Source organism: Saccharomonospora xinjiangensis XJ-54, assembly GCF_000258175.1.
Lineage (GTDB): Bacteria > Actinomycetota > Actinomycetes > Mycobacteriales > Pseudonocardiaceae > Saccharomonospora > Saccharomonospora xinjiangensis.
This window is the reverse complement of record NZ_JH636049.1, coordinates 1,062,557-1,119,418: the sequence shown is the minus strand read 5'-3', so window position 1 is coordinate 1,119,418 and position 56,862 is coordinate 1,062,557. Positions and strand designations below refer to the sequence as shown.

Annotated in this window: 52 protein-coding genes (2 of these 52 only partly in view); 29 read left to right on the top strand and 23 right to left on the bottom strand. The window is 68.8% G+C overall.

The features are described 5' to 3' along the window. The 3 genes from dnaE to SACXIDRAFT_RS04525 form a co-directional block, all read left to right on the top strand. Positions 1-3,461, top strand: the 3' portion of a protein-coding gene (dnaE, locus tag SACXIDRAFT_RS04535) for a DNA polymerase III subunit alpha (RefSeq protein WP_006237308.1). The gene continues 109 nt to the left of window position 1, outside the view; only the last 3,461 of its 3,570 coding nucleotides appear in the window; its start codon lies beyond the left edge, outside the window; it ends in the stop codon at positions 3,459-3,461. Positions 3,462-3,483: 22 nt separating this feature from the next. Further along, the gene (locus tag SACXIDRAFT_RS04530) at positions 3,484-4,962 is read left to right on the top strand and encodes an MFS transporter (RefSeq protein WP_006237307.1); all 1,479 of its coding nucleotides are present in this window, start codon (positions 3,484-3,486) and stop codon (positions 4,960-4,962) included. Positions 4,963-5,339: 377 nt separating this feature from the next. Further along, the gene (locus tag SACXIDRAFT_RS04525) at positions 5,340-7,271 is read left to right on the top strand and encodes an acyl-CoA dehydrogenase family protein (protein WP_006237306.1); all 1,932 of its coding nucleotides are present in this window, start codon (positions 5,340-5,342) and stop codon (positions 7,269-7,271) included. A 9-nt stretch (positions 7,272-7,280) separates the two neighbouring features. Here the strand turns inward: SACXIDRAFT_RS04525 and SACXIDRAFT_RS04520 are convergent, their stop codons facing one another. From SACXIDRAFT_RS04520 to SACXIDRAFT_RS04510, 3 genes are all read right to left on the bottom strand, one after another. Beyond that, positions 7,281-7,934, bottom strand: a complete 654-nt coding sequence (locus SACXIDRAFT_RS04520; RefSeq protein WP_040922460.1) for a DedA family protein — start codon at positions 7,932-7,934, stop codon at positions 7,281-7,283. A 154-nt stretch (positions 7,935-8,088) separates the two neighbouring features. Next, complete coding sequence (gene lipA, locus SACXIDRAFT_RS04515) at positions 8,089-9,096, bottom strand: lipoyl synthase (protein ID WP_006237304.1); 1,008 nt, start codon at positions 9,094-9,096, stop codon at positions 8,089-8,091. A gap of 126 nt (positions 9,097-9,222) precedes the next feature. Then, complete coding sequence (locus SACXIDRAFT_RS04510; RefSeq protein ID WP_006237303.1) at positions 9,223-9,801, bottom strand: hypothetical protein; 579 nt, start codon at positions 9,799-9,801, stop codon at positions 9,223-9,225. A 140-nt stretch (positions 9,802-9,941) separates the two neighbouring features. Here SACXIDRAFT_RS04510 and SACXIDRAFT_RS04505 point away from each other — a divergent pair, with 140 nt between their 5' ends. Both SACXIDRAFT_RS04505 and SACXIDRAFT_RS04500 read left to right on the top strand, forming a co-directional pair. Beyond that, positions 9,942-10,580: a TetR/AcrR family transcriptional regulator gene (locus SACXIDRAFT_RS04505; protein ID WP_006237302.1), complete on the top strand. Its 639-nt coding sequence runs from the start codon at positions 9,942-9,944 to the stop codon at positions 10,578-10,580. A 19-nt stretch (positions 10,581-10,599) separates the two neighbouring features. Next, complete coding sequence (locus SACXIDRAFT_RS04500) at positions 10,600-11,535, top strand: LLM class F420-dependent oxidoreductase (RefSeq protein WP_040922458.1); 936 nt, start codon at positions 10,600-10,602, stop codon at positions 11,533-11,535. 68 nt (positions 11,536-11,603) lie between these two features. Here SACXIDRAFT_RS04500 and lipB read toward each other — a convergent pair whose 3' ends face one another. The 5 genes from lipB to lpdA form a co-directional block, all read right to left on the bottom strand. Then, positions 11,604-12,353 carry a lipoyl(octanoyl) transferase LipB gene (gene lipB, locus SACXIDRAFT_RS04495; RefSeq protein WP_006237300.1) on the bottom strand — a complete coding sequence of 250 codons (750 nt, stop codon included), beginning with the start codon at positions 12,351-12,353 and terminating at the stop codon, positions 11,604-11,606. Positions 12,354-12,412: 59 nt separating this feature from the next. Continuing rightward, positions 12,413-13,069, bottom strand: coding sequence for a phosphatase PAP2 family protein (locus SACXIDRAFT_RS04490; protein WP_006237299.1), 657 nt, complete (start codon positions 13,067-13,069; stop codon positions 12,413-12,415). 39 nt (positions 13,070-13,108) lie between these two features. Further along, complete coding sequence (locus SACXIDRAFT_RS04485; RefSeq protein WP_006237298.1) at positions 13,109-13,993, bottom strand: TIGR01777 family oxidoreductase; 885 nt, start codon at positions 13,991-13,993, stop codon at positions 13,109-13,111. Between the two features lie 139 nt (positions 13,994-14,132). Beyond that, positions 14,133-15,905: a 2-oxoglutarate dehydrogenase, E2 component, dihydrolipoamide succinyltransferase gene (sucB, locus tag SACXIDRAFT_RS04480; protein WP_006237297.1), complete on the bottom strand. Its 1,773-nt coding sequence runs from the start codon at positions 15,903-15,905 to the stop codon at positions 14,133-14,135. Between the two features lie 92 nt (positions 15,906-15,997). Continuing rightward, positions 15,998-17,371, bottom strand: coding sequence for a dihydrolipoyl dehydrogenase (gene lpdA, locus SACXIDRAFT_RS04475; protein ID WP_006237296.1), 1,374 nt, complete (start codon positions 17,369-17,371; stop codon positions 15,998-16,000). 208 nt (positions 17,372-17,579) lie between these two features. Between lpdA and SACXIDRAFT_RS04470 the strand changes: the two genes are divergently transcribed. Then, on the top strand, positions 17,580-17,957 hold the full coding sequence (locus SACXIDRAFT_RS04470) for a hypothetical protein (RefSeq protein ID WP_006237295.1): 378 nt from the start codon (positions 17,580-17,582) through the stop codon (positions 17,955-17,957). A 39-nt stretch (positions 17,958-17,996) separates the two neighbouring features. Here the strand turns inward: SACXIDRAFT_RS04470 and SACXIDRAFT_RS04465 are convergent, their stop codons facing one another. Continuing rightward, on the bottom strand, positions 17,997-18,296 hold the full coding sequence (locus SACXIDRAFT_RS04465) for a hypothetical protein (RefSeq protein ID WP_006237294.1): 300 nt from the start codon (positions 18,294-18,296) through the stop codon (positions 17,997-17,999). 201 nt (positions 18,297-18,497) lie between these two features. Beyond that, positions 18,498-19,994 (bottom strand): leucyl aminopeptidase, encoded by a 1,497-nt coding sequence (locus tag SACXIDRAFT_RS04460; protein WP_006237293.1) that lies wholly within the window; start codon positions 19,992-19,994, stop codon positions 18,498-18,500. 125 nt (positions 19,995-20,119) lie between these two features. Between SACXIDRAFT_RS04460 and SACXIDRAFT_RS04455 the strand changes: the two genes are divergently transcribed. After that, on the top strand, positions 20,120-20,995 hold the full coding sequence (locus SACXIDRAFT_RS04455; RefSeq protein WP_006237292.1) for a hypothetical protein: 876 nt from the start codon (positions 20,120-20,122) through the stop codon (positions 20,993-20,995). Between the two features lie 4 nt (positions 20,996-20,999). Here the strand turns inward: SACXIDRAFT_RS04455 and SACXIDRAFT_RS04450 are convergent, their stop codons facing one another. Continuing rightward, on the bottom strand, positions 21,000-21,311 hold the full coding sequence (locus SACXIDRAFT_RS04450) for a hypothetical protein (protein ID WP_006237291.1): 312 nt from the start codon (positions 21,309-21,311) through the stop codon (positions 21,000-21,002). A gap of 55 nt (positions 21,312-21,366) precedes the next feature. Between SACXIDRAFT_RS04450 and SACXIDRAFT_RS04445 the strand changes: the two genes are divergently transcribed. Next, positions 21,367-22,470, top strand: coding sequence for a branched-chain amino acid aminotransferase (locus SACXIDRAFT_RS04445; RefSeq protein ID WP_006237290.1), 1,104 nt, complete (start codon positions 21,367-21,369; stop codon positions 22,468-22,470). 54 nt (positions 22,471-22,524) lie between these two features. Here the strand turns inward: SACXIDRAFT_RS04445 and SACXIDRAFT_RS04440 are convergent, their stop codons facing one another. Beyond that, positions 22,525-23,502, bottom strand: coding sequence for a nicotinate-nucleotide--dimethylbenzimidazole phosphoribosyltransferase (locus SACXIDRAFT_RS04440; RefSeq protein WP_006237289.1), 978 nt, complete (start codon positions 23,500-23,502; stop codon positions 22,525-22,527). Positions 23,503-23,770: 268 nt separating this feature from the next. Between SACXIDRAFT_RS04440 and SACXIDRAFT_RS04435 the strand changes: the two genes are divergently transcribed. Then, the gene (locus SACXIDRAFT_RS04435; protein ID WP_006237288.1) at positions 23,771-24,496 is read left to right on the top strand and encodes an IspD/TarI family cytidylyltransferase; all 726 of its coding nucleotides are present in this window, start codon (positions 23,771-23,773) and stop codon (positions 24,494-24,496) included. 35 nt (positions 24,497-24,531) lie between these two features. On the opposite strand, the gene SACXIDRAFT_RS04430 is transcribed toward SACXIDRAFT_RS04435, so the two are convergent. Next, the gene (locus SACXIDRAFT_RS04430) at positions 24,532-25,527 is read right to left on the bottom strand and encodes an aldo/keto reductase family protein (protein WP_006237287.1); all 996 of its coding nucleotides are present in this window, start codon (positions 25,525-25,527) and stop codon (positions 24,532-24,534) included. 123 nt (positions 25,528-25,650) lie between these two features. Next, positions 25,651-26,328: a DUF3043 domain-containing protein gene (locus SACXIDRAFT_RS04425; RefSeq protein WP_006237286.1), complete on the bottom strand. Its 678-nt coding sequence runs from the start codon at positions 26,326-26,328 to the stop codon at positions 25,651-25,653. A 136-nt stretch (positions 26,329-26,464) separates the two neighbouring features. Between SACXIDRAFT_RS04425 and SACXIDRAFT_RS04420 the strand changes: the two genes are divergently transcribed. Further along, a complete protein-coding gene (locus tag SACXIDRAFT_RS04420; RefSeq protein WP_006237285.1) occupies positions 26,465-26,842 on the top strand; it encodes a HesB/IscA family protein in 378 nt (125 codons plus the stop codon). Positions 26,843-27,063: 221 nt separating this feature from the next. Further along, entirely contained in the window at positions 27,064-28,011 is a 948-nt protein-coding gene (locus SACXIDRAFT_RS04415; protein WP_040922457.1) for a carbohydrate kinase family protein, read from the top strand. A 97-nt stretch (positions 28,012-28,108) separates the two neighbouring features. Here the strand turns inward: SACXIDRAFT_RS04415 and asnB are convergent, their stop codons facing one another. Then, a complete protein-coding gene (asnB, locus tag SACXIDRAFT_RS04410; protein ID WP_006237283.1) occupies positions 28,109-30,037 on the bottom strand; it encodes an asparagine synthase (glutamine-hydrolyzing) in 1,929 nt (642 codons plus the stop codon). Positions 30,038-30,174: 137 nt separating this feature from the next. Here asnB and ctaC point away from each other — a divergent pair, with 137 nt between their 5' ends. Together ctaC and SACXIDRAFT_RS04400 are read left to right on the top strand one after the other, a co-directional pair. Next, positions 30,175-31,122 carry an aa3-type cytochrome oxidase subunit II gene (gene ctaC / locus SACXIDRAFT_RS04405; RefSeq protein WP_006237282.1) on the top strand — a complete coding sequence of 316 codons (948 nt, stop codon included), beginning with the start codon at positions 30,175-30,177 and terminating at the stop codon, positions 31,120-31,122. A gap of 50 nt (positions 31,123-31,172) precedes the next feature. Next, positions 31,173-31,589, top strand: a complete 417-nt coding sequence (locus SACXIDRAFT_RS04400; RefSeq protein WP_006237281.1) for a cytochrome c oxidase subunit 4 — start codon at positions 31,173-31,175, stop codon at positions 31,587-31,589. A 74-nt stretch (positions 31,590-31,663) separates the two neighbouring features. Here the strand turns inward: SACXIDRAFT_RS04400 and SACXIDRAFT_RS04395 are convergent, their stop codons facing one another. The 3 genes from SACXIDRAFT_RS04395 to SACXIDRAFT_RS04385 form a co-directional block, all read right to left on the bottom strand. Next, positions 31,664-32,608 carry a MerR family transcriptional regulator gene (locus SACXIDRAFT_RS04395; RefSeq protein ID WP_006237280.1) on the bottom strand — a complete coding sequence of 315 codons (945 nt, stop codon included), beginning with the start codon at positions 32,606-32,608 and terminating at the stop codon, positions 31,664-31,666. Between the two features lie 57 nt (positions 32,609-32,665). After that, a complete protein-coding gene (gene trpD, locus SACXIDRAFT_RS04390; RefSeq protein ID WP_006237279.1) occupies positions 32,666-33,691 on the bottom strand; it encodes an anthranilate phosphoribosyltransferase in 1,026 nt (341 codons plus the stop codon). Between the two features lie 184 nt (positions 33,692-33,875). Then, positions 33,876-34,286: a hypothetical protein gene (locus tag SACXIDRAFT_RS04385; protein ID WP_006237278.1), complete on the bottom strand. Its 411-nt coding sequence runs from the start codon at positions 34,284-34,286 to the stop codon at positions 33,876-33,878. A gap of 159 nt (positions 34,287-34,445) precedes the next feature. Between SACXIDRAFT_RS04385 and ctaE the strand changes: the two genes are divergently transcribed. From ctaE to qcrB, 4 genes are all read left to right on the top strand, one after another. Next, positions 34,446-35,075, top strand: a complete 630-nt coding sequence (gene ctaE / locus SACXIDRAFT_RS04380) for an aa3-type cytochrome oxidase subunit III (protein ID WP_006237277.1) — start codon at positions 34,446-34,448, stop codon at positions 35,073-35,075. 45 nt (positions 35,076-35,120) lie between these two features. Further along, complete coding sequence (gene qcrC / locus SACXIDRAFT_RS04375) at positions 35,121-35,945, top strand: cytochrome bc1 complex diheme cytochrome c subunit (RefSeq protein ID WP_006237276.1); 825 nt, start codon at positions 35,121-35,123, stop codon at positions 35,943-35,945. 103 nt (positions 35,946-36,048) lie between these two features. Beyond that, positions 36,049-37,197: a cytochrome bc1 complex Rieske iron-sulfur subunit gene (qcrA, locus tag SACXIDRAFT_RS04370; RefSeq protein ID WP_006237275.1), complete on the top strand. Its 1,149-nt coding sequence runs from the start codon at positions 36,049-36,051 to the stop codon at positions 37,195-37,197. Further along, complete coding sequence (gene qcrB, locus SACXIDRAFT_RS04365; protein WP_006237274.1) at positions 37,194-38,855, top strand: cytochrome bc1 complex cytochrome b subunit; 1,662 nt, start codon at positions 37,194-37,196, stop codon at positions 38,853-38,855. The genes qcrA and qcrB overlap by 4 nt, the downstream gene beginning before the upstream one ends. 91 nt (positions 38,856-38,946) lie before the next feature. On the opposite strand, the gene SACXIDRAFT_RS04360 is transcribed toward qcrB, so the two are convergent. Both SACXIDRAFT_RS04360 and SACXIDRAFT_RS04355 read right to left on the bottom strand, forming a co-directional pair. Further along, positions 38,947-39,231 (bottom strand): Lrp/AsnC family transcriptional regulator, encoded by a 285-nt coding sequence (locus SACXIDRAFT_RS04360; RefSeq protein WP_006237273.1) that lies wholly within the window; start codon positions 39,229-39,231, stop codon positions 38,947-38,949. A 78-nt stretch (positions 39,232-39,309) separates the two neighbouring features. Then, positions 39,310-41,019, bottom strand: a complete 1,710-nt coding sequence (locus SACXIDRAFT_RS04355; protein ID WP_006237272.1) for a DEDD exonuclease domain-containing protein — start codon at positions 41,017-41,019, stop codon at positions 39,310-39,312. A 117-nt stretch (positions 41,020-41,136) separates the two neighbouring features. On the opposite strand from SACXIDRAFT_RS04355, the gene SACXIDRAFT_RS04350 reads away from it, so the two are divergent. The 5 genes from SACXIDRAFT_RS04350 (at position 41,137) to SACXIDRAFT_RS04330 (ending at position 46,934) form a co-directional block, all read left to right on the top strand. Further along, the gene (locus SACXIDRAFT_RS04350; RefSeq protein ID WP_006237271.1) at positions 41,137-42,555 is read left to right on the top strand and encodes an NYN domain-containing protein; all 1,419 of its coding nucleotides are present in this window, start codon (positions 41,137-41,139) and stop codon (positions 42,553-42,555) included. 82 nt (positions 42,556-42,637) lie between these two features. Continuing rightward, positions 42,638-43,870 carry a D-alanyl-D-alanine carboxypeptidase family protein gene (locus tag SACXIDRAFT_RS04345; protein WP_006237270.1) on the top strand — a complete coding sequence of 411 codons (1,233 nt, stop codon included), beginning with the start codon at positions 42,638-42,640 and terminating at the stop codon, positions 43,868-43,870. A gap of 48 nt (positions 43,871-43,918) precedes the next feature. Next, positions 43,919-44,161 (top strand): hypothetical protein, encoded by a 243-nt coding sequence (locus SACXIDRAFT_RS04340; protein WP_006237269.1) that lies wholly within the window; start codon positions 43,919-43,921, stop codon positions 44,159-44,161. Between the two features lie 474 nt (positions 44,162-44,635). Then, a complete protein-coding gene (locus SACXIDRAFT_RS04335) occupies positions 44,636-45,688 on the top strand; it encodes a C40 family peptidase (protein WP_232285248.1) in 1,053 nt (350 codons plus the stop codon). A 49-nt stretch (positions 45,689-45,737) separates the two neighbouring features. After that, positions 45,738-46,934 (top strand): glycosyltransferase family 4 protein, encoded by a 1,197-nt coding sequence (locus SACXIDRAFT_RS04330; protein ID WP_006237267.1) that lies wholly within the window; start codon positions 45,738-45,740, stop codon positions 46,932-46,934. A 14-nt stretch (positions 46,935-46,948) separates the two neighbouring features. Here SACXIDRAFT_RS04330 and SACXIDRAFT_RS04325 read toward each other — a convergent pair whose 3' ends face one another. Next, positions 46,949-47,593: a nucleoside/nucleotide kinase family protein gene (locus SACXIDRAFT_RS04325; RefSeq protein WP_006237266.1), complete on the bottom strand. Its 645-nt coding sequence runs from the start codon at positions 47,591-47,593 to the stop codon at positions 46,949-46,951. 37 nt (positions 47,594-47,630) lie between these two features. On the opposite strand from SACXIDRAFT_RS04325, the gene SACXIDRAFT_RS04320 reads away from it, so the two are divergent. The 6 genes from SACXIDRAFT_RS04320 to SACXIDRAFT_RS04300 all read left to right on the top strand — a co-directional run bounded on the left by SACXIDRAFT_RS04320 (position 47,631) and on the right by SACXIDRAFT_RS04300 (position 54,465). Further along, positions 47,631-48,923 (top strand): adenosylmethionine--8-amino-7-oxononanoate transaminase, encoded by a 1,293-nt coding sequence (locus SACXIDRAFT_RS04320; RefSeq protein ID WP_006237265.1) that lies wholly within the window; start codon positions 47,631-47,633, stop codon positions 48,921-48,923. Between the two features lie 323 nt (positions 48,924-49,246). After that, the gene (locus tag SACXIDRAFT_RS04315) at positions 49,247-51,544 is read left to right on the top strand and encodes a SulP family inorganic anion transporter (protein WP_006237264.1); all 2,298 of its coding nucleotides are present in this window, start codon (positions 49,247-49,249) and stop codon (positions 51,542-51,544) included. 44 nt (positions 51,545-51,588) lie between these two features. Continuing rightward, positions 51,589-52,314: a dethiobiotin synthase gene (gene bioD / locus SACXIDRAFT_RS04310; RefSeq protein ID WP_040922041.1), complete on the top strand. Its 726-nt coding sequence runs from the start codon at positions 51,589-51,591 to the stop codon at positions 52,312-52,314. 73 nt (positions 52,315-52,387) lie between these two features. Then, positions 52,388-53,404: a biotin synthase BioB gene (gene bioB, locus SACXIDRAFT_RS04305; protein ID WP_006237262.1), complete on the top strand. Its 1,017-nt coding sequence runs from the start codon at positions 52,388-52,390 to the stop codon at positions 53,402-53,404. 10 nt (positions 53,405-53,414) lie between these two features. Further along, positions 53,415-53,627 carry a biotin synthase auxiliary protein BsaP gene (gene bsaP, locus SACXIDRAFT_RS22210; protein ID WP_006237261.1) on the top strand — a complete coding sequence of 71 codons (213 nt, stop codon included), beginning with the start codon at positions 53,415-53,417 and terminating at the stop codon, positions 53,625-53,627. A gap of 262 nt (positions 53,628-53,889) precedes the next feature. Continuing rightward, a complete protein-coding gene (locus SACXIDRAFT_RS04300; protein ID WP_040922456.1) occupies positions 53,890-54,465 on the top strand; it encodes a DUF2567 domain-containing protein in 576 nt (191 codons plus the stop codon). Between the two features lie 5 nt (positions 54,466-54,470). On the opposite strand, the gene SACXIDRAFT_RS04295 is transcribed toward SACXIDRAFT_RS04300, so the two are convergent. Both SACXIDRAFT_RS04295 and SACXIDRAFT_RS04290 read right to left on the bottom strand, forming a co-directional pair. Beyond that, positions 54,471-55,205 (bottom strand): LON peptidase substrate-binding domain-containing protein, encoded by a 735-nt coding sequence (locus SACXIDRAFT_RS04295; RefSeq protein ID WP_006237259.1) that lies wholly within the window; start codon positions 55,203-55,205, stop codon positions 54,471-54,473. A 4-nt stretch (positions 55,206-55,209) separates the two neighbouring features. After that, positions 55,210-55,992 (bottom strand): NUDIX hydrolase, encoded by a 783-nt coding sequence (locus SACXIDRAFT_RS04290; protein WP_006237258.1) that lies wholly within the window; start codon positions 55,990-55,992, stop codon positions 55,210-55,212. A gap of 39 nt (positions 55,993-56,031) precedes the next feature. On the opposite strand from SACXIDRAFT_RS04290, the gene nadA reads away from it, so the two are divergent. After that, on the top strand, positions 56,032-56,862 hold the 5' portion of the coding sequence (nadA, locus tag SACXIDRAFT_RS04285; RefSeq protein WP_006237257.1) for a quinolinate synthase NadA. The gene runs 177 nt beyond the window's last position; 831 of the gene's 1,008 nt are visible here — the first part of the coding sequence; it begins with the start codon at positions 56,032-56,034; the stop codon falls past the right edge of the window.

The following is a 56,862-nucleotide window of genomic DNA, read 5'->3' as shown; positions in this document are numbered from 1 at the left end:
CGGCGGTCGGTATGACCGACCACGGCAACATGTACGGCGCCGACGAGTTCTACCAGCAGGCGAAGAAGGCCGGCATCAAGCCGATCATCGGCATCGAGGCGTACATCGCACCGGAGAGCCGGTTCCACAAGAAGCCGGTGTTCTGGGGGCACTCGGGTCAGCGAGGTGCCGACGAGTTCGGTGAGGGTGGCGACGTTTCCGGCGGCGGTGCCTACACGCACATGACGATGATGGCGGAGAACGCCACGGGCCTGCGAAACCTCTTCAAGCTGTCCTCACTGGCGAGTATGGAGGGTTACTACCGCAAGCCGAGGATGGACCGCGAGCTGATCGCGGAGAACGCCGAGGGCATCATCGCGACCACCGGCTGTCCCTCCGGCGAGGTGCAGACCCGGCTGCGACTGGGGCAGAAGGCCGAGGCGATCCAGGCCGCTTCCGACTACCGCGACATCTTCGGCAGGGACAACTTCTTCCTGGAGTTGATGGACCACGGCCTGCCCATCGAACGCTCTGTGCGAGAGGGCCTGCTGGAGATCGGCCGTCAGCTCGGTTTGCGGCCGCTGGCGACCAACGACTCCCACTACGTCACCAAGGACCAGGCCGAATCGCACGCGGCGTTGCTGTGTGTGCAGTCGGGAAAGACACTGTCCGACCCGAACCGGTTCAAGTTCGACGGTGACGGCTACTTCCTGAAGTCCGCGGGCGAGATGCGCGCGTACTGGGACACCGAGGTGCCCGGTGCCACCGACTCGACGCTGCTGATCGCGGAGCGCGTGCAGTCCTACGAGGACGTCTACGCGCACAAGGACCGGATGCCCGTCTTCGAGGTCCCAGAGGGGCACACCCAGGAGTCCTGGCTCCACCACGAGGTGATGAAGGGCCTCGAATGGCGGTTCCCCGACGGCATCCCGGACGGGTACGTCGAGCGCGCGGAGATGGAACTCGGCGTGATCGCGCAGAAGGGCTTCCCCGCGTACTTCCTCGTGGTCGCCGACCTCTGCAACTACGCCCGTAGCGTGGGCATCAGGGTCGGTCCGGGGCGTGGTTCGGCTGCGGGGGCCCTCGTCGCGTACGCGCTGGGCATCACCAACCTCGACCCGATCCCGCTCGGGCTGCTGTTCGAACGGTTCCTCAACCCCGAGCGCATGTCGATGCCCGACATCGACATCGACTTCGACGACCGCAGGCGTGGCGAGATGATCCGCTACGCCACCGAGAAGTACGGCGCGGACAAGGTCGCGCAGGTCATCACGTTCGGCACCATCAAGACGAAGGCCGCGATCAAGGACGCGGCACGGGTGCACTTCGGCCAGCCCGGCTACGCGATCGCCGACAAGATTTCCAAGGCGCTCCCTCCGCCGATCATGGCGAAGGACATCCCGCTGTCGGGCATCGTCGATCCGGAGCACGAGCGGTACGCGGAAGCGGCTGAGGTCCGCGCTCTCGTCGAGAACGACCCCGAGGTCAAAACGATCTTCGAAACCGCTCGGGGGCTCGAAGGGCTGATCCGCAACGCCGGTGTGCACGCCTGCGCGGTCATCATGTCCAGCGAGCCGCTGGTGGACGCGATCCCGCTCTGGCAGCGGGACGACGGGGCCATCATCACCGGCTGGGACTACCCGTCGTGTGAGGCCATCGGCCTGTTGAAGATGGACTTCCTCGGCCTGCGCAACCTCACGGTCATCGGTGACGCGATCGACAACATCAAGGTCAACCGCGGCATCGAGATCGACCTCGACACACTCGGCGTCGATGACCCCGAAACGTACAAACTGCTCGGCCGTGGTGACACGCTCGGCGTGTTCCAGCTCGACGGTGGGGCCATGCGTGACCTGCTTCGCCGGATGCAGCCGACCGAGTTCGCCGACATCGCGGCGGTCAACGCGCTGTACCGCCCCGGTCCGATGGCGATGAACACGCACAACAACTACGCGGACCGCAAGAACGGCAGGCAGCAGGTCACGCCGATCCACCCCGAGCTGGAAGAGCCGCTGAAGGACATCCTGTCCGAAACCTACGGTCTGATCGTCTATCAGGAACAGATCATGCAGATCGCGCAGAAGGTCGCAGGCTACTCCATGGGCCGAGCGGACGTGCTGCGTCGTGCGATGGGCAAGAAGAAGAAGGAGGTCCTCGAAAAGGAGTTCGAGGGCTTCGAGGCCGGGATGAAGGCCAACGGGTTCTCGCGCGAGGCCATCAAGGCGCTGTGGGACACGATCCTCCCGTTCGCCGGATACGCGTTCAACAAGTCCCACGCCGCGGGTTACGCGCTCGTCGGGTATTGGACCGCCTATCTGAAGGCCAACTTCACCGCGGAGTACATGGCCGCCCTGCTCACCTCGGTCGGTGACAACAAGGACAAGTCGGCCGTGTATCTCTCCGAGTGCCGCAGGCTCGGTGTCCGGGTTCTCCCACCCGATGTCAACGAGTCGGATCGCCGCTTCGCCGCCGTCGGGGACGACATCCGTTTCGGCCTCGGCGCGATCCGCAACGTCGGCGCGAACGTCGTCGAGTCGATCATTGGGACGCGGGAGAAGAAGGGCAAGTACTCCACCTTCACCGACTTCCTCGACAAATCCGAGCTCGTGGCGTGCAACAAGCGGGTCATCGAATCGTTGATCAAGGCGGGTGCGTTCGACTCACTCGGCGCGACACGGCTGTCGATGATCCGTGTGCACGAGGACGCCGTGGACGCCGTGGTTCCGCTCAAGCGGCAGGAGGCGATGGGGCAGTTCGACCTCTTCGGCACCGGCGGCGACGACGGCGCGGCCCCGAGCACGGCGGCGTCGCCCCTCGCTCACCTGCGGTTCGACGACGAGGAGTACCCCCGCAAGCAGAAGCTCGGCTACGAGCGGGAGATGCTGGGCCTCTACGTGTCGGCACACCCGCTCGACGGCGCCGAACGAATCCTGCGTAAGCACGCCAAACGTCCCATCGCGGCGATACTGGCCGAGCCCCCGAGGGAAGGGGAGATCGAGATCGCCGGGCTCATCACCGCGCTGGAACGGCGCGTGAACAAGAGGGGCGAGCCCTGGGCCATCTGCACGGTCGAGGACATGGACGCCTCGCTGGAGGTGCTGTTCTTCCCGAAGTCCTACGCGCTGTTCGCCGCCGACCTCGTGGAGGACAACGCGGTCGTCGTGAAGGGCCGCGTCAACTGGCGTGAGGAGAAGATGTCCGTCTTCGCCGCCGGACTCGTGCCTCTCGATCTCAGCGACGTCGCGCTCGGCGACGACGAACCACCGCTGATGCTGCTGGCCTCGGCCGAGAAGATCACCCGAAGTGTGGTGACCGAGTTGAAGCAGACGTTGCAGGCCCATCGAGGTGAGACCCCGGTGCGGCTGAAGCTGGTCGGCGGCTCGTCCGAGACGGTGTTCGCCCTCTATGACTATTCCGTGACGGTCAGTTCCATGTTGCTCGGCGAGCTGAAGGGCATCCCGGGCATCGCGGCGAGCAGCTGAGACGTCCGCTTCCTACCGTGGAGTGGTGCATCCGGACACCGGGGAATCCGATCCGCGGCGCTGGCGCGCGCTGGCCGTCACGCTGACGGCCGGGTTCATGTCCCTGCTCGACGTCAGCATCGTGAACGTGGCTCTGCCCTCGATCCAGAGAGGGCTCGGTGCCTCGGCGTCCGGCGTGCAGTGGGTGGTGTCGGGTTATGCACTGACGTTCGGTCTCGTGCTGGTGTCGGGCGGAAGGCTCGGCGATGCGCTGGGCAGGCGGCGAATGTTCCTGTTCGCCCTTTCAGCGTTCGTGCTGACGAGCGCACTGGCAGGCGCGGCGGTCAATGAGTCGATGCTCGTGAGCGCACGGCTGTCGCAGGGTGTGGCGGCGGGTCTGCTGACACCGCAGAATTCCGGGCTCATCCAGGAACTGTTCCGGGGAGCCGAACGCGGGCGGGCGTTCGGAGCGTTCGGGACGACGGTGTCGTTGTCCACGGCTGTCGGCCCCGTGCTCGGCGGGGCGATCATCGCGTTGTTCGGGGCGGAGAACGGGTGGCGCTGGGTGTTCTTCGTGAACGTCCCGATCGGTGTGCTCGCGTTCGTACTGGCGCTGCGGCTGCTGCCCGCGGCGCCGCGACGATCAGGCACTCTGCGGTCGCAGCTCGACGTCGTGGGCGTGGTGCTGCTGGGCGCGGCCGTGCTCGGGCTGTTGTTCCCGCTCGTGCGGTGGGGGCAAGGCGGATTCGGTGCCGTGAGCGCCCTGTGGTGGATGCCTCTTGTCGCCGTGGCGTTCGCGGTCGCGTTCGTGGTCTGGGAACGGAGGCTGGTGCGGCGTGACGGTTCGCCGTTGCTGGACGTCCGGCTCTTCACCGAGACCCCGGGATTCGCGACGGGCGCGGCGATCGGCACCGTGTACTTCGCGGGGTTCGCGGGGATCTGGCTGGTGTTCGCGCTGTTCTTCCAGCAAGGCCTCGGCTACACACCGCTGGAGTCGGGATTGGTGGTGACGCCGTTCGCCCTGGGCGCCGCGGTGTCGGCGACTGTGGCGGGCAGGCTCGTCGCACGGCTCGGCAGGTTGCTGACACTGGCCGGGCTGTGCCTCGTGGCGGTGGGGCTCGCCGCAGTGGCGGTGATTTCTCCGTTGACGCCTCCCGCGACGACCGGGTTCGCGGTGGCACTGCCGCTGCTCGTCGCCGGGCTCGGGGGAGGCATGGTGATCTCACCGAACACGACGTTGACATTGGAATGCGTGCCGACGCGCATGGCCGGCGTGGCAGGCGGAGCGCTCCAGACCGGCCAGCGCATCGGAACCGCCATCGGTGTGGCCGTGTTGGCGTCGGTGTTCCATGCCGGAGTCGGCTCGGACGGCGGCTATCCGGAGGGACTGCGCTGGGCGATGGCGAGTGCGGTGGCGCTCGTGGTGCTGGCCCTGGTGCTGGCCGTGGTGGACGCGCGCCGACGGCCGCGCCGGGCGCCACACCAATCGCGAAGAGTGAGTGCTCATACTCCATTCGAGTGAGCGATGCGCTGCGCTGACCGACGCGACTGGCGTAGAGATATCGAATCGGTGATTCTTGTGTCAGCCTTCGGCGAGACCTGGTGCTCGACGGCAGGGCTCGGTAACCGGGCCGGCGACCGTGGGGGATCGACCGGGACGGCATCGAAGGTCTCCCGAGGTCCGGGTGGGCCCCGCTGGAAGGGGGCGGGGCCCACCCGCCCCGCCGTGTGACGAGCGGGCGATCGGCAGCCCGCGAGCGTTGTGTCAGGCAGGCGGCTTTGGTGGCCCAGCCTTCTTCGCGCCCCTTCCGTGGATCGGCCCCTCCCGTGTTCGGAGGCTTGTGGAGGGGGTACCAGCTCTGGAACGGACCCACGGAACCACGGACCCGAGGAGCCCCCATGGTTTCCACGCCACAGCGGCAGACGGTGTCGGAGCAGCAGTCCCGGCGACTCGCCGAGGAGTCGAGGCAGGGCTGGGAGAAGCCGTCGTTCGCGAAGGAGCTGTACCTCGGACATCTCCGCCTCGATCTCGTGCACCCCGAACCGGCAGCGAGCCCGCTGGAGCGGGCACGTGGCGAGGCGTTCCTGTCGCGGCTGCGGGAGTACTGCGCGACGCTCGATCCCACGGTGATCGAACGTGAGGGCCGGGTCCCGGACACCTACGTGAAGGGCCTGGCCGAACTCGGCTGCTTCGGGATCAAGATCCCGGAGCGGCACGGAGGTCTCGGTCTCGGCCAGCTCACGTACAACAGGGCGTTGATGCTCGTCGGGTCGGTGCACTCCACGCTCGCGGTGCTGCTGTCGGCCCATCAGTCCATCGGTGTTCCCGAACCGCTCAAGCTGGCCGGAACGCCCGCGCAGCAGGACGCTTATCTGCCGAGGTGCGCGGCGGGTGTGGTGTCGGCCTTTCTGCTCACCGAGCCGGACGTCGGGTCCGACCCCGCACGCCTCGCCACCACCGCGGTGCCCACTGAGGACGGGGCGGCATACGAGATCGACGGGGTGAAGCTGTGGACCACCAACGGCGTGGTCGCCGAGTTGCTGGTGGTGATGGCTCGGGTTCCGGAGAGCCAGGGACATCCCGGTGGTGTGACGGCCTTCGTCGTGGAGGCCGACAGCCCTGGCATCACGGTGGAGCGGCGCAACGGGTTCATGGGACTGCGCGGCATCGAGAACGGTGTCACCCGTTTCCACCGGGTCCGGGTGCCCAAGGAGAACGTCATCGGTGGCGAAGGACAGGGACTGAAGATCGCGCTCGCGACGCTGAACACCGGAAGGCTCTCCGTGCCCGCGTGCTGTGCAGGGGCGGCCAAGTGGGCACTGTCCATCGCGCGCCAATGGTCGGCCGAGCGCGTCCAGTGGGGCAGGCCGATCGCGGAACACGAGGCGATCGCCGCCCGGGTCTCGTTCATCGCCGCCACGGCCTTCGCCCTGGAATCGGTGGTGGAGCTGACCTCGCGGCTCGCCGACGCCGGTGGCAACGACATCCGCATCGAAGCGGCACTCGCCAAGCTCTGGGCGAGTGAGCTCGCCTGGCAGGTCGCCGACGATCTCGTGCAGATCCGTGGCGGGCGGGGTTACGAGACCGCCGAGTCGCTGGCCGCGAGAGGCGAGCGCGCGGTGCCTGCCGAACAGCTCCTGCGGGACCTGCGCATCAACCGCATCTTCGAGGGATCGACGGAGATCATGCACCTGCTCATCGCGCGGGAGGCCGTTGACACGCATCTCGCGGTGGCAGGGGATCTCGCCGAGGAGGACGCCGATCTGAGGGCGAAGGCAAGGGCCGCCGTCGGCGCGAGCGGCTTCTACGCAGGCTGGCTGCCGCGCCTTCTGGTCGGAGCCGGCCTCAACCCGGCATCCTTCAGCGAGTTCGGCGCGCTCGCCCCGCACCTGCGCTTCGTCGAGCGCAGGGCCCGCAAACTCGCCAGGGCCACGTTCTACGGCATGGCCCGCTGGCAGGCGCGGCTGCAACGCAGGCAGGGTTTCCTCGGCAGGGTGGTCGATATCGGCGCCGAGCTGTTCGCCATGGCTGCCACGTGTGTGCGGGCCGCAGCCCTGCGGGGCGAAGACGAGGAGCAGGGCAGGACTGCGGAGCGGCTCGCCGACACGTTCTGCAGGCAGTCGCGCCTGCGGGTCGAGCGGCTGTTCGACGCGCTGTGGACCAACACCGACGACGAGGACCGCGAGCTGGCCGGTTCCGTACTGCGTGGCGACATCACCTGGCTCGAAGCGGGAATCCTCGACCCGAGTGAAGGCACCGGCCCGTGGATCGCGCGGTCGCGGTCCGGCGCGTCCACCGAACCCAACCTCGCCAGGCGGTACGAGTTGTGAGCGGTCCTGTCAGCCTCGATCGTCCACGGTCTTGCTGGCCGCCGAGCTGAGCGCCTCGGCCGCCTTCCGCTTCTTGTAGCGGATGAGGAAGAACAGACCGACGGCGGCGAGCACGCCAACCACGATCATGCCGCCGGTGCTGAGGGCGCCCTCGACGTGGCGGGCGGCCTCACCCAGCGCGGCGCCAAGGCTGACGTGCAGCGTCGCCCAGCCGAACGCGCCGGTGACGACAGCTGGGAGGAACTTCCGGTACGGCAGGCCCGACGTTCCCGCCGCGGCGGGGGTGAGCGTGCGCACCACCGGCAGGAAACGCGCGAAGAACACCGCCCACGCGCCCCTGCGTTGCAGGATGGCGGTGGCCTTGTCCCACGCATCGGTGCCGTAACGCTGGATGAGCTTCGTCTCCCTCAGTCGCGGCCCGTAACGGCGTCCGATGGCGTAGCCGATGGAGTCGCCGATACCGGCACACGCGGTGACGACCAGCACGAGAACCACGAACCGGGGAGCCGTGGTGGCTGTCGTGGCGGCGATGAGCAAGCCGGACTCGCCGGGTGCGATGAAGCCGAGGCCGACGGTGCACTCAAGCAGGACGAGCAGCCCTGTCGCCCCGACCAACGCCGGTTGCGGCAGGCTCTGCAGCCAGTTGAGCACCTCAGTAACCACGAGTCTCCCCTGCGTAGTGGGTCTTTCGCCGCCGACCGGCGGCCGATGAGTGTCGTCGTTAGGACGACCGTAACCGCCGTCTGGTTCACCGGCCTCCGGGATTTCCCCGAGTTCGTCGTCGAGCACCGGCGGTGTCATCGAGTCCGGCGGGGTGTCAGCTCATCCTGGCGAGGACACTGCTGGCCTCCTGCGCCGCGGGTGATGCGGCGGCGAGGTGCTGGAGGTTCTCGGGCAGCGGCTCGCCCCGGTGCGCCTTGGTCTGGGCGAACAGCTTGCCCGCGCGGTACGACGAGCGCACCAGTGGGCCTGCCATCACCCCGGCGAAGCCGAGGGACTCCGCGGCCTTCGTGTGCTCGACGAACTCTTCCGGCTTCACCCAGCGGTCCACGGGGTGGTGGCGCACCGAGGGCCGCAGGTACTGCGTGATGGTGAGGATCTCGCAGCCTGCCTCGACGAGGTCGCGCATCGCGGGTTCGACCTCCTCCGGGGTCTCGCCCATGCCGAGGATCAGGTTCGACTTGGTGACCAGCCCGGCCTCGCGGGCACGGCGGATCACCTCCAGCGACCGTTCGTAGCGGAAGCCAGGCCTGATCCGGCGGAAGATGCGCGGCACCGTCTCGACGTTGTGCGCGAGCACCTCGGGCGCCGCGGAGAACACCTCGGCGAGCTGGTCGTCGTCGGCGTTGAAGTCGGGGATGAGCAGCTCCACCCCCGTGCCCGGGTTCAGCGCGTGGATCTGCCTGACCGTCTCGGCGTACAGCCAGGCACCGCCGTCGGGCAGGTCGTCACGGGCGACGCCGGTCACGGTCGAGTAGCGAAGGCCCATCGCCCTGACGCTCTCGGCGACCCGCCTCGGCTCGTCGCGGTCGAGGTCGGCGGGCTTGCCGGTGTCGATCTGGCAGAAGTCGCAGCGGCGGGTGCACTGGTCGCCGCCGATGAGGAAGGTCGCCTCGCGGTCCTCCCAGCATTCGTAGATGTTGGGACAGCCTGCCTCCTCACAGACGGTGTGCAGCCCCTCGTTGCGAACTAGGCCCTTGAGTTCGGTGAACTCGGGTCCCATCCGCGCGCGGGTCTTGATCCACGACGGCTTTTTCTCGATCGGCGTCTGGCTGTTGCGGACCTCGAGCCGCAGCAGCTTCCGGCCTTCCGGCACCACAGTCACGCGCCCCAGCCTACGCCCGGGGTGGGCGCGACCTCGACAACGCCGGACGACGGCTGCTCCAGGCAGCGCGGCCGGGTGGTGAGCACGCAGGGACCGAAGGGCGGTGCTGCGCCGCTGGGGCGTCGCTCAGGCGGACGGCGCGAGGCGGCGCGGCCACTGACCGATCGCGCCGTCCCCGCTGGTCGCGCTGCCCCCGCTCGGCTTCGTCCCGGAGACATCCCGATGCCGGAGGAGGGCGACGAGGGTAGCTCCGACGGCGATCACCTCGTCCTCCGGTTCGTGCGGCGCTGCCAGCCCCGACGTCACAGCCAGCAGCCGCAGTTCCGCATCCTGGGCCAGGCGCAGCGCGGGAACCCGCTCGACGTTCGCGTTCACCACCGCGTGCAGGTCCCGGTTCAGGGAGACGGCCCGGCGCCACGCCCGCGAGACGGCATCGACTTGGTCGCTGTCCTCGGTGTTCTCACGGCCGGGTGCGGCTGTCACGTCCTCGGGTCCGGCACCCTCGGCGCGAAGGTGCCCCGTGAGGATTTGGTGCCAGCGCTGGTGCAGCGCGAGCAGCAACTGTTCCTCGGTGCCGAAGAGATCCCTGGCTCCGTCGATCCGGTCGAACGGAATGCGGCCGTCGGTGGTGCTCCCAGCTCTCACAGCCTCGGCGACGGCGCTGTCCATGATGTCGCGGCGTCGGCGGAAATCGCTCCAGCTCATCGGTCTCGAGATCCCCTCTCGGGCCGTGTCTCCCCATGACGTCGTCCATACCAAGGGTTTGCTTCATACCCTGGGTATGTGCGGACGAGATCACCATACCACCGGTATGTGACCGAATCGAACGACGTAAGGTCGTGAACGTGGCGACACCGGGCTCTGGTCGGCAGACGACATCGGCGAGGTCGCGCAGGGACGACTACGCCGAATCCACGCGGACCGCGCTGATCGACAGTGCTGTGGCCTTATTCACGGAGCGGGGCTACACGGGGACGTCACTCGACGAGATCGCCAGGCGGGCCAGGGTCACGAAGGGCGCGCTCTACCACCACTTCAACGGTAAGCAGGCCGTCTTCGAAGCCGCGTTCGACGCGGTGGAGGCCGACGTCAAAGGGCGGCTGGAGAAGATCCTGCACGGTGACCGGCCGCCGTGGGAGCGTGCGCTGGCCGGGCTGAGGGAATTCATCTCCAGCTGTCTCGACCCGGCGTACCAGCGGATCGCGTTGCACGAAGCGCCCGTGGTGATGGGCTGGTCACGCTGGCGCGACGCGGAGGACCGCTACAGCCTCGGGCTGATCAAGGACGCCCTTCAGGATCTGATCGACGCGGGCGACCTGGTGAGCGTGCCCGTCGATATCACGTCCCGGTTGCTGTTCGGCGCGCTGTCCAGCGCGGCCACGGAGATCGCGGGCTCCGCCGAGCCCGAGCGGGTCGGCGCCGAGGTGGAGCAGGTCGTGATCGCGCTGCTCCAGCAGGTGAGAGATGCCTCACGTCGAACGTGAGGCCGCTACGCTCGCACCCGTGGAACTCAGGATCTTCACGGAGCCGCAGCAGGGTGCGAGCTACGGTGACCTCCTGCGGGTCGCCAGGGTAGCCGAGGACGCGGGGTACGGTGCGTTCTTCCGGTCGGACCACTACCTGAAAATGGGTTCGGCCAGCGGGCTGCCCGGACCGACCGACGCCTGGATCACCCTGGCCGGTCTCGCGCGGGAGACCTCGCTTATCCGCCTTGGCACGCTGGTCACCGCGGCGACCTTCCGGCATCCGTCCGTGCTGGCCATCTCCGTGGCCCAGGTCGATCAGATGTCGGGCGGTCGTATCGAGTTCGGCCTCGGCTCGGGGTGGTATGCCGACGAGCACACCGCCTACGGGATCGACCTCCCGCCGACCCGTGAACTGTTCGACCGCTACAGCGAGCAGTTGGAGATCATCACAGGACTGTGGGAGACCCCGGAGGGCACCACTTTCTCGTTCGACGGCGACCACTACAAGCTCACCGGGGCGCCCGGCCTGCCCAAGCCTGCCCAGCGCCCGCGTCCTCCCGTCATCCTCGGCGGCACCGGCAGGAAGCGGACACCCCAGCTCGCGGCGCGCTACGCCGACGAGTTCAACGTGCCCTTCAACGACATCGCCACGGCGAGCGCGCAGTACGAGCGCGTTGACGCCGCCGCGGAGGCCGCAGGAAGGCCGCGCGGCGACATCATCCGGTCCGCCGCACTCGTGGTGGCCGTCGGCAGGGACGACGCGGAGGTGTCGAGAAGGGCGGACGCCATCGGCCGCGAGGCCGGTGAACTCAGGGCCAACGGCGTCGCGGGCACCGTCGCCGAGGCCGTTGACACGATCGGCCGGTGGAGGGAGGCGACCGGAATCAGTCGCCTGTACCTCCAGGTTCTCGATCTCTCCGACCTCGACCACCTCGACCTGATCGCGTCGGAGGTCGCCCCGCAACTCGCCTGACGCGGAGCACGGTGGGGGACCGGCTCAGAACTCGCTCAGAACTCGCTCAGAACTCGCTCAGAACTCGCTCAGGACTGGTGCAGGGCGAAGGTGACCCCCGCCGCCTCAGGCTGCTGCGGGCGAGGCAGCCACCGGTCGTCGGTCACCGGGAGTTCGCCGTCCAGCGCGGCGAGAACCGCGTCGCGTGCGAGGGGGAGCGCCTCCTCGACGGTCACGCGGCGGCCCAGCTCCTCCGAGAGGGACGTGGTCCCCGCGTCGCGGATGCCGCACGGCACGATGCGGTCGAACGCCGTGAGGTCGGGATCGCAGTTCAGCTCGAAGCCGTGCATCGTCACGCCCCGCTGCACCCGGATGCCGATCGCGGCGATCTTGCGTTCGGGACGGGTCTCGTCGGCTGGCACCCAGACGCCGCTGCGCCCGTCCACCCTGCCGGTGCGCAGGCCCAGCGTGTCGCACACCGAGATCAGCGCCTCCTCGATACGCCGCACGTAGTGGACGACGTCGATGGGATCGCAGAGCTTGACGATCGGATACCCGACGAGCTGGCCGGGCCCGTGCCAGGTGATGCGGCCACCTCGGTCCACGTCGATCACCGGGGTCCCGTCGGTGGGCCGGTCCTCCGGCTGCGTGCGCTTGCCAGCCGTGTAGACCGAGGGGTGCTGGAGCAACAGCAGCGTGTCCGGGCTCTCGCCGTCCGCACGGGCGGTGGCGAGGTCGCGCTGAAGATCCCAGGCTTCGAGGTAGTCGATGGTGCCGATGTCGCGGACGTCCACGGGGTCGCGGGACTCGCGGCAGGAACGGGGCGCATTCTGGCTCACGGCGTCGAGGCTACCCCTGCCCGCACTGTTTCCCGCTCCCGTCCCGGTCCGCGTAATCGTCAGCCGGGCCGGCCGCGATCGTTTTCACGGCCGGCCCGAGGTCCACCCGGTCCGGGGCCGGGCAGCAGGCGCAGTGCAGGGGCGACGAGCAGCCCCACTCCGGTCACGGCGAGGATCGAGCCCGCGGTGTCGGTGATCCAGTGCACGCCCAGCGCCACCCGCGCCGAGCAGGCCAGCAGTGTCGCCACCACGGCTGCGGTACCGACGGCCGACACCGCCTTCGGCGCGAGCCACAGGCACAGCACCATCGCGGCGAAACCGGTACTCGCGACCGAGGCCACGTGCCCGCTCGGGTAGCTGAAATCGCTGTAGTCCCTCGGACGATCGCGGGCGAAAACGGGTTTGCCCAGCAGACTCGTGAGGCGGCAGGCGCCGAGCAGGACGAGCACCCGCAGCGTCACCCAGGCCCGAGGGTCGCCGCGCCGCCGCAACACGAGCGTCGCGATGATCAGGCCCGCACCCAGCAGGATCGGCAGTGGCGGGCCGAGCACGGCGCTGACCACACCGGCGGCCGTGCCGAGATCACCCTGCCAGCGGGTTCCGACGGAGTCGCGCAGCAGACGATCGAGGGACACGGGAGCCTCACGCACCACGATCCCGAGCGCGATGAACGCCCCGAAGAGGACCGCTCCGACGACGTAGTGCACGCGTGCCACGCCGCTACCCTGCCGACCATCCACCCGACAGCGAGAAGGTCACCGCGCCGAGGACAGCGCGCGGTCGAGCTCGGGGAAGGCGTAGGGGAAGCCGGTGCGCGTGAGCACACCGGGCACGGCGCGCGGGCCCCTCAGCAGGATCTCGTCGGCGGCCTCGCCCAGCAGCACCCGCAACGGGAGCCCGGGCATCCGCAACGGGGTCGGCCGGTGCAGCGCCCTGCCGACGGCTCTGGTGAACTCGGCGTTGGTGACAGGGCGAGGTGCTGTCACGTTCACCGGACCGGACACGTCGTCGTGGTCGAGACAGAACACGATGACCTCGACCATGTCGGAAAGGCTGATCCACGGCGTGTACTGCCGCCCGTCACCGAGCACGGCGCCGAGCCCGAAGCGGAAGACCGGGCGCACGAGCTTCAACATGCCGCCCCGCCAGGTGAGTACCGGAGCGGTACGCAACAGGATCACCCGGCTGCCCGCGTCCACGGCGGGAGCGCAGGCGGCCTCCCATTCGACACACAGCCGAGGAAGAAACCCCTCACCGGCAGGCGCGGACTCATCGACCTCCCGCGAGCCCGTGTCGCCGTAGTAGCTGATGCCCGAGGAGTTGACCAGCACCGGGATGCCGTGTTCGGCGACAGCCTCGGCAAGGACCTCGGTGGGTTCGATCCGCGAGTCACGCAGCACCTGCTTGCGCGCGGCACTCCACCGTCCCGACGCCAGCGGGGCACCACACAGGTTCACCACGGCATCGACACCGTCGAACGTGCCCTCGTCGATCCGGCCGGACGGCGGGTCCCAGCCACGCTCGTCCCCGGCCGCAGGGGTTCGCCGCACCAACCGCACGACGTCGTGCCCCAGTTCCCGCAGCCGGGAACGAAGGGCGGAACCGATCAGCCCGCTGGAACCGGCCACGAGAACCCGCATGGACAACACCTTAGAGCGCCTGACCCGCCGGCGTTCGATGAGCCGGACAGTCCACTTGGGTCAGGATTCCCAGGGCTTTCGACACCACGGGGGTGCCCACCGAGCCGGTGAACACCCCCGTGTGCGTGACCTTCGAGAGTCAGAGGCCCAGCTCGTCCTCGAAGTTGCCCTCCTCGAGACGCTGCTTGATCGTCGTGAGGAACCGGCCCGCGTCGGCACCGTCGATGAGACGGTGGTCATAGGTCAGCGGGAGGTAGGCCATCGAGCGGATCGCGATGGTGTCGTTGCCGTCGGCGTCCGAGGCCACCATCGGGCGCCGGACGACAGCGCCGACACCGAGGATGCCGGACTGCGGCTGCACGATGATCGGCGTGTCGAACAGCGCGCCGTTGCTGCCGAGGTTGGTGATCGTGAACGTGCCGCCGGTCAGCTCGTCCGGAGTCACCTTGTTGCTCCTGGCTCGTGCCGCGAGGTCGGCGATCCGGTGGGCCAGCCCCGCGAGGCTCAGCTCACCCGCGTCGTGGATCACGACCGACAGCAGACCACGCTCGGTGTCCACGGCGAGACCGAGGTGCACGGCGCCGTGGTAGGTGATCTCCTTCGTCTCCTCGTTGTAGGAGGCGTTGACGTTCGGGTGCTGCTTCAGCGCCTCGACCGTGGCCTTGGCGAAGAACGGCAGGAACGTCAGGTTCACGCCCTCGCGCTCACGGAACGCCGCCTTCGCGCGCTGCCGCAGCTGCGCGACCTTGGTGACGTCCACCTCGTGCACCTGCGTGAGCTGGGCCGAGACCTGGAGCGACTCCCGCGTCTTGACCGCCGTGATCTGGCGGATGCGGTTGGCCTTCTGCACCGTGCCGCGCAGCGCGGCCTTCTCTGCCTCCGAGACAGGGGCAGGCGCGGCGGGCCTTGCCGCCTGTGCTGCGGGAGCCTGCGCGGCCTGCGGCGCGGGAGCCTCCGCCTGCTTCTGCTTGGCCTCGGCCGCGGCGAGCACGTCCTGCTTGCGGATGCGGCCGCCGACACCGCTGCCCTTGAGCGTGCTCAGGTCGATGTCGTGCTCGGCGGCGAGCTTGCGCACCAGCGGGGTGACGTACGGCGTACCGGCGCCGTCACGTTCGGCCGGAGCGGTCTGCTTGGCCTGCTGCGGGGCCGGCGCGGGGGCCTGCGGCTGCTTGGCCTGCGGTGCGGGAGCGCTGGGCTCCTGCGGAGCGGGCTCGGGTTGCGCCTGGGGCTCGGGCTCCGGTGTGGCGGGAGCCTGCTGCGCCTCGGCAGCTCCGGCAGCTTCGGCGGACCCGACGAGCGCCAGCTGCGCACCGACCTCGACGGTCTCGTCCTCGCCGACGTTGATCTCCAGGACGGTGCCGGCGACGGGCGAGGGTACCTCGGTGTCCACCTTGTCCGTGGAGATCTCGAGCAGCGGCTCATCGACCTCCACCGTGTCACCGACCTGCTTCAGCCACCGGGTGACGGTGCCCTCGGTGACGCTCTCACCGAGCTCCGGCAGCGTCACCGGGGTGCCGGACGCCGCCTTCGACGGCGCAGACGGAGCCGGTGCCTGCTGCTCGGGGGCCGCCTGAGCCTCGGGCTGCGCCTGCTGCGCTGGTTGCGCTGGCTGCTGAGGCTCGGCGGCTGCCGTGGCTCCGGTGCTTTCGGCGCTGTCGTCGGCGCCGCCACCGGTGCCGTCGTCGATCACGGCGAGCTCGCCGCCGACCTCGACGGTCTCGTCCTCGCGTGCCACGATCTTGCGCACCGTGCCCGCGACGGGCGAGGGCACCTCGGTATCGACCTTGTCGGTGGAGATCTCGAGCAACGGCTCATCGACCTCGACCCTGTCACCCTCCTGCTTCAGCCACCGGGTGACGGTGCCCTCCGTGACGCTCTCACCGAGCTCCGGCAGTGTGACGGAGTACGCCATCGTTTGCTGACTCCCTTGTATGTGCTGGGTGTGGTCCGAGTTGCTGCGTCGGCTGTGCCCGCCGCTGCTGCTGCTGTCGGTCGGACAGCAGGTCAGCCGTGCACGTGCAGCGGCTTGCCCGCCAGCGCGAGGTGCGCTTCGCCGAGAGCTTCGGTCTGGGTGGGGTGGGCGTGGATCAGCGGGGCCACGTCCTCGGGGAACGCCTCCCAGTTGTAGATGAGCTGAGCCTCGCCGATCAGCTCGCCGACGCGGTCTCCGACCAAGTGCAGACCGACGACCGGGCCGTCGGGGGCCTTGATGAGCTTCACCGCACCGGAGGTCTTCAGGATCTGGCTCTTGCCGTTGCCCGCCAGATCGTAGGTGAACGTGGTGATGTCCGGGCCGTATTTCTCCTTGGCCTGCGCCTCGGTAAGGCCGACGGACGCCACCTCGGGGTGCGAGTACGTGACCCTGGGGATGCCGGACTCGTCGATCGGCTTCGGGTCGAGCCCCGCGATGTCCTCCGCGACGAAGATGCCCTGCTGGAAGCCGCGGTGGGCGAGCTGAAGGCCGGGAACGATGTCGCCGACGGCGTAGACGCCGGGCAGGTTCGTGCGCAGCCTCTCGTCGGTGAGCACGAAGCCCCGCTCCATCCGGACGCCTGCCTCGTCGTAGCCGTGGCCCGCGGTGTTGGGTCCCCGGCCCACCGCGACGAGCAGCACGTCGGCCTCCAGCGTCTCGCCGGACTCCAGCGACACCGTGACACCGCCCGCGTCCTGCTTCGCGCCGGTGAACTTCACGCCGGTCTTGAAGGTGATCTTGCGGCGGCGGAAGGCGCGTTCCAGCTGCTTGGACGCGAACTCGTCCTCGGCAGGCACCAGCCGGGGCAGTGCCTCCACGATGGTGACCTCGGTGCCGAAGGAGGCCCACACACTGGCGAACTCGACGCCGATCACGCCACCGCCGAGCACGACGGCCTTCTTCGGCACGAAGTCCAGCGTCAGCGCGTCGTCGCTGGTGATGATGCGCCCGCCCAGTTCGAGGCCGGGCAGGGTCTTGGAGTAGGACCCCGTGGCCAGGACCAGGTTCTTGCCCGTGTAGCGCGTGCCCTCGACCTCGACGGTGGTGCCGCCGACGAACGTGCCCGTGCCCTGCACGAGGTTGACCTTGTGAACCTTCGCGAGCCCCTGGAGCCCCTTGTACAGGCGCGTGACGACGGAGTCCTTGTACTTGTGGACTCCGGCGATGTCGATTCCCTCCAGCACCGTCTTTACGCCGAACTGCTCACCGTCGCGAGCCGAGTCGGCGACCTCGGCCGCGTGCAGCAAGGCCTTCGTCGGGATGCAGCCTCGATGCAGGCAGGTGCCGCCCAGCTTGTCCTTCTCGATGAGCGTGACGGAAAGTCCCAGTTCGGCCGCGCGGAACGCCGCGGCGTAACCACCGGATCCGCCACCAAGGATCACCAGGTCGGCTTCAGCGTCGGTCACTTCTCACTCCTCGGCAGGCAGTGTCGTACGTCGTCGTAGGCCGAGACGGCTGTCGGGTCGGCCGTGATCACGGGCGCTGTCGGCGCTCATGACACCTCATCTTGTCACTTCGCCCGATCGGCGTGCGACCTAGTGCGCCTGTGACACGCTCGACAGCTCTCCGTGATCGGGATAATGCATCCTGCGAGGTGGAAGGAGTGTGGTCGTCATGGGTCTGTTCGACGCTTTTCGTCGCCGCAGGGGCGCCAGGGGAAGCGGTAAACAGAGCAGCGCGGGCGGTGTGCGCGGCGCGGGCTCGGCCGACATCGACCACCTCGACCGATGGGCTGCGACTCACCGTGGCGTCGAGGCGTATGTCGAGCCCCGAACGACCGTCACCGAGACCACCGTCGTGCTCGTCGCGCACGACGGGGAGTGGACACGGCGACGCATCGGCAGTCTCGACGCCGCGCAGCGGTTCGGCAGGAAGCGGTCCATCCCGGTCTACGAGGTCGCGAGGACGGGATATCCGAAACGCATGCGGGAGTACACGGAACGGCAGCGGATACTGCGCAAGAAGGCGCAGCGCGAAAGCGACGCCGACTAAAGACCGGCCCGGTCGCCGCGCGGGCGAGCCGTGCCGGCCCTAATAGCGCCGACCGGACCTGAGGCGGTCTCTGATCAACGCGACGACGATGGCGATCGCGCAGCCTACGAGGACGACGCCGATGGTGATCATGAGGAGTGAGCTGATCAACAGGTCGGTGAACTGATCGTCCTCGGGAATCCGTGGATTGCCTGGATGGCCCGACGTGATGTTCTGTGGTTCGAAGTTGACGATGCTCTCGATGGGAAACCAGATGGCCGCCCCACCACCTGCCGCGAGCGCGGCGGTCAGCAACACACCGAGAATCACCAGTCCGGCCTTGCGCAGTGCCCCAGCCAATGACGCCCCCTCTGGTCAGGCGGGTCAAATCATGCGGACACCTCAGAAGCAAACGGCAGGTGGGCCAACGGACGCGGAAACCGACCTCTCCCCACCTCCGGCGACGTCGTCAGGTGAGCACCGGCTCGGTTGTCGAAGCCGCCGTGGCAGGGTGCGCACGGCGGCTTCGACGACGACTGTCCTACGGCGATCCGGGGGCGATCAGCCGTTGTCGGCGATGTCGGCCAGCACCGCGGCGATGGTGCGCACCGGAACGCCGCTGCCGCCCTTCGCCGTGTAACCCCACGGCGCGCCGCTGTTGTACGAAGGGCCCGCGATGTCGATGTGCGCCCACGGCAGGCCGTCCGCCACGAACTCCCGCAGGAAGATGCCAGCGACGAGCATGCCGCCCCACCGCTGGCCGCTCACGTTGGCGATGTCCGCGAGCTTGGAGTCGAGACCGGAACGCAGCTCCTCCGGCAGCGGCATCGGCCAGCCGTTCTCGCCGGTGGCCTGCGCGATCTCGGCGACGCGGTCGCGGAAATCGTCCGAACCCATGACCCCGGCAGTGCGCTCGCCGAGCGCCACGACCTGCGCACCCGTCAGCGTGGAAGTCTCGATGAGGTAGTCGGGTGCCTCCTCGCATGCCCTGGTGATGGCGTCTGCCAGGATCAGGCGGCCCTCGGCGTCGGTGTTCAGCACCTCCACCGTCTTGCCGCCGTACATGGTGAGCACGTCGCCGGGGCGGTACGCGGTGCCCGACGGCATGTTCTCCGCCAGCGGAATGTGCGCGACGACCTCCAGCGGGTACTTGAGCTTCGCCGCGAGCACCACCGACGCGAGCACGGCGGCGGCACCGGCCATGTCGGAGGTCATGCTGTCCATTCCGGCGGCGGGCTTCAGCGAGATGCCACCCGTGTCGAAGGTGATGCCCTTGCCGACGAGCGCGACCTTCTTCTTCGCCTTCGACCCCCGGTAGGCCACCCGCAGCAGCCGGGGCTGGCGCGACGAGCCGCCGCCGACGCCGAGGATGCCGCCGAAGCCCTTGCGCTTCAGCGCCTTCTCGTCGAGGACCTCGAACTCGAGCCCGCCCGCGCCTGCGAGTTCCTTGGCACGGTCGGCGAAGGACGCGGGGAACAGGTCGTTCGGCGGCGTGTTGACCAAGTCGCGAGCCACGATGACCGCCTCGGCGATGGCCATGGCCGCCTTCACCGTCGCCTTGTGCGCGCGCGTGGTGCCCTCGGACGGCGCGGCGACCTCGACAGCGGCGACAGGGGCGTCACCAGGCTCCGACTTGTACGTCGTGAACGAGTACGACCCGAGGACGGTGCCTTCCACAGCCGCCTGGAGGTCCAGTTCGGACAGGGTGGTCAGCGCCCGCTTGCGCCCGGCGAGCTGGCGGCCCGAGACACCTGCCGCCCTCCTGACGCGCTCGGGTGTGATGTCGTCGGCCTTGCCGAGTCCCACCGCCAGCACGATGCCCGCCGGAATCCGGCCGAGGGCGGGAACCTTCACGACCTCCTCGGCCTTGCCCGTCGCGCCGAGCGTGGCGAGCACGTCCGTCAGCGTGCCGTCGAACGCGGCGTCAACGGCCTCGGCGCCGGCGGCAAGCTCCACCCCGTCGGCACCCTCCACGGTGCCCACCACGACGACCTCCGCGCGGGTCTTGGCCAACGCATCCTCGGAGTTTTCGGACAGGGACAGCTTCGGCACGCTCACGTCATGCTCCTCTGTGTCGGCATGTGCGAACCGGCACGTCCCGGTCGGGGCGACGTGCCGGTCCGCCGATCTCACCCGCCATGCTATTGGCGGCACCGTCCCGCACGTGGAGGTAGGTCGGCTCGATGGCATTGGCCGCTGGACTGTTCGTCGTGCTCGCCGTGGCCGTGTCCTCGGCAGGGTGGTGGGCACTCGTCGCGCTGCCGCTCGCCGGTGTCCTCACCTCGGCGGCGGGAAGGACGGGGAACGGGACGGGAAGCAGGGCCGCTCTCGCCACGACCACGGTGAGGGACTGGTGTCTGCTCGTGCTGTGCGCCACCGTTCCGGCCGCCTACCTCGCGCGGTCCGCGACCCCGGTCGCCGACCTCGCGGTCGGCTACCCGGCCGTGGCGGTGGCTGTGCTGCTCGTGGCCTCGGCCGCCGACGCGCTCGGCGCCCGGCTACCCGGCCGGACACCCCGGTGGGCGGCCGCGGCTGGACTCGCTCTCGCCGCCGCGTTCGTGGCCGTGTGCGTGGCGATCACACCGGCCACTCCGACGTTGGCCGAGGCACGGCCGCCGACAGCCGGTCTGCTCGTGGCCGTCGTGGTGGCGCTGCCGCTGTTCGCGGGGTTGCGCGGGAATCGACTCGTGGCAGCGGTGGTGATCTCGCTGGCCGTGGCAGCCGGGGCGCTGTACCAACTGGGCCCGGTTCGCCTTGGCCTGTCGCCGACCTCGTTGCGGGACGTGCTGGCCGCCGCCGACGCCTCTGCGCTCACCTCGCTGCTCGTGGCCGTCGCCGTTCTGGCCGGGCTCGTCGGAGCCGTGCGCTGCACAGGGCGTCTCAGGGAGGCGGGCGAGCGGATCGCGGGCACGGCCGGATGGAGCCGACCCGCCGTGGCTGCGGTCGTCGCGGCCTGCGTCGCGGCGGCGTTGCTCGGCCCGGTGGCCGCCACGTATCTCGCGGCGCTCGCCTCGCTCGCCGACGTGATGCGGCGGCTCGTCGCGCGCCGCGCGGAGTGACAGATCAGGCCATCAGCGCCGCGAGGCCGAACAGCACGAGCGACACCACGGTGAGGCTCACCAGCGACTTGCCGGGCAGGTCACGCGGCAGCATGCCGCCGTGCTGCTCCTTCCACCATACGAGGCCGAAGACGATGCCCACGATGCCGAGGATGACGCCGAAAACCCCGGCCATGACGAAGCCGATCAGGGCGATCATGCCGCAGGCGAAGGTGAGCAGCGCGGCGGTGAAGAACGCCTTCGCGTCGGAGGCTGGCCCCGCGGAAACGCTGTTGGCCTTGGGCGGGGTTTGAGGCTGGGAGGTCACAGCGAACATCGTAGGGCCGCGCAGGGCTCTGGTGTTGTGGCAGCCAAAAGATATGCTTGCCGCCATGACTACCGCGATCCCGTTCAGCCACCACCTCAGCGCCCGTCCTGCCTCGGAGGAGCGGGTAGCGGAGGTACTGGCCAAGCCGGGGTTCGGGGTGCATTTCACCGATCACATGGCCACCGTGAAGTGGACCAAAGGCGTCGGCTGGCACGACGCCGAGCTGCGCCCGTACGAACCGCTGTCACTCGATCCCGCCACCGCCGTGTTGCACTACGGGCAGGCGATCTTCGAGGGGCTCAAGGCGTACCGGCAGCCCGACGGCGCCGTGAAGGCGTTCCGTCCCGAGGTCAACGCCGCCCGGTTCCGGCGTTCGGCGCGCAGGCTGGCGATGCCGGAGCTGCCCGATGAGCTGTTCCTCGGCTCGATCAGGGAACTCGTCACCGCCGACGAGCGGTGGGTGCCGACGCGGCAGGGCGACTCCCTCTACCTGCGGCCCTTCCTCATCGCCACCGAGGTCGGGCTCGGCGTCAACAGCCCTTCTGCCAGCTACCTCTACGCCCTCATCGCATCCCCCGCGGGGTCGTACTTCGCGGGTGGCGTGAAGCCGGTGAGCGTGTGGTTGTCCACGGAGTACGTCCGCGCCGCTCCCGGAGGCACGGGCGAGGCCAAGTGCGCAGGCAACTACGCCGCCTCCTTCGTGGCGCAGGCGCAGGCGGTGGAGCAGGGCTGCGACCAGGTCGTGTGGCTCGATGCGAACGAGCGCCGCTACGTCGAGGAGATGGGCGGCATGAACCTGTTCTTCGTCTTCGGCTCCGGATCGGATGCGAAGGTGGTGACGCCCGAACTGAGTGGCTCGCTGCTGCCGGGCGTCACACGCGACTCACTGCTGCGTCTCGCCTCCGACTTCGGTTGCCGTGTGGAGGAACGCAAGATCACCACCGACGAGTGGGAGAAGGCGGCGGCCTCCGGCGAGCTCACCGAGGTGTTCGCGTGCGGCACGGCGGCCGTGATCACACCGGTCGGGCACGTCAAGCACGCCGGTGGCGAGTTCTCGATCGCCGACGGCACGCCGGGTGAGATCACCATGAAGCTGCGTGAGGAACTCACCGGCATTCAGGAAGGCACCCGTCCCGACCCGCACGGCTGGATGCGCACGCTCGGCTGAGAACCTCCGGGAAGGCAGGGCGGTGTTCCCGCTCTGCCTTCCCGGCACAAGCTCTCAGCCGGTGTCGCGGCTTCCGCTCAACTCCGCCGCCATCGATACCAGGGGCAGCACGGCTGCCGCACCGGTTCCGGAGCCCTCGGCCACCCCGAGATCCACAAGAGGTTCCAGATCGAGGTGTTCCAGCGCCAGGGCGTGCGCGGGTTCGGTGCTCCGGTGCGCGGACGTCCACCACGCCCGCGCACCCGGCGCGAACTCCTCGGCCAGCAAAGCGGCCGCGCACACGGACAATCCGTCGAGCAGCACCGGGGTACGGCGAACGGCCGCCTGCACGAGGAACCCGGCGAGGGCGGCGAGATCCGCGCCGCCTGCCGTGCGCACCAGTTCGAGCGGCTCCGTCACCACCGGCCTCGCCCTGCGCAGGGCGTCGCGCACCGCGGCCGCCTTGCGCATCCAGGTGTTGTCGTCGATGCCCGACCCGCGCCCGACGACGGCGACGGGTTCCGTGCCGGTCAACGCGGCCACGAGGGTCGCCGCTGGCGTGCTGGAGCCCGCACCGAGTTCGACCGGCACGAGCAGGTCCGCGCCTTCGTCCACCTCGGCGTCGGCGATCCGCTTGCCGACGTCCACCGCCTTCTCGGCCTGCTCGCTCGTGAGGGCGTCCTCGGTGTCGATCGAGCCGGAGCCTCGCCGCACCTTGAACTCGTTGTGTTCCTCGTTGTCCACGGCGATATCGACGACCCGGACACCGGCCCCGGATCGAGCGGCCAGCATGCCCAGCGTGGTGCCGCCCTCACGCAGCTCGCGGACGGCGGTACTCGTGTACTCGGGAGGACGGGCGGAGACGCCTCGTGCCGCGACGCCGTGATCGGCGGCGAACACGACGATGCGGGGGCGGCCGGGTGGGGTGGGCCGGGAACGGCCCTGCCGCGCGGCGAGCCAGTCGCCGAGCGTGTCGAGCGTGCCGAACCGGGGGAGGCTCGTCCTGCGCTGGGTGTTGCCGGGATGGGGAACCTCGGCGAACTCGATAGGCACGCGCTTACCGTACCGAGCACCAGGGCGGCGACGGCACCGGTCGGCACGGGTTCACAGGCTGCGGAGCCGCGCGCAGGAAGTGCAAACACGCGCGCAGGAAATGCGGACACGAGACGCAGGGTGTCGTGTCCGCACTCTGTGCACGGGTGTTTGTACTTCACAGTGCGGACACGGGTGCAGGAAATGCGGACACGGGTGCAGGAAATGCGGACACGGGTGCAGGAGGTGCGGACACGAGGCTTGGGGGAGGGGCCTTTAGGATCACGCCATGGCGGGTGGGCGGACGTCGCCGGGGGCGGCCGGAGTCGTGTTGGCCAGTGGTGCGGGAACGCGAGTGGGGGCTGCGACCAACAAGGTGTACCTGCCACTGGCCGGTCGCAGTGTCGTGTCGTGGTCACTGGAGGCGTTCTCGCGGGTCGAGGGCATCGACGTCCTCGTCCTGGTGACCCGGCCTGTGGACTCGGATCTGGTGGAACACGTGCTGAGCGAGGAACTCGCCGGAATCCCCGTCGAGACAGTCCATGGTGGACGGAGCAGGCAGGAATCGGAGCTGTTCGCCTTACGGCACCTCGAAAGCCGTATCGAATCGGGGGCCGTTGACGCGGTTCTGTTGCACGACGGCGCACGCCCGCTGGTGAGCACGGCGTTGATCGCGGAGGTGTTGCGGGTGACGCGGGAGCACGGGGCGGCCCTTCCCGGTCTCGTCGCCGACGACATCGTGGCGCTGGAAGGCACCGGCGGTGAGACGGTCACCGGCACGGACACAGCGACTCTGGTGCGGGCGCAGACCCCGCAGGGGTTCCGGGCCGCTCCGCTGCTGGCGGCCTACGAACAGGCCGAGGCCGAGGGTTTCGCCGGCACCGACACGGCGTCGTGCATGGAACGGTTCTCCGAGCTCCCCGTGCGCTGGGTGCGCGGAGAGGAACGCAACATCAAGGTCACCTACCCGCACGACCTGGTGATCGCGGAGCAGGTGCTCGCCGGAGGGGCGTGAGCAGGCGGCTGCCACGCCCCTCCGGCTTCGATTGTTCAGAGGATCGGGCTCTTGGTCTGGCCGGGGTCGCGTTCCACGACACCGTCGAGGACCTCATCGATGGCGGTCATCAGGTCGTCGTCGAGCTTGACGCCCGCTGCCTTGGTGTTCTCATGCACCTGCTCGGGCCGCGACGCGCCGATGATGGCCGACGCGACGTTGCCGTTCTGAAGCACCCACGCCACCGCGAGCTGGGCGAGCGTCAGGCCAGCCTGGTCGGCCAGCGGTCGCAGCTTCTCGACGCGGGTGAGCACCTCGTCACGCAGGTAGCGCTCGACCATCCGCGCGCCACCCTTCTGATCGGTGGCCCTGGAACCGGCCGGCAGCGGCTGGCCGGGCCGGTACTTGCCCGTCAGCACACCCTGCGCGATGGGCGACCACACGATCTGGCTGAGCCCCTCGCGCTCGCAGGCCGGCACGACCTGCTCCTCGATGACACGCCACAGCATGTTGTACTGCGGCTGGTTGGAGATGAACGGGATCTTCAGCTCACGCGCGAGCGCGGCACCGCGCGCGATCTGCTCGGCCGTCCACTCCGAGACTCCGATGTAGAGCACCTTGCCCTGCCTGACCAGGTCGGCGAACGCACTCATGGTCTCCTCGAGCGGCACCGTGTGGTCGAAGCGGTGGGCCTGGTAGAGGTCGATGTAGTCGGTGCCGAGCCGCGTCAGCGACGCGTGGGCCGACTCCATGATGTGCTTGCGTCCGAGGCCTTTGTCGTTCGGGCCCTTGGGTCCGGTCGGCCAGAAGACCTTGGTGAAGATTTCGAGGCTTTCCCTTCGCTGCCCGGCCAATCCGCGTCCGAGCACCGATTCCGCTGCGGTGTTCGCGTAGACGTCGGCGGTGTCGAAGGTGGTGATACCCGCGTCCAGGGCGGCCTTGATGCAGGCGTGTGCCTGCTCTTCCTCAACCTGGGAGGCGTGGGTGAGCCAGTTGCCGTACGAGATCTCACTGACGGAAAGGCCGCTGCGGCCGAGACGACGAAACTCCATGGCGTCAGCCTAGTGGGCACTTCTTTCGCAAACCTAACGACTTCGGTTGTCTCGGCGCCGTGTCCGCGGCCTGCGCACGTCGGTTCGCACGCTGTGAACGCTGAAGGCAGGCGTCAGTGACAGTCAGTCAACCTGGTCGCCCGGCTTCACCCTGGGCTTCGGCACCCTGAGCTTGCGCAGCTGGCTGGCGCGCACGAACGCGTACCAGCCGATGGAGGCTCCCCTGATGTTCTCCTTCGGGAACTTCTCCCTGACCCGCTTGCTGATCCGCCTGCCGTTGAGGAAACCCTCCACGATCATGCCGAGGAGTACCACGGTGGTGAGCAACGTCGCGTACTGCTGCACCTGCATGATCGGGATCAGCAGGGTGACGAACACCACGATGGCCATGGGCATGAACAACCCGAGCACATTGCGGCGCGAGTCAACGAGGTCGCGGACGTAGGCCTTGACCGGTCCCCGATCGCGCGGGAGCAGGTAGCGCTCGTCGCCCGCGAGCATGCGTTCCCGTCGCTCGCGCGTCGCGGCGCGCCGCTCCTCCTTGGCCATCGGGTTCTTCTTGCGCAGCTCACGGCTGCGGCGGATGGCTTCCCTGGTGGTGCGAGGCGGGGGAGCGACGGGACCTCGCCGCCTGCCCTCGGCCTCCCTGCGCTTGGGCGTGGGACGCCCCTTGGCCGGGGTGTAACCCTTGCGGCGGGCGCCGGCGGGGGAGGCGCCGTCCTCGGCTGCCGTGCCGGATTCGGCGGCCGTGCCGTTGGTGGTGTCGGCCTCTTCGGTGCTCGAACGACGCAGGAACCTCACCTCACCAGGGTATTGCAGCCCACACTCGGCATGTTCATCCGGTCGGCGAATGTGACACCATGGACCGTGGGAACAGAACGGGTGCCCGGCGTGTTGGAGCCGGTACCCGCCTGAACCAAGACCGTGAGGGAGAGTCATGACGACCGCTGAGCAGACCGGCAACACCTCCACCGACGCCGGCGAGGCCACGCACGGCGTCAAGCTGACCGAGGCCGCTGCCGCCAAGGCGAAGGCGCTGCTCGACCAGGAGGGCCGGGACGACATGCACCTGCGCATCGCCGTGCAACCCGGTGGCTGCGCGGGTCTGCGCTACCAGCTCTTCTTCGACGAGCGCACGCTGGACGGCGACCTGTTCCGGGACTTCGACGGCCTGCGGGTGGCCGTTGACCGCATGAGCGCCCCCTACGTGGACGGCGCTGAGATCGATTTCGTTGACACGATCGAGAAGCAGGGCTTCACGATCGACAACCCGAACGCCGGTGGCTCCTGCGCCTGCGGCGACTCCTTCCACTGAGCCTTCAGTCGCCGAGTCTCGAAGTCTCGGTAACCGAGCCGTCGAGCCGGAGCCCGGCTCGCGCGGCAGTCAGACCCGTCGCTCCCAGGGAATCCCGCCGTCCGATCGCGGCAGGACGCTCTGGGAGTCGGCGTGTCCGGGGTACGGCAGAATCGAGCGTTGTGAACTCACCAGCGCCGTCCCGCATCGCCGTCTGCGGCAGCATCGCGACCGACCACCTCATGCATTTCCCAGGCCGGTTCGCCGACCAGTTCGTTGCCGAGCAGATGCATCGCGTCTCGCTCAGTTTCCTCGCCGACGACCTCGTTGTTCGCCGAGGTGGGGTCGGTGCCAACATCGCGTTCGGTCTCGGCGTGCTCGGGGTGCGCTCTCCTGTGCTGGTCGGCGCCGTCGGCGCGGACTTCGCCGACTACGGTTCCTGGCTACGCAGGCACGGCGTGGACACCTCCGGCGTGCATGTGTCGGAGGTGGCTCACACGGCCCGGTTCGTGTGCACCACCGACGACGACCTCTGCCAGATCGCGACGTTCTACACGGGTGCGATGGCCGAGGCACGCGAGATCGAACTGGCACCCGTCGCCGAGCGGCTCGGTGGGCTCGACCTCGTGCTCATCAGCCCGGATGACCCGCAGGCCATGCTCAGGCACGCCGAGGAATGCCGCCAGCGTGATTACGTGTTCGCGGCCGACCCTTCGCAGCAGCTCGCCAGGATGGACGGCGAGCAGACCCGGCAGTTCATCGATGGCGCGGCGTACTTGTTCAGCAACGACTACGAGTGGGAACTGCTGCTGCGCAAGACCGGCTGGAGCGAGGACGACGTGCTCGCACGGGTCGGCCTCAGGGTGACGACCAGGGGCGCCGACGGTGTCGAGATTGTGGATTCCGACGGCGAACGGATGCGGGTCCCGGCCGTGCGGGCACGGGCGACCACCGACCCCACGGGGGTGGGGGACGCTTTCCGTGCCGGTTTCGTCGCGGGCAGGTACCACGGCCTCTCGCTGGAGCGGTCGGCGCAGCTGGGATGCCTGGTTGCCGTGAATGTGCTCGAGACCGTCGGCACCCAGGAATGGGCGTTCGACCTCGGCACCGCGATGGATCGGCTCGGTGAGACCTACGGTGACGACGCAGCCGCCGACATCGAGGGAGCGCTGAGCACCGTCGTGGCGTGATGAGGCAGACAGCGCCGGCGTGGTAGCGCGGGCGCTGTCTGCCAACGGGTCCGGGAAGCCGCGGCGAGCATTGTCCGACGCCCGCCGCAGCCGGGTGCTACAGCTTGACCGGGTAGTGCGGCTCGGGAACCTCGGGCTTAATGCGGTGCTCGACGAAGATGCCGTGCCACAGCATGAACACGAGAAGCGCCCACAACCGCCTGCTGTGGTCGAGCGAGCCGTCGCGATGTTCCTGGAGCATGGCCAGGATGGCTCGCTTGTCGAGCAGGTCGTCCGTCTTCGAGTCGTTGATGATGCCCCTGGCCCAGTCGTGCATGTCGGACCGCAGCCAGTGCCGGATCGGGACGGGGAAACCGAGCTTGCGCCGGTTGAGCACGTGCGCGGGAACGATGCCGTCCAGCGCGCGGCGCAGCGCGAACTTGGTGGTCTCCTTGGTGATCTTCTGATCGAGCGGGATCGTCGAAGCCACGCGGAACACTTCGGAGTCGAGGAAAGGAACCCGCAGCTCGAGCGAGTTCGCCATCGTCACCTTGTCGGCCTTCACGAGGATGTCGCCGCGAAGCCAGGTGAAGAGATCGACGTGCTGCATGCGTGCCACGGGGTCCCACCCCCGGGACAGCTCGTACCAGGGCGCTGTGACGTCCCGGTGTCCGACACCCTCGCGGAAGGCGCGAAGGATCGGCCTCAGCTGGTCGTCGCGGAACAGCCGCGCGTTGCCGTAGTAGCGCTCCTCGAGCGACAGCGCACCCCTGCGCAGGAGGTCCTTGCCCCTGGTGCCTTCGGGGATCAGACCGGACGCCTTGCCGATGAGCTTGCGCACCCCGCCGGGGACCTTCTCGAACGGCGCCAGCGACAGCGGTTCCCGGTAGATCGTGTAGCCGCCGAACAACTCGTCGGAGCCCTCGCCGGACAGGACGACCTTCACGTGCTTGCGGGCCTCGCGCGCGATGAACCACAGCGGCACGAGTGCGGGGTCAGCGACAGGGTCGTCGAGGTACCACACGATCAGCGGGAGCGTGTCCATCATCTCCTCGGCGGAGACGGTGCGGACCACGTGCTTGACCCCGATCGCCGCGGCGGACTCGGCCGCGACATCGACCTCGGAGTAGCCCTCACGCTCGAACCCGGTGGTGAACGTGATCAGGTTCGGATTGTGCTCCTTCGCCAGCGCGGCGATGGCGGTGGAGTCGATGCCACCGGACAGGAACGAGCCGACCGTGACGTCGGCACGCATGTGCTTGGCCACGGAGTCGCGCAGCACCTCGGCGATGCTCTCGTGGAGCGCCGCGACCCCGTAGGGGCCCGAGACCGGCTGTGCGCGGAACTCGGGGGAGAAGTACCGCTCGATCTTCGGTTCTCCACCGGGAACCACCGTGAACGACGTACCCGACTCGATCCTGCGGATGCCCCTGTGCAGTGATTCGGGCTCCGGTACGTACTGCAACGTCAGGTAGTGCTGCAGAGCCGTGCGGTCGAGTTCGTCCTCGACGCCGAGGGCGGAGGACAGTTCGAGGAGGCTCTTCTTCTCGCTCGCGAAGGCGACGCCGTTCGGGCCGCAGGAGTAGTACAGCGGCTTGATGCCGAACGGGTCGCGGGCGCCGAAGAGCACTTTCCGTTCGGAGTCCCAGATCAGGAACGCGAACATGCCTCGAAGCCGCCCGACCGCGGCGGGGCCGAAGTAGTGGTAGGCCGCCACGATCGACTCGGTGTCGCCCTCTGTGGCGAACTTCGCACCGTGATCCTTCGCCAACTCCTCGCGCAGTTCGAGGTAGTTGTAGATCTCACCGTTGAAGTTGATGGTGTACCGGGTCGGGTTGTCCTCGGGGCCCCACGTCAGCGGCTGGTGCGAGAGATCGACGTCGATGACGGACAGTCGGTTGAAGCCGTAGACGATCTCCGCATCGGCCCAGGTGTCGGTCTCGTCGGGGCCGCGATGCCGCTGGCAGCGCAGGGCGCGGCCGACGGCGTCTCGCGCGTTCGCCGCGTCATCCTCACTGCCACAGACCAGTCCAAGCAGGCCGCACACGCCGTTTCACACACCCTTTGCTCATGAGAGATTGAGTCGTAAGTCGCAAGTATGCCGGGGAAGGCGGTGACGCCGCCGTCCCGGGTCTCGGCTAGAGTCCCATGCGTTGCAAGGATCGGGCGAGGAGGCATCACGGAGTGGGCGTTCCAGTGCGCACCCGGGGCACACGACGAGGCAGGGCAGGCAAACTAGCCGCGCTCGCCGCGCTTGTCGCTTTGACGGTGACCGGTTGCTCCGGCGAGGAGATTCTGCGGTTCGGTTGGCCCGACGGTGTCACGCCGGAAGCCGACAAGATGCGTACCTTCTGGACCTGGTCGGTCGTCGCCGCGCTCGTCGTCGGCGTGATCGTGTGGGGACTGATCTTCTGGACGGTCGCGTTCCACCGCAAGAAGAAGAACAAGACCGAGCCCCTGCCGAGGCAGTTCCAGTACAACGTTCCGCTTGAGCTGTTCGTCGTCGTGCTGCCGGTGGTCATGGTCTGCGTGCTGTTCTTCTTCACGACCGTCACCGAGCAATCGGTTCTGGCCAAGGAAGACGACCCCGACGTCGTCGTGGACGTCACCGGTTTCCAGTGGAACTGGGAGTTCACCTATCCGGACACCACGGCCCAGAACGGCCAGCCCGTCACCACGGTGGGGAGTTCGAGCGAGATCCCGCTGCTGGTGCTGCCCACCGATCGGAAGATCCAGTACAACCTGGTCTCCACCGATGTCATTCACTCGTTCTGGGTGCCGGAGTTCCACTTCAAGCGTGACGTGATGCCGCACCCGGACAAGAACAACCAGGACAACTCGTTCCAGAACACCATCGACAGGGAAGGTGCGTTCGTCGGCCGTTGCGCCGAGCTGTGCGGCACCTACCACGCGATGATGAACTTCGAGATCCGTGCTCTCTCGCCCGACAAGTTCGACCGGTACCTGGAACTGCGCACCCAGATCAACCCGCAGACGGGACAGCCGAACACCGCGGCTGAGGCACTGTCGGTGATGCAGGGCGAGGGGTGCGACGAGAAGCTGTGCAGCCCGGTCGCGACGACCACGAGCCCATTCACGACCGACCGCACCGCGCGGACGGCGTCGGGCTGACCCGGCGATCGAGAAGTGACCCAGCGATCGAGTAAGAAGGACACACGCTCATGAAGGTCGAAGCTCGGGTTTTCGACATCGTCGCGATCTTCGGTTTCGTCGTCGCGACCGTCTATGCGGTGCTCACCGCCCAGATGACTGAGGACGGCATCGAGCCGATCGGTACGGTGGCGCTCATGCTGACGGGCGGGCTCGCGCTGCTGGTGGGCAGCTACTTCCGGTTCGTGGCCCGGCGTATCGAGCCGCGTCCTGAGGACCACGAGGACGCCGAGATCAGCGATGGCGCCGGTGAGCTCGGTTTCTTCAGCCCCGGCAGCTACTGGCCGGTGGGCATTGCCGCGGCGGCCTCTCTGACGGGCGTGGCGCTGGCGTTCTGGCAGCCTTGGTTGATCATTGTGGGCGTCGTGGTGCTGCTGATCACCGTGGCTGGCCTGGTGTTCGAGTACCACACCGGTCCGAGCCACTGACCTGACCGTAGAACGGTCGCCACGATCCTCGAAGTGGGGTCCCGGTTCGCCGGGACCCCACTTTCGTGTGCGGGCTACTGCTCGCGAGCGCGTGATGCCGCCAGGCACCAGGCAAACACCGGCCGCAGGCTCTCCGGCGGCGCCCAGCCGTTGACGGTGGCGAGCAGGTGCAGGTAGCGCTCGCGTCGCGGGTCGTGGGCGGCGTCGAGCCAGCGCAGCAGCCGAGCTCGGCTGTCCTGGTCGTCGGTGAGACCCAGAGCCGTCGCGTAGCACACCGCGACGTCGGTCAGGATGGCGTCGGCGACGGGGGAGGCCGGGTCGAGTCCCGCGTCGATCGCGGGAGCGACCCGGTCGCGAACGGCCTGCGACAGGTCCGGTCGCGGCAGCATGCTGTCGTACCGCCTGCGTTCGGCCGCGTGGTGATCGGCGAGCGTACGCATGAGTGAGCGGAACCCGTCGTCCTGTGCCAGCTCTGCCAGCTCGATCCAGGCCTCCAACTGATCGGGCTTCGGGTCGGCGGGGAGTTCGGGCACCAGCGAACGGCGGATTCCCACGAGGGCCGGGTCGGTGAAACCGTCCCCGAGTGCGGTGTCCAGGAACTCGTCGATCAGCTGACGACGCTGCGCGTCGGACAGCGTGGCTACTCGATGCATGAGGTCGATCTCCCACGGTGTCGGTTCGTGGCCTGCCATCCGCGTCAACGTTGTCAGCACCGCCTGCCGCACCTGGAGTACGCGGATCTGCTCGGCCAGAGCATCGGCCTCCATCGCGGCGACCTCGGTCAGTGACGACTCCCGGTCGAGCACCTCCCGGATCACGGTCAGGCCGAGCCCCAGCTCCCGCAGGGTGCGCACCAGGGCGAGGCGGGCGGCGGCGTGGACGTCGTAGCGGCGGTAACCGGCCTGGGTGCGGTCGGTCGGCGGAACGATCCCCCGATCGGAATAGCGCCGGATCGTCTTGACGCTGACGCCCGTCAGGCGGGCGAGATCACCGATGGAGTAGAGCGAGCCGTCGTCCATGTCCTCACCGTGGCGTCTCCCCTCGGGGCAGACTCAAGGCCCAGTCGCGACAGCGGGTCAGCCCCGATTGATCCAGCGGGTCAGCAGGTCCGCAGCCGCACCGGAGTCGATGGCGCGAGTCGCCAGTTCCAGACCGGCTCGCAGGTCGGCGGTGAGGTCGTCCGAGAAGCCCGCGTAGGCCGCGAGCGCACCGGCCGCGTTGAGCAGTACCGCGTCGCGTACCGGGCCCGTCTTGCCGCCGACGAGTTCCCTGACGACCTCGGCGTTGGCTCTGGCGTCACCACCACGCAGGTCGTCGGGGCCCGAGAGCGGGATGCCGAGCGCCTCGGGGTCGATGCTCGTGGTGCGGACCTTGCCGCCCGACACCACCCAGGCCGTGCTGGTCGTCGTGGTGGTGATCTCGTCGAAGCCGTCGTCTCCGCGCACGAGCAGCACGCTGTGGCCGCGCCTTGCGTACACCTCGGCGAGAACGGGGGCCTTGTCGAGGTAGGCACACCCGATGAGCCCCGACGACGGCTGGGCGGGGTTGGTGAGCGGGCCGAGCAGGTTGAACGCGGTGGACACACCCAGCTCACGCCGTGGCGGACCGGTGTGCCGGTAGGCGGGGTGGAAGACGGGTGCGAAACAGAACCCGATCCCGATCTCCTCGACGCAGCGCCGCACGTCGTCGGGATCGGAGTCGATCGACACGCCCAGTGCTTCGAGGACGTCGGCGGCGCCGGACTTCGACGAGGCCGCGCGGTTGCCGTGCTTGACCACCGGAGTGCCTGCCGCGGCCACCACGAGCGAGGTCATGGTGGAGATGTTCACGGAGCCCTTGCGGTCGCCACCGGTGCCGACGATGTCCACCGTCCGCATCGGCAGGTCCACCCGCTTCGCGTGCGCGAGCATCGCCTGTGCCATGCCGGAGATCTCGGTCGCGGTCTCACCCTTGGCACGCAACGCCACGGCGAAGCCCGCGATCTGAGCAGGCGTGGCCTCGCCCGACATCACCTGGTCCATCGCCCAGGCCGTGGCGTCCTCGGAGAGGTCGATCCGCTCGATGAGCTGGTTGAGGACGGTGGGCCAGGTGTGCTCAGGCATGTTCATCTCCGGTGCCGGGACCGGCGTGGTCCGGCGGATCTCATCGGACGTGACCCGCGCGGCGAGTCACGATCATCACAGTTGCCACGCCGTGTCGCCATCGACCGGCGCGCGAGTGTCGCGGCGTTCGCTCGTCCGGGTTCTTCCTCGACGAGCGAGCCGCGGCCGATCTCGTCCGGCCGGGTCAGCCGTTGACCGCGGGCACGCGCTGGTTCCTCAGCACGTCCGCGACGGTCTCGGCCGCAGCGAGCGGGTCGAGGGGGTGAACGAGGACCGCGTCGGCCTGCGACCAGGTGGCGAGCCAGCGGTCGTCCCTGCGGCGTACTGCCACCACGATAGGCGGGCAGTCGGCCAGTTCGTTCTTGAGCTGGCGACTGAGACCGATACCACCGGTGGGCTGCGCCTCACCGTCCAGGATGGCGAGGTCGATCTCACCGGAGTCCATCTCGACGAGCACGTCGGCGACGCCTGCCGCTTCGACGTAGGTGACTTTGCCCAGGTCGGCGGCCGGCCGCCTGCCGACCGCGTTGATGATCGAGTCGCGCACCTCCGCCTTGTGGCTGAAAACCAGGATCTTCTTCGCCGGCTCGGTCATCCTCGCGTCCTTTGCGCCTCGACGATGGTGACGAGCCTCATGCTATCGGTCGTACCCCCTCGTTACCCAGCGGGTTCAGGGTGGCTTCGGTAGCGTTTTCCGTTCGTGCACGACCGTCCGTAGGACCCGATCTGCGGCGCCCGGTCGAGGGGAGACATAATGCGAGCCGTGACAACGGCAGCTCCTTCCATCAGCCAGCGAGTGCACTCGCTGAACCGGCCGAACATGGTCAGTGTCGGCACGATCGTGTGGCTGTCCAGCGAGCTCATGTTCTTCGCTGGCCTTTTCGCCATGTTCTTCACGGTCAAGGCCCAGAACGACTCCGGAATCTGGCCGCCCATCAACGAGGCGACGGGCGAGCCGATCCACCTGGACATCGCGTACGCGCTGCCGTTCACGATCATCCTGGTGGCGTCGTCGTTCACCTGCCAGTTCGGCGTCTTCGCCGCGGAGCGTGGTGACGTGTTCGGGCTCCGTCGCTGGTACCTCATCACCCTGCTCATGGGCACGGTCTTCGTCGCGGGCCAGGTCGGCGAGTACATCACTCTCGTCAACGAGGGTGTGACCATCCCGTCGGGCGCCTACGGCACGGTGTTCTTCATGACCACCGGTTTCCACGGCCTGCACGTCATCGGTGGTCTCATCGCGTTCGTCTTCCTGCTGATGCGAACGAAGCTCAGCAAGTTCACGCCGGCGCAAGCGACCTCGGCGATCGTCGTCTCGTACTACTGGCACTTCGTTGACATCGTGTGGATCGGCCTGTTCGCGGTGATCTACATCGTTCCCTGACCTCGAAGCATTCGGCCGAACTGACAGCAAGGGTTGCCGCAGAAGATGTTCTTCAAGAAGAAGCCCGACGCCGCGGAGAGGCGGGCGGGTCGTCGCACGAAATTCCGTCGCAGGATGGCAGGCACGCTGGCCCTCGGGGTCGCGCTGCTGAGCGCGGGCGGCCTTTACGCCGTGTTCGCGCCGGAGCCGCAGACCGCGCAGGCCCAGGAGGACCCTGCTCTCATCCGCAAGGGCGAGGAGATCTACAACAACAGCTGCATCAGCTGTCACGGAGAAAATCTCCAGGGTGTCCAGGATCGCGGTCCGAGCCTGATCGGTGTCGGTGAGGCCGCCGTGTACTTCCAGACCTCCAGCGGTCGCATGCCGATGGTCCGGCAGGAAGCGCAGGCCGCGCGGAAGCCGCCGAAGCTGACCCCGGAGCAGATCGACGCGCTCGGCGCCTACATCCAGGCCAATGGCGGCGGTCCGCAGCGCCCCGCGGAGTCGGGTGCCGAGCTTCGCGGCTCCGACCCGGCGCGCGGAGCCGAGCTGTTCCGCCTGAACTGCGCGTCGTGCCACAACTTCACCGGGCAGGGCGGTGCGCTGTCGGCGGGCAAGTACGCTCCGCCGCTCGAACCCGCCTCCGAGGAAGAGATCTACACCGCGATGCTGACCGGTCCGCAGAACATGCCGAAGTTCTCCGACCGCCAGCTCTCCCCCGAGGAGAAGCAGGACATCATCGCGTACGTGAAGTCGGTGTCGGGCAGCAACAACGCTCCCGGCGGCAACCCGCTCGGCGGCCTCGGGCCGGCTTCCGAAGGCGTGATCGCCTGGGTCGTCGGTATCGGTGCGCTGATCGGCGCGACGCTGTGGATCGGTTCGAGGGCGTAACGATGAGCGCGCCAGTCGAGCCACGGTGGCGTTCAGCCGGGAAGGCCAAGGGTGAGGGGCTTATGCCCTGCACGCGGAGCACAGCGAGGCAGGTTCAGACAGCATGAGTAGCGGTAACGGGCCAGAACAGCGGCCGAGCGACGAAGAGCTCGCGGCCATGAGCCGTGACGAACTCGTCCGGCTCGGTGCGAAGCTGGACGGGGTCGAGATCGTCAACTACCCCGAGCCCTGGCCGGTCAAGGGCACAAGGGCCGAGAAGCGGGCTCAGCGAGCGGTGGCGATGTGGTTCATCCTCGCCACGCTCGCGGGTCTCGCGTTCCTCGGAGCCTTGATCTGGTGGCCGTCGGAGTACGTGCCGCCGTCGGACGAGAACGGACACTTCTGGTACAGCCTCTACACCCCGGCGCTGGGTATCACGCTGGGCGTGTCGGTGCTCGCACTGTCGATCGGTGTCCTGCTCTACACGAAGCGGTTCGTTCCCGACGAGCTCGCCGTGCAACAGCGCAGCGACAACATGGGCAAGGGCTCCGCCGAGATCGACAGGCAGACCCTCGTCGCCCAGCTCGCCGACTCGGGAGAGCGCAGCACGATCGCCCGCCGTTCGATGATCAAGCGCACCGCCGGTCTCGGCGCGGGCGTTCTCGGTCTCGGCACGGTGGCGCTGCCGCTCGCGGGCTTCATCAAGGACCCGTGGGAGAACCCCGACAGCCCGGATTCGCTGCTCCACACCGGGTGGATGCCGCAGTACCCCGGCGAGATCGTCTACCTCCGTCGCAACACAGGTAACCCGGAGGAGATCTCCCTCGTCCGCCCCGAGGATCTCGACGCGGGTGGCATGGAGACGGTGTTCCCGTTCAGGGAGTCCGAACGCGGTGACTCGCACGCGCTGTCCGTCGCGCTCAAGCGCTCCGACAACCCCGTGATGCTCATCCGGCTGCGCGCCGAGGACGCCGAGCGGGTCGTCAAGCGCAAGGGCCAGGAGGACTTCAACTTCGGCACCTACTACGCGTACTCGAAGATCTGTACACACGTGGGTTGCCCGGCGTCGCTGTACGAGCAGCAGACCAACCGCCTGCTGTGCCCGTGCCACCAGTCGCAGTTCGACATGCTGCAGTACGCCAAGCCGGTGTTCGGTCCGGCGACCCGCGCGTTGCCGCAGCTGCCCATCGCGGTGCACACCGACGGCTATTTCATCGCTCGGCACGACTTCATCGAGCCGATCGGACCGGGTTATTGGGAGCGCAAGTCATGAGCTCACTCACTACGCCGACGAAGGGCTCCGGCTTGCTCGCCAAGCACGCCGCACAGGCCGCGAACAACGCCGACCAGCGGTACCTCATGGCCAAGGGTCTGCGACACCAGTTGAACAAGGTGTTCCCGACCCACTGGTCGTTCCTGCTGGGTGAGCTGGCTCTGTACAGCTTCATCATCCTGATCCTCTCGGGGATCTACCTGACGCTGTTCTTCGACCCCTCGATGGCCGAGGTCGTCTACGACGGCCCTTACCGCAACCTCCAGGGCGTGGAGATGTCGCGGGCCTTCGAATCGACGTTGGAGATCTCGTTCGAGGTCAGGGGCGGCCTGTTCATCCGGCAGGTGCACCACTGGGCCGCGCTGATCTTCGTGGCCGCGATGTTCGTCCACATGTTCCGCGTGTTCTTCACGGGCGCGTTCCGCAGGCCGCGTGAGGCCAACTGGGTCATTGGCGCGCTGCTGCTGATCCTGGGCATGTTCGAGGGCTTCTTCGGTTACTCGCTGCCGGACGACCTGCTCTCCGGTACGGGTATCCGCGCGACGCTGTCCGGCATCGTGCTCTCGGTTCCGGTGATCGGCACCTGGTTGCACTGGGCGCTCTTCGGCGGCGAGTTCCCCGGCACGGTGATCGTGCCGAGGATGTACGCGCTGCACATCTTGATCATCCCGGGTCTGATGCTGGCTCTGGTGGCCGCTCACCTCGCGCTGGTGTGGTACCAGAAGCACACGCAGTTCCCCGGCGTGCGGCGCAAGGAGACCAACGTCGTCGGCGTGCGGATCATGCCGGTGTTCGCGCTCAAGGGCGGTGCGTGGTTCGCGGTCGTCACCGGCTTCATCGCGCTGATGTCCGGATTGTTCCAGATCAACGCGGTGTGGAACCTCGGGCCGTACAACCCGTCGCAGGTGTCGGCGGGGTCGCAGCCCGACTGGTACCTGGCGTGGGCGGACGGCATTCTGCGGATCTACCCGGCCTGGGAGCTGTACCTGGGCAACTACACGGTGCCGCCGGTGTTCTTCGCGGGCGCGATCGGGATGGGCATCCTGTTCGCGATGCTGATCGGGTATCCGTTCATCGAACGGAAGCTGTCGAAGGACACCGCGCACCACAACCTGTTGCAGCGTCCGAGGGACGCACCGGTACGGACCAGCCTCGGCGTGATGGCGCTGACGTTCTTCATGGTGCTGGAGCTGTCCGGGTTCAACGACATCATCGCGTTCAAGTACGACATCTCGCTGAACGCGATGACGTGGGCAGGCCGGATCGGGCTGCTGATCCTGCCGCCGCTGGCGTACTACATCACTTACCGGATCTGCCTCGGATTGCAGCGGTCCGACCGCGAGGTGCTGGAGCACGGTGTGGAGACCGGCATCATCAAGCGGTTGCCGCACGGTGAGTTCATCGAGGTGCACCAGCCGTTGGGGCCGGTGCACGACGGTCACCCGGTGCCGCTCGAGTACCAGGGCGCTCCGGTGCCGAAGAAGATGAACAAGCTCGGCACCGCGGGCAAGCCGGTGGCGGGCACGATGTGGTCGCCGGACCCGGCGGAGGAGACCGCCGCGCTGGAACGCGCGAGGGCCGAGCAGGGTGGCTACGCGGGCGGCGGCGAGCTCGAGGCACCACAGCCCGAGCAGGCGTCGGCGCCCCGGCAGCACTAGGCCGAACGAACGCTGAACGAACAAGGCCCCCGTGCCCACGATCGACCGTGGGGACGGGGGCCTTGTGCTCGTGTGTGGAGTTGCCGGGCTCTCAGTCGCCGTCGATACCGATGTCGAACGCCGACTCCGTGTCGGCGCTGGAGTAGGAACGGAAGGCGATGTGGGTGACGGTGTCGAGCACACCGGGCACCTTGCCGATGCGACCCGGGATGACGTCGGCCAGCCGCTCGTGGCTGGACACGCGCAGCACGGCGACGAGATCGACGTCGCCCGCACACGAGTAGACCTCGGACACGCCGTCGATGTCCGCGATCGCCTGCGCGGTCTCCGGGATGCTGTCCGTCGCGGCGTGGATGAGCACGATCGCGGTAACCAACGGGGCCTCCTTGCTGTTCGTGGCGAATGAGGGTTGGACCGAATCCGTCGTTAGCGTACGGGGTGGGGGAGAACGTTCTCACCCTGCGGCGTCGCCGACAGCCTCCAGCGCAACCGCCGTGTCCGCCGCGTCCAGCCAGGACTGCCATCGACCCGCGCCGTGCAACGGTTCGGCCCACGGCGTGGACGTGCGAACGAGCCGGACGCCGGGTCGCGTGAGCCAGCGCCACAGCAGCAACGTCTCCTCGGGGTTGGCTCCCCGTAACGGCCCCGGGCCCGGCAAGACCGTCTCGGCAGCCGCCACGAGGGAATCGACCACCGGCAGCGGCGGCACGCCGCGCCTGGCGACACCGGCTGAGGCGAGCCTGCCGTGGCGCACGACGGCGAACTCCCAGCCTCCCGCGCCGTCGGGTGCGGCGGCGACGAGTTCACCGATGGCGGCCAGCGCCGTAAGCCGATGGTGCTTGCCGACGGCACGGAGCAGCGAGGCCAGCTCGTCCCTTCGGCGGGCCGCGCGCTCGAAGCGGTGAGCCGAGGCGATCTCGGCCAGCTTGGCGCTGCCGAGGGCGAGCGCTGTGGCATCGGTACCGTTCACGAGGCCGGACACCAGGCGCACCGACGGCCGGTACTCGTCCACGCTCTGTTCTCCCGCGCAGGGAGCCCCGCAGCTGCCCAGCTCAGCCAGCACGCAGGGACGGCTCGACGCGCCGGTGGCGGGAATGCGCGGCGTGCAGGTGCGCAGCACGGCGATGTCGGCGAGCGTGGCGGCAGCGGCCTTCGCGCCTGCCTGGGAGCTGAAAGGGCCGAACGCTCCGTCGCGGGGACGGCGGACGACGGCCAGGCGCGGGAACGGCTCGTCGGTGAGCACCACCCACCACACCTTGCCGGGATTGCGGGAACGGCGGTTGTACGCGGGCCGGTGTGCGGCGAGCAACCGGAGTTCCCGCACGGCCGCTTCGAGGGAATGCGCGCACTCGACGGCCTCGACTCGCTCGGCGAGTGCCACCATCTCCTTGATGCGGCCACGGCTTTCGGACGACGTGAAGTACTGCCGCACCCTGCGGCGGAGGTTGCTCGCGGTGCCGACGTAGAGCACCTCGTCGGACGGGCCGCGGAACAGGTAGACGCCGGGGCGTTCCGGCAAGCCCGCGGCGAGATCACGCTTGCGGCGTTGCGCCGGTGTGATGTCGGGAAGGTAGTCGAGCAGCTCCTCCAGCGACTGCACCCCGAGTGAACCGACGCGCTCAAGGAGGCCGTGCAGAACGTCCACGCATGCTCGGGCGTCGTCGAGGGCGCGATGGTTCGGTGTGGTCGCGGAGCCGAACAGGGCGGCGAGCGCGGAGAGCCGGTGACTCCGCCGTGGTGTGTGCTCTCGCCGCAACACCCTGCGCGCGAGCTTGAGCGTGCACAGCACCGTGGGGTTCGGCCAGGCGTAGCCGTGCCTGCCGCACGCAGCCTTGAGGAACGACGTGTCGAATCCGGCGTTGTGGGCCACCAGCACCGCGCCGTCGGCGAATTCGAGGAACGAGGGAAGGACCTCCTCGATTCGGGGAGCGTGGTGGACCATCGCGGTTGTGATGCCGGTGAGTGCCACGATCTGCGGCGGGATGGAGGTGCCCGGATTGATCAGGGTCGCGAACTCGCCGAGTACCCGGCCACCTCTGACCTTGACGGCGCCGATCTCGGTGATGTTGCCGCCGTCCGGAGCGCCGCCGGTGGTTTCCAGGTCCACAACGACGAAGGTGACCTCGCGCAGGGGAGTGCCCAGCTCGTCGAACGCAAGCTGCATGAGCGGACACCCTAGGCAGCGCTACCGACAGTCGCCGCGCCCGTGTGGCGGGTTTGTGACCGGAGTCGTGGGCGAATCGAGTGCGCGGTTGGATCGTGAAGAACCTAAGCTGGACCGATGTTGTCGTCGTCCGCGTACCCCGAGCGTTCCGAGGAGGAGTCCTCGGGAACGCCGTCAGCCGACGGAGGTCCCGTCGGCGCGGCTGCCCGGCCCGCGCACGCGGAGGGGGACGAGTCTCCGGCCGAGTCCTCGGAACCCGTTGACTGGCTCGGTCTTCCCGAGCCGGTCAGGGAAAGGGTGGCCGAGCTCTCGGCAGCCGCTCTCGGGCGGTTGCCCGGCGATGACGTTCCGCGCCAGCTCAGGCCGGTCGCTCGGTTCGCGCCTGCCAAACGCGCCAGGCTGGGCGGATCGGCGTTGCTGACCGCGCTCCGGGACTCGACCCGGTTCCGGACCGCGGTACTGGAGTGGCTGCGCGAGCACCGCGTCGATGCGCTGAATCCCAATGACGAGGACGCCGTTGCGGCGGCCGCGGCTGCCGTGCTGCTCGGCGAGTCGAGCGCGTCCTCCCGGGTGCGGCTGGTGGCGCGTCACACCGAGGCGTCCGCGCTGCGCGCCGAACGCGACGCCGCCGTGGCACGGGTGCGGCGGCTGGAGGAGGAGATCGGCAGGCTGCGGGCCGAGCTGGACGACGCTCGTGCGGCGGTCGAACGCGCCAGGACCGAGCGCGAGGACGAGGTGGTGAAGCTACGCGGCCGGCTGCGTGAGCAGGGTGTCGTGGTGCGCGAGGCCAAGGACGCCGCCGCAGAGGCCGTCGCGGCACGGGAACGCGTGGAGGCGGAGCGGGACGCCGAGATCGAAGCTCTCACCGCGCGCTGGGAGCGTGAGCGGCAGAAGGCCGAGGCCGAGCGGGCGATGGCGGAGCGGGCGATGGCCGAGGCCGAGGCGGCCCGCCAGTCGGCAAGGGAGGCGCGGGACGCCGACGAGGTGCGGCTGTCCATGCTGCTCGACACGCTCAGTGGCGCGGTGGACGGGTTGCGGAGGGAGCTGTCGGTCGGCAGCACGCCAAGGCGGCCCGCCGACACGGTGCGCGGCGCCAACGCGGGCAGACGCGGTGGCCGGGTCTCGGAACCGAGGACGCTGGACACGCTCCTCGCGCTGCCGGGCGTGCATGTGATCGTGGACGGCTACAACATCACCAAGACCGGCTACCCAGAGCTCTCGCTCGCGGAGCAACGGCAGCGGCTGGTGCGCCAGCTCGGAGCGCTCGCGGCGCGGACTCGTGCCGAGATCACGGTCGTTTTCGACGGCGCCGACGTCACCTCCATTCCGGCTGCGGGGCCGAGGAACGTCCGGGTGCTGTTCTCCGATCCCGGCGTGCTTGCCGACGACGTGATCCGGACGCTCGTGCGGTCGGAGCCCCATGGCCGTCCCATGGTGGTCGCCACGTCGGATCAGGCCGTGGTGGCCTCGGTGTGCTCGTCCGGAGCTCACGCCGTTCCCGCCGCCGTCCTGCTGACGCGGCTGGGGCGCGTCTGACAGGTCCGGCCGCGCACGTTCCGACGCGTGCCGGAGTGGTATTCCCCCTCGTCACGGTCGTGCCCACGGTGACGGAGGCGGGATGCGCGCACTCGGAGTGTCACTGTCGTTGGTCGTTCTGGTCTCGCTGTGGACGGCACCTCGCCCCGAGGCTTCGCCTGCGGCTCGGGACAGCCGGGTGAGCGCTGTGGGCGGTGTGGCGGAGATCCTTCCCGGTGAACACGTGGCGAGACAGTGGCGCGAGCATCTTCGCGTCCTCGACCGTGCCGGTGTCCGGCTCCCGCCTGCGCGGGCGTTGCTCGACGAAAGCCGCTTTCCCCCTGGGCTGCGGCCGGTTCCCGGTTCCGAAGGCGACGGGCGGCGTGGGGTTGCGTGGGCTCCGGACGCGGGTGCGCTGGTGGTGCCGAGGGAGGTGTCCGTCGTCGTCTTGGGAGCGCTCGACGCAGTCGGGTCCCCGTACGCGGCCGACGGTGATGGCCCGGAGTCGTTCTCCTGTGACGGGCTGGTTCACGCGCTGTACCGGCGGGTGGGTTTCGACGTGCCCGGATCGGCGGCGGCGCAGTGGGCGACGGGGCGGAGCGTCGCGGTCGAGGATGCCGCTCCTGGTGATCTCGTCGTGCTGGGGTCCGAGCGGTACGGCGTCCAGTCTGTGGGCATCGTCGTCGGTGAGGATGAGGTCGTGGTCGCCGACGCGCTCTCGGCCGCGGTGGTGGTGGCGGCTCTGCCCGGCCACGACGCCGTGCTGGACGTGGTGCGGCCGAGCCTCGGTACGCGACCGAGCAGGCCGATGCCTCCTGACTCCGGCTCACTGTCATGGCACTGCGGGGGAATCCGGCCTCTGAAAGGCGGTGCCGGGGGAGCCGATGGCGCCGACGGTGCCGGTGGTGGCGGCCCTGATCCGGCGCGGCGGGGCTGGGCCGGTTATCCCAACGGGCTCATTCCGACTGGCGTGCTGTGCCCTCTCGACGAGGAGCCTCATGCGTTGCGGTGCGACGCCGCCCGCGATCTTGTCTCCCTTTCCGAGGCGTACTCCGACGCACTCGGCGAGCCGTTGTGCCTGACGGATTCCTATCGGACCTTGGAGATGCAGTTGGGACTGCACCGGAGGAAACCGGAACTGTCCGCGACTCCGGGAACGAGCACTCACGGTTGGGGGCTCGCGGTGGATCTCTGCGGTGGTGTCGAAACGTTCGGCACGGACGAACATCGCTGGATGCGTGCGCATGCGAGGCATTTCGGGTGGCTGCTTCCGCGCTGGGCTCAGGAGGGCAGTCCCCGTGAGGAACCGTGGCACTGGGAGTACGTCGGCAGGTGAAGTGCCGCGTGAACGAAAATTGTCGGAGTCGTTCGTAGGCTGATTCCCATGAACGAGGTCGAGAAATCCAGCGGAACCGTTGAAGCCGTCGGCGGAGCCGGGCGTGATTCGGCCGTGGTGACCATCGACTGTCGTCGGTGCGTGTTCCGCGATCGCGATTGCGCGAACTGTGTTGTCGGTGTGGTCGTCGATGCGGAGGGGCCGATGCACTGGAGTTCGGAGGAACTGCGGGCCATTTCGCTTCTCGCGGAGGGAGGAATGGTGCCGTCGTTGCGGCATGCCGTCGCGTGACGTCCAGGGGCCGGATTCCGCGGTGGGTCGGACGAATTCACGGGGGCGTCGTGATCACTGTCCGCCAAGCCTTTTCGTTGAGCGGTCCATCCGATCAGGTGAACGGTAGTTGGCTTGACAAGGCCTACGTGTTGCGCTGGTCACATCTTGCGACGAGGTGCAGGTCCGAACGCTCACGCACGGACGGTCACCGATTCCCTCCGCTGGGTTGGTGGACGCGCTGAACACTCTTTCGTAATCTGGCCGAGATCTCGCGCCAGGTAGCCGTTCCACCGGGGGCGGCGACGCGAGATCGCCGCCGAAACAGCTTGTCGGGGAGCTGTGCCGGACCCGAAGCGACAATGTCGCGCCGGTTCGCCTGAGAATTCAGCATTGCGATCTTCGATGCGTCATGACGTTCTCCGGCACGCCGGTGTGTGCACGTCGCCGACGGTGCCCGGCGGGCGGCCGGAGAGCAAAGGAGACACACGCGACGTGCGGTCGCATCCCGTGAAACGTGTGGTGTCGGGAGCGCTGGCGGCCTGTGCCGTGATCGCGGTCGTCACCTTCGCCCAGACGCCGGCGACGGCGACACCCGCGGTCCCCGCCCCCGCGCAACCGCAGAGCGCTTCCGAGGCACTGGAGAAGTACCGGGAACTCGCCGTCAAGGCGCAGAAGCTCAATGAGGAGTACCTCACCGCGCAGGAGGACCTCAAGGCCAAGGAGAAAGAGCTCGACGAGCTCAACAAGACTCTGAGCAAGGCCAAGAAAGCGGAGGCGAAGGCACGCGAGGACGAAGAGGTCTTCAGGAAGGAGGTCGATCGGTTCGCGGGCGCGTCGTTCACGAGCGGCGCGCAGTTGAACAAGCTGTCGGCGTTGCTCACGGTCGAGTCGCCGCAGGACTTCCTCGACCGTTCCTCGGCCATCGATCTCCTCGCGGCGGACAAGAACCGGGCGCTCGGCGCGCTCAAGGGTGCCGTTGACAGGGCGGAGGCGAGCAGAACCGAGGCCGCGACGGCCCAGCAGAAGGCGAAGGAGGCCAAGGACAAGGCCGCCGAGATCGCCGCGGACCTGAAGGACCGCAAGGAGAAGCTGGAGGAGCAGAAGGCCGAGGTCGCCGCGCAGGCGAACCGGCTCAGTGAGGCCGACAAGGCCCAGCAGCAGGACACCGGCCCCGATCCCGGCAATATCCCCGCTTCGGGCGCTGCGGCACAGACCGCGATCAACGCCGCGCTGAGCCAGCGTGGCAAGCCGTACGAGTGGGGCGCGACGGGCCCGAACAGCTACGACTGCTCGGGGCTGACCCAGTGGGCCTATGCGCAGGCCGGCATCAGCATCCCGCGCACCAGCGGCCAGCAATCGACCTACGGGACCGCGATCCCGAGGTCGCAGCTCCAGCCGGGCGACCTGGTGTTCTACGGGTCGCCGGTCTACCACGTCGGCATCTACATCGGTAACGACCAGATGGTGCACGCGCCCACCACGGGTGACGTGGTCAAGGTCGCGCCGCTTCAGGCCGAGTACAGCGGCGCTCGCCGGGTCGCCTGAGGTCCGGCACGGCGCCAGCGCCCCCACCGGGGCGGGATAGTCTCGCACCATGCCTCGCACGTTGCTGGTGACGAACGACTTCCCGCCCCGGCCAGGGGGCATCCAGTCGTATCTGCACTCGCTGGCCACCCGGTTGCCCTCGGACGACCTGGTGGTCTACGCCCCCTCGTGGGAGCGCGAATCGGGGTCGCATCCCGAGTTCGACGCGGCACAGCCTTTCGAGGTGGTCCGCCATCCCACGTCTCTCATGCTTCCCACTCCCGACGTGCTGCGGCGCGCGGCGGAACTCGTGCGTTCCCGGAACTGCGAGACCGTCTGGTTCGGTGCCGCAGCTCCTCTCGCGCTGCTGTCCGAGCCGTTGCGCAGGGCCGGTGCCGATCGGGTGGTCGCTTCCACTCACGGGCACGAGGTCGGGTGGTCGATGTTGCCGCTGGCGCGCCAGGCACTGCGCCGGATCGGCTCCACCACCGACGTGCTCACATTCGTCAGCCACTACACCCGGCGCCGGTTCGCGTCGGCGTTCGGCCCGCTGGCCGGCCTTGAGCACCTGCCGTCCGGTGTGGACCCCCAGCTTTTCCGGCCCGACGACGCCGCGCGCTCTGAACTGCGGAAACGTTACGGGCTCTCCGACCGGCCGACGGTGGTGTGCGTGTCACGGCTGGTGCCCCGCAAGGGACAGGACATGCTCGTGCGGGCCCTTCCCGAGCTGCGGCGGCGCGTTCCGGGTGCGGTGCTGCTGCTCGTCGGAGGCGGCCCCTACCGGGGTGCGCTGACGGAACTCGCCGAGCAGTGCGGCGTCGCGGACCACGTCGTGTTCACGGGCTCGGTGCCGTGGGAGGAACTCCCCGCGCACTACACCGCGGGCGATGTGTTCGCCATGCCCGCTCGCACGCGCGGTAAGGGGCTCGACGTCGAGGGCCTCGGGATCGTCTACCTGGAGGCATCGGCGACGGGCCTGCCCGTGGTCGCGGGTGACTCAGGCGGCGCACCGGAGACGGTGCTGGACGAGGTCACCGGGCACGTGGTGAACGGGAGGGAACTCAGCCAGCTCGTGGACACGCTCGCCGCGCTGCTCGCGGACCCTGTGCGTGCCCGCCGTATGGGCGAGGCCGGAAGGCGGTGGGTCAGCGAGCACTGGCGGTGGGACGTCCTCGCGCGGCGGCTTTCGGACCTGCTCGCAGGGCAGCGCACGTTCGGCAGGGCCGCGGGCCTGCGGCTGCGGCACAGCGGGCGCTCGGCCGGCTGAGCGCCCGCGGGGTCTCAGCTTTCCCGCACCGCAGGACGCCGAGGGTCGTCCACCCGCACGACGACATCCGCTTGCTCCGAGGGCCGCACCTCGGTGTCGTAGCGCGTGTAGGCGGGTAGTGCCCACCGCGCGTCCTCGGGCAGCCGCCGTCGCAGCGCGCCGGGGGACAGCCACAGGTGCACGGTGAGCTCGGCGGGAAGTCCCTGCCCGAGCAGGAGTTCCCCGTCGAGCACCGCGACACCGCCGTCGGGAACGGAGGTCCTCGGCAGGCGGAAAGCACGGTCGCGTGCCGCGTCCCACAGCGCGGGCAGGACGTGTCCCGTGCCCGACACCTCAAGCGGGTCGAGGACCTCACGCCGCAGTCCCGCGACGTCGAGCCAGTCCTCGTAGCGCACGTCGGGGTCACGCCGTCCTCGTTCGAACCGCAGCGAAGCGGGCCGCAGGAAGTCGTGCGCCGATACCCGCAGCACGTCGTGACCGCGCACCCGTAGTGGATCGACCAGTGCGTCGGCCAGAGCCGCGGCGTCGGTCGCCAGGTCCGCGCCGTCGATGAGCACACGGGTCCGGATGCGGTGTTCCGCGATGCCCGCGATGCGGTCGGCGAGTTCGGTCACCAGACGCTCGACCGTGATGGGCCGGAAGCGGGCGCTGGTCGGCATGTCACCACGGTATCGGGCGAGTCGTAAGGTGCCTGGCATGACGTCCGATCCCGCGATCCGCGAGTTGCTGCGCCTCGACGCCCACCACGTGTGGCACCCGTACGGTCCCATGCCGGCCACCGTTGCGCCGCTGCTGGTGGAGGAGGCGTCGGGCGTGCGGTTGCGGCTGGCCGACGGCAGGCAGCTCATCGACGGGATGTCGTCGTGGTGGGCCGCCATCCACGGTTACCGGCACCCGGTTCTCGACGCGGCGCTGGCCGAGCAGGCTGGCAGGATGAGCCACGTCATGTTCGGCGGGCTGACACACGAACCCGCGATCAGGCTGGCGAAGGCGCTCGTCGAGCTGACCCCCGACGGGCTCGAGCACGTGTTCCTGTGCGATTCCGGCTCGGTGTCCGTCGAGGTCGCGCTCAAGATGTGCCTTCAGTACTGGCGTTCGACAGGGCGCCCTGGTAAGACGCGGATGCTCACCTGGCGCGGCGGCTATCACGGTGACACGTTCCACCCCATGAGCGTGTGCGACCCGGAGGGCGGCATGCACTCCCTCTGGCGGGGTGTGCTGCCCGAGCAGGTGTTCGTGCAGGCACCTCCGCCTGGCTTCGACGCTCCTCTCGACGAGTCGTACGCCGATGTCCTGGCGAGAACGGTGGAGGAGCACGCCGACGAACTCGCGGCCGTCGTCGTGGAACCGGTGGTGCAGGGCGCCGGTGGCATGCGGTTCCACAACCCCGGCTACCTGCGGTTGCTCCGCGAGATCACACGGGCCAACGACGTGCTGCTGGTGTTCGACGAGATCGCGACGGGATTCGGGAGGACGGGCGCGTTCTTCGCGGCGGAACACGCGGGTGTGACCCCGGACGTGCTCTGCGTCGGCAAGGCGCTGACCGGCGGGTATCTCACGATGGCGGCGACGCTCTGCACCACGGAGGTCGCCGAAGGCATCTCGCGCGGTGAGGTCCCGGTGCTGGCGCACGGGCCCACGTTCATGGGCAACCCGCTCGCCTCGGCCGTCGCGAACGCGTCGATCGGCCTGCTGGCCGACGGAACCTGGCGCGACGACGTGCGGCGCATCGAGCGCACGCTGCGCGAAGGGCTCGCGCCTGCGGCGGATGTGGAGGGCGTCGTCGATGTCAGGGTGCTCGGTGGCATCGGGGTCGTGCAGCTCGACCACGCCGTTGACATGGCCGCGGCGACCGAGGCGCTGACCTCGCGGGGCGTGTGGCTGCGGCCGTTCCGCGACCTGATCTACACCATGCCGCCGTACATCATGTCCGACGCCGACCTCGCTGTGGTGGCCGAGGCGATGGTGGCCGCCGCCGAGGTGTCGTGACAGCCGCTTGCGCTGATCCGGGGTGTGAACGGCACCATTCACGCCTGGATTGGGAGAGCCTCACAGGAAAACACTCGATCGGTCCGATCCCGCTGCGTGGGCGGGTGGAGATCGCCACTCTGAGGCACGAGGGTGGCGTGGGGCGTCGCGAATCGGGTGAGAGCTGGACCACGTCACTGCGACGACGGCCACAGGGACAATCCCGCTTCGTCACGGCGGAACTCGTGGGAGAACCTGAAAACCCTTTCCGATAGCGGACATTCCGGCGGATCTGCTGTTACCTGATGCCTGAGCCCGGCCCACGACAGCCCAGGAGGTTGACCATGGCAGGCGCCCCGGAGGCAGCCGACCGCGCCGACGGCGAGGGACCACGCAGTGTCCACAGTGGTCAGCTTGGCGGAGATCGTCACCGTCGAGCCAGGTGGAAAACCGTGCTGCGCCACGATGTTCCCGCCTCACTGGTCGTCTTCCTCGTCGCGGTTCCGCTGTCACTCGGCATCGCGCTGGCGTCAGGCGCACCGATCGTCGCCGGTGTCGTGGCCGCCGTCGTCGGCGGGATCGTGGCCGGTGCCCTCGGCGGGTCCCGGCTCCAGGTGAGCGGCCCCGCCGCGGGGCTCACGGTGGTGATGGCCGAGACCATCGCCGAGTTCGGCTGGGCGGTCACGTGCGCCATCACGGTGTGCGCGGGACTGCTTCAGATTATGTTCGGCTTGAGCCGGGTGGCCCGAGCCGCCCTTGCCATCGCGCCGGCCATCGTGCACGGCATGCTCGCCGGTATCGGTGTCACACTGGTGCTCGGCCAGCTCCACGTGATTCTGGGGGGAGCCCCGCAGAGTTCGGCGATCGACAACCTCGCCGAACTGCCGGGCCAGATCGCCGGGCACCACGACACGGCGGCCGTGATCGGGATCGCCACGATCGCGGTGCTGCTGCTGTGGCCGCGCCTTCCCCGGCCCGTCACGCGGATTCCCGCTCCGCTGGCCGCCATCACGATGGTCACCGTCGTCGCGGTGCTCGCCGACGTGTCCGTGGCCCGTGTCGAACTTCCCGGTGATCTCCTCGCGATCGGTTTCCTTCCCGAACTGCCGTCCTCGGGCTGGTTCGACTTCGGTCTCGCCGTCGTCACGATCGCGCTGATCGCCAGCGTCGAGACGTTGCTGTCGGCCGTCGCGGTGGATCGCATGCACACAGGACCGAGGGCCAACCTCAACCGGGAACTCGTCGGGCAGGGCGCGGCCAACATGACCTCGGGTGCGCTGGGCGGCCTGCCGGTCACCGGGGTGATCGTGCGCAGCTCCACCAACGTCGCGGCAGGAGCCCGGACCCGCGCATCGGCTGTGCTCCACGGGATGTGGGTCCTGCTGTTCACGGTGGCACTCGTGGAGCTGATCCAGAGCATTCCGCTCGCCGCGCTCGCCGGTCTGCTGACCTATGTCGGCGCGAAGCTGGTGAACCTCCGCACGGTCCGCACGGTGCGGGGCCACGGCGACCTGCCGTTGTACTTCGTCACCCTGCTCGGGGTGGTGACGATCGACCTGCTCACCGGTGTGCTCATCGGTGTGGCCCTGTCGTTGGTGCTGATGCTGCGGCGCACGATGTGGTCGGGCATCCAGGTGATCGACCAGGGTGAGCACCACCGCATCGTCGTGGAGGGCGTGCTGACGTTCCTCTCCGTGCCCCGGTTGTCGGCGGTGCTGGGAGCGATCCCACCGGATCGGACGGTGAGGCTGGAGCTGGTGGTCGATTACCTCGATCACGCCGCGTTCGACTGCCTTTCCGGCTGGCAGCACGGGTACGAGCGGGCGGGAGGCACCGTTGTGATCGACGAGATCGGCCACCCTTGGTACGGCAACGGCAGGTCCCGCTCACCCACGGTGCGCAGGCAGGAGGCGAAGCGCGTGCAGCCTCGCTGGCTGGCGCCGTGGTCGGAGTGGATGGCACAAGAGCACGGCATGGACATCCCGGAGCAGCGGCACCGCCCATTGCACCGGGGAACCTCGGAATTCCAGTGGCGTACGGCTCCGCTGGTGAGGGACACGCTCATGCGTCTTGCGTCCGAGCAGACGCCGCACACGCTCTTCATCACATGCAGCGACGCCCGGCTCGTGCCCAACGTGATCACTACGAGCGGTCCGGGTGACCTCTTCACCGTCCGCAACATCGGCAATTTCGTGCCGGTGAGTTCGGGCTGTCACGACGGCGTGGACAGGTCCGTCGGCGCGGCCGTCGAGTACGCCGTCGCGGTGCTGAAGGTCCGCGAGATCGTGGTCTGCGGCCATTCGTCATGCGGGGCGATGACGGCGATCCTCTCGAGGGACGGGGACCGCCTTCCCGCTGTGCGGCAATGGTTGTCGCACGGCGAGCCCTCTGTGCGTCGCTGGAGAGAAGGGCCTCCCGTGCTGCTGGAAGGCGAGGCCCCGGAGGCGCAGGCCGACGCACTCGCGCTGCACAACGTTCTGCAACAGCTGGATCACCTACGGGCCGATCCGGCGGTGGCCGAGGCGGAACGAGCGGGCCGCCTTGTGCTGACCGGCATGTACTTCGACGTCGGGGCGGCCCAGGTGTATCTGCTCGACTCCGGCACTGGCGTGTTCCAGCCTGCCGGTGTGAGGGCGGGGTGACACCGGGTGAGAGCACCTCTGTCTTCGGTATTAGTGTCGCTGCCGTGACCGTGCTGGTGGTATCCGGAACCGGAACCGGCGTCGGCAAGACCGTGGTGACTGCGGCCGTGGCCGCGCTGGCGGCCGACGCCGGTCAGCGCGTCGCCGTGCTCAAGCCGGCGCAGACGGGTGTCGCGCCGGGTGAGCCGGGCGACCTCGCCGAGGTGCGTCGCCTTTCCGGCGACGTGACGACATGCGAGCTGCGTCGCTATCCCGACCCGTTGTCGCCGGAGGCCGCCGCGCGGCGCAGCGGCCTTCCGGAGGTGACACCGGCCGACGCGGCGGCCGCGGCGGCCCGGCTCCACGAGAATCACGATCTGGTGCTCGTGGAGGGCGCTGGCGGTCTGCTCGTGCGCTTCGACGCAACGGGAGGGACTCTCGCCGACGTCGCGTGGGCACTCGGTGCTCCCGTGGTCGTCGTGGCGGAGGCCGGGCTCGGTACGCTCAACGCCACAGCTTTGACCGCGGAGGTCGCCACCAGCCGGGGGCTCGACGTGCTCGGTGTCGTGATCGGCGCCTGGCCGTCGGAACCAGACCTCGCCGCCAGGTGCAACACCGCCGATCTCCCCGTGGCCGCCGCTGCGCCGCTGCTCGGAGCGCTGCCGGAGGGGCTGACCTCGGCGAGCAGACCCGAGTTCCTCGACGAGGCGCGCAGGGGACTGGCACCGTGGCTTGGCGGCACGTTCGACCCCGACCGGTTCGCCCGTGCCGCGGCGGCCACGGGGACGTGACGTACATCGCTGTGCCGTACGGACCTCGTCCGTCAGACTCGTCCAGAACACCCAGCAAGCCGAAGGAGATGTCGTGACGGCCGCAGCCACGGAGTCGGAGATCCTCACCGTCGCCCGTCAACAGGTGCTCGAGGAAGGCACCGGGTTGTCGCAGGAGCAGGTGCTCGACGTGCTCCGCCTCGGTGACGAGCACATCCCCGCCCTGCTGTCGCTCGCGCACGACGTGCGGATGCGCTGGTGCGGTCCCGAGGTCGAGGTCGAGGGCATCGTCAGCGTCAAGACCGGTGGCTGCCCCGAGGACTGTCACTTCTGCTCGCAGTCCGGCCGGTTCCCGACGCCGGTCCGTGCGGCGTGGCTCGACATCCCCGGCCTGGTGAAGGCCGCGGCGGAAACCGCGGCCACCGGCGCGACCGAGTTCTGCATCGTGGCCGCCGTCCGAGGCCCGGACGCTCGCCTGATGTCGCAGGTCCGTGACGGGATCAAGGCGATCCGTGACTCCGGCAACGACATCCAGATCGCGTGTTCGCTCGGCATGCTGACGCAGGAACAGGTTGACGAACTCGTTGACATGGGCGTGCACCGCTACAACCACAACCTCGAAACCGCCAGGTCCCACTTCCCCAACGTCGTCACCACGCACACGTGGGAGGAACGCTGGGAAACCCTGCGGATGGTGCGGGACGCGGGCATGGAGGTGTGCAGCGGCGGCATCATCGGGATGGGGGAGTCACTCGAACAACGCGCCGAGTTCGCGGTGCAGTTGGCCGAGCTGGACCCGCACGAGGTTCCGATGAACTTCCTGATCCCGCAGCCGGGAACTCCGTACGAGTCGTTCGACATCGTGGAGGGCAAGGACGCGCTGCGCGTCGTGGCGGCGTTCCGGCTCGCGATGCCGAGGACGATGCTGCGGTTCGCGGGCGGACGTGAACTCACACTCGGAGATCTCGGCGCAGAGCAAGGGATTCTCGGTGGTGTCAACGCGATCATCGTCGGCAACTACCTGACGAACCTCGGCCGACCTGCCCAGCAGGACCTCGACATGCTCAGCGACTTGAAGATGCCGATCAAGGCACTCAGCGACAGCCTGTGAGAGAGACAGCATGACGACGGTGTACTGCGTTCACTGCGGCGGACTGCTGTCCGCGTCGGGCCACGAGGTGTGCCGGACTCCGCGCACCGCCCTCGAACCACCGCGCTACTGCTCCGAGTGCGCGAGGCGCATGGTGGTGCAGGTGATGCCGAGCGGATGGACCGCCCGGTGCAGCAGGCACGGCGACATCTCCTCCACGACGCCCAGGGCGACCACCGGTTAGCGGCGACGGCCACGATTCGCTCCGCGCGGCCGGACGGGACCGTTGTCAGCCGGACACGGGAAGAGGCGGCCACACTGTCGCGGTGACGGCGCTCGCGCGGGCGGTGGCTGTGACAGGCTCGGTGTCGCTGCCGCAGGCCGGACTGTGTGGCTGTGTGGCTGTGTGGCTGTGTGGTGAGGCGTACCCGCCGCGCACACCGGTCGGCGAGGCATGTTCTAGGCTCGCCACGAGGAAGCGGGCGCTCGCGCGGGAGGGTGTGGACTTGGCGGAGCAGGCAGACGCCGAGCGGCACCACGCGACGCTCACCCAGCCGCCCGGCCGTGCCCAGCGCGTGGTGTTCAGGGCCGATCTGCTGCCCGCGTTCAGTGTCGCATCCCTGATCAGCCTCGCCGGGCTTCCACTCGGCTGGCTCTGGGCGCGGCTCGCGCCACCGCAGCGCATGCGGGTCGTGACGCGTGATCACCAGCTCGTGCCCCTCACCTTGGAGAGCTGGCACCGGTTCGACGGTTTGGCGATCTTCCTTCTGCTCGGCCTCGTCGCCGGTCTGCTGGTCGGCGTGATCGTGTGGTTGCTTCGAGCGCGTCGTGGACCTGTGATGCTCGTCGGTGCCGTTCTCGGTTCGCTGCTCGGATCGTGGCTGGCGATGCGCATGGGATCGGTGTTCGCCGAGGCGGCGTTCCCCCTGCCGCACTCGCCGCGCCTTGGCTACGTCGTGGAACGGGCACCCGTGCTGGAAACGGGCTGGGCCTTACTCGCCCAGCCTTTCACCACCGCGCTCGCGTACGGCACGCTCGCGGCCTGGAACGCGCGGGACGACCTCGGCAGACGACTGGGTTAGAGCTGTCAGTTCAGGTTCGGGCGCAGCAGGTTCTCGTTCACCTCGTGCGCAGGCGGTGGCACAGCGCCCAGTTCGGACACGAACGCGGCTTCCCTGGCGAGCAGCCTGCACGTCAACCGCAGCCTGCGCAGCGGATGCCGCTCTTCGAGGAGCTCCTGCCGGTCGGCGAGGGGGAGGATGCAGTCGGAGGCGAGGCGGTAGGCCAGCAACGTGGGGTCGAGGTCGCGCGGCGGTGACTCCCAGCCCTCGGACTCCCACGCCACGGAGCAGTACCGGCGATGTGCGGCTCTTCCCGCGTCGGCGAGCCGGGAGACGGCCTCCTCTGCTTCGTCCGAGCCTTCCGGCAGCGGTTCGTCATCGACCCATTCGACGTCGCCGCGCAGGTACGGCGCGGAGCCGCCGTCGATGGCGAGTAGCCGGAAACGGCGGTGTCCCGTGCCGACGATGTCGAAACGGCCGTCAGGGAGGCGGCGTGCTTCGCGCAACCGCACCGCGCAGCCCGTGGCGTGGACGTGTTCGAGCTGATCGACCTCGCCGATGGCGGGGTTGCGGATCGCGACGACACCGAAGAGACGGTCGGGCACGACCTCGGTGACGAGATCGATGGTGAGCTGACGGTAACGGGGTTCGAAGATGTGCAACGGAAGGTGCACGCCGGGTAGTGCCACGGTGTGCAAGGGGAAGAGAGGCAGGGTCGTGTCGGCAGTCGGCCGGCTGTCGCGTCCTTCCGAGTGAGTCACGTCCTCACGTTACGGGTTTGGCGGTCCTGCCGCGCGTTCGCGAGCGGCCCCTCGGAGAGGCGGGAGGGCGGAACACCGCGAACGGGTCCGTCACGCGCAGGTCGTGGTGTGCGAACCGGTACAGCGCCGCGGGACGCCCGCCTGTCCGCCCCGGCGACGCGGTGTGGCCCGTCGGCACCAGCACTCCCCGGCGGGCGAGGACACGTTGCAGGTTCGTGGCCGAGATGGAGTGACCGAGCGCGGCGGAGTAGAGGTCCCGCAACGTCGAGATCGTGAACTCTCGTGGCGCGAGCGCGAAACCCAGGTTGGTGTAGCTGAGTTTGGCGCGCAGCCGTTCGCGGGCGTCTAGCACGATGTCGGCGTGGTCGAAGGCGGTGCGGGGCAGCGCATCGACGTCGTGCCACGCGGTGTCCTCCGGAACCACAGGGTCGAGATCCGACGGCATGAGCCCGAGGAACGCCGTCGCCACGACCCTCGGCCCCGGCACCCGTGCCGGGGCGCTGAACACGCCGAGTTGCTCGACGTGGGACAGCGTTTTGACATCCACCTTCTCGGCCAATTGCCTGCGGATCGACGTCTCGACGTCCTCGTCGGGGCGGAGCCTGCCACCCGGCAGTGACCATCGGCCGATGTGCGGGTCCAGCGCGCGCCGCCACAGCAGTACCCGGAGAGCGACGGTGTCGTCGCCGCCTGTGGGAACGCCGGGGCGTGTGGCGCATCGCACCTGGAGAACCGCGGCGAGAACCTCGTGTGCGAGGGGGTTGCTGCTGTTAATATGAGAGAGCACGGTTTTCGATTCTAAGACGAAAACTAACGGAGGACCACCATGACGGCACACGTGGACGGGCTCACCCCTTACGGCGGGGTCGTGGCTGACGCGGCCTGGGCCGAGGAGGTGCGCGAACTCGCTCGTCGCCGTGACGCCGTCCTGCTCGCGCACAACTACCAGTTGCCCGAGATCCAGGAGATCGCCGACCACACCGGTGACTCGCTGGCGTTGAGCCGCATCGCCGCGTCGAGCGAGGCGTCCACAATCGTCTTCTGCGGAGTCCACTTCATGGCGGAGACCGCGAAGATCCTCTCTCCTGAGAAGACCGTGCTCATCCCCGACGCACGCGCGGGTTGCTCGCTCGCCGATTCCATCACGGGCGAGCAGTTGCGAGAGTGGAAGTCGCGGCATCCCGGTGCGGTCGTGGTGTCCTATGTGAACACCACGGCCGAGGTGAAGGCCGAGACGGACATCTGCTGCACCTCCTCGAACGCCGTTGACGTCGTGTCGTCGATCCCCGAGGACAGGGAGATCCTGTTCTGCCCTGACCAGTTCCTCGGCGCCCACGTCAAGCGGGTCACCGGCAGGGAGAACCTGCACATCTGGGCAGGTGAGTGTCATGTGCACGCCGGTATCAACGGTCCTGAACTCGCGGAGCGGGCTGCGGAGGACCCCGATGCCGACCTGTTCATCCACCCCGAGTGCGGGTGTGCGACGTCGGCTCTGTACCTGGCGGGGGAGGGTGCTGTCCCGTCGGAGAAGGTGAAGATCCTGTCCACGGGCGGCATGCTCACCGCGGCGAGGGACACGAAGGCGACCTCCGTTCTCGTCGCCACCGAGGTCGGGATGCTGCACCAGTTGCGCAAGGCGGCGCCCGAGATCGACTTC

Bases quoted from the DNA above. Each gene is read 5' to 3' on its own strand.
- SACXIDRAFT_RS04525 (WP_006237306.1), top strand. From the start codon at position 5,340: ATGGTTTCCACGCCACAGCGGCAGACGGTGTCGGAGCAGCAGTCCCGG.
- SACXIDRAFT_RS04510 (WP_006237303.1), bottom strand. From the start codon at position 9,801: ATGAGCTGGAGCGATTTCCGCCGACGCCGCGACATCATGGACAGCGCC.
- SACXIDRAFT_RS04485 (WP_006237298.1), bottom strand. From the start codon at position 13,993: ATGCGGGTTCTCGTGGCCGGTTCCAGCGGGCTGATCGGTTCCGCCCTT.
- sucB (WP_006237297.1), bottom strand. From the start codon at position 15,905: ATGGCGTACTCCGTCACACTGCCGGAGCTCGGTGAGAGCGTCACGGAG.
- SACXIDRAFT_RS04470 (WP_006237295.1), top strand. From the start codon at position 17,580: ATGGGTCTGTTCGACGCTTTTCGTCGCCGCAGGGGCGCCAGGGGAAGC.
- SACXIDRAFT_RS04455 (WP_006237292.1), top strand. From the start codon at position 20,120: ATGGCATTGGCCGCTGGACTGTTCGTCGTGCTCGCCGTGGCCGTGTCC.
- SACXIDRAFT_RS04450 (WP_006237291.1), bottom strand. From the start codon at position 21,311: ATGTTCGCTGTGACCTCCCAGCCTCAAACCCCGCCCAAGGCCAACAGC.
- SACXIDRAFT_RS04445 (WP_006237290.1), top strand. From the start codon at position 21,367: ATGACTACCGCGATCCCGTTCAGCCACCACCTCAGCGCCCGTCCTGCC.
- SACXIDRAFT_RS04435 (WP_006237288.1), top strand. From the start codon at position 23,771: ATGGCGGGTGGGCGGACGTCGCCGGGGGCGGCCGGAGTCGTGTTGGCC.
- SACXIDRAFT_RS04430 (WP_006237287.1), bottom strand. From the start codon at position 25,527: ATGGAGTTTCGTCGTCTCGGCCGCAGCGGCCTTTCCGTCAGTGAGATC.
- SACXIDRAFT_RS04420 (WP_006237285.1), top strand. From the start codon at position 26,465: ATGACGACCGCTGAGCAGACCGGCAACACCTCCACCGACGCCGGCGAG.
- SACXIDRAFT_RS04415 (WP_040922457.1), top strand. From the start codon at position 27,064: ATGCATTTCCCAGGCCGGTTCGCCGACCAGTTCGTTGCCGAGCAGATG.
- SACXIDRAFT_RS04400 (WP_006237281.1), top strand. From the start codon at position 31,173: ATGAAGGTCGAAGCTCGGGTTTTCGACATCGTCGCGATCTTCGGTTTC.
- SACXIDRAFT_RS04395 (WP_006237280.1), bottom strand. From the start codon at position 32,608: ATGGACGACGGCTCGCTCTACTCCATCGGTGATCTCGCCCGCCTGACG.
- trpD (WP_006237279.1), bottom strand. From the start codon at position 33,691: ATGCCTGAGCACACCTGGCCCACCGTCCTCAACCAGCTCATCGAGCGG.
- SACXIDRAFT_RS04385 (WP_006237278.1), bottom strand. From the start codon at position 34,286: ATGACCGAGCCGGCGAAGAAGATCCTGGTTTTCAGCCACAAGGCGGAG.
- ctaE (WP_006237277.1), top strand. From the start codon at position 34,446: ATGCGAGCCGTGACAACGGCAGCTCCTTCCATCAGCCAGCGAGTGCAC.
- qcrC (WP_006237276.1), top strand. From the start codon at position 35,121: ATGTTCTTCAAGAAGAAGCCCGACGCCGCGGAGAGGCGGGCGGGTCGT.
- qcrA (WP_006237275.1), top strand. From the start codon at position 36,049: ATGAGTAGCGGTAACGGGCCAGAACAGCGGCCGAGCGACGAAGAGCTC.
- qcrB (WP_006237274.1), top strand. From the start codon at position 37,194: ATGAGCTCACTCACTACGCCGACGAAGGGCTCCGGCTTGCTCGCCAAG.
- SACXIDRAFT_RS04355 (WP_006237272.1), bottom strand. From the start codon at position 41,019: ATGCAGCTTGCGTTCGACGAGCTGGGCACTCCCCTGCGCGAGGTCACC.
- SACXIDRAFT_RS04350 (WP_006237271.1), top strand. From the start codon at position 41,137: ATGTTGTCGTCGTCCGCGTACCCCGAGCGTTCCGAGGAGGAGTCCTCG.
- SACXIDRAFT_RS04345 (WP_006237270.1), top strand. From the start codon at position 42,638: ATGCGCGCACTCGGAGTGTCACTGTCGTTGGTCGTTCTGGTCTCGCTG.
- SACXIDRAFT_RS04340 (WP_006237269.1), top strand. From the start codon at position 43,919: ATGAACGAGGTCGAGAAATCCAGCGGAACCGTTGAAGCCGTCGGCGGA.
- SACXIDRAFT_RS04330 (WP_006237267.1), top strand. From the start codon at position 45,738: ATGCCTCGCACGTTGCTGGTGACGAACGACTTCCCGCCCCGGCCAGGG.
- SACXIDRAFT_RS04325 (WP_006237266.1), bottom strand. From the start codon at position 47,593: ATGCCGACCAGCGCCCGCTTCCGGCCCATCACGGTCGAGCGTCTGGTG.
- SACXIDRAFT_RS04320 (WP_006237265.1), top strand. From the start codon at position 47,631: ATGACGTCCGATCCCGCGATCCGCGAGTTGCTGCGCCTCGACGCCCAC.
- SACXIDRAFT_RS04315 (WP_006237264.1), top strand. From the start codon at position 49,247: ATGGCAGGCGCCCCGGAGGCAGCCGACCGCGCCGACGGCGAGGGACCA.
- bsaP (WP_006237261.1), top strand. From the start codon at position 53,415: ATGACGACGGTGTACTGCGTTCACTGCGGCGGACTGCTGTCCGCGTCG.